This window comes from Paenibacillus aurantiacus (assembly GCF_042431225.1).
Classification (GTDB): Bacteria; Bacillota; Bacilli; order Paenibacillales; family Paenibacillaceae; genus Paenibacillus_Z; species Paenibacillus_Z aurantiacus.
Genome location: NZ_JBHMDO010000045.1, coordinates 1 through 55,641 on the forward strand (window position 1 = coordinate 1; position 55,641 = coordinate 55,641).

Genomic DNA, 55,641 nt, shown 5'->3' on the forward strand with positions numbered 1-55,641 from the left:
ACGCCGCCAGCGTTCGTCCTGAGCCAGGATCAAACTCTCCATGAAAGTTTGTGACTCATTTAAAAACGTTGTCGATTTATCGATTCATATGTTCAGTTTTCAAAGAACTTGCCGTCACGTTTTGTCGTGACTTTGCATATCTTATCAGCTTCGCACTTCGCTGTCAACAACTATTTTCATTTTTCTAATGAAGTTTGTTGTTTTGCGTCGTGCTTCAGAAGCGACAAGAAGTAATATACCATCCTGGTTCATCGAATGCAACTTGTAAAATATGACAAGCCGCTGCTTAATAGCGCGGCCTGTCTGATTACACCAATGTCCCTTATTCGTTGAGCAACCTTACGAACTCCTCTTCATCGTCAATCACGCGTATGCCAAGGTCGCGCGCTTTGGTCAACTTGCTGCCTGCACTCTCGCCCGCGACTACAATATCGGTTTTCTTTGATACGCTGCCGCTGATTTTGGCGCCTAGCGCTTCTAGCTTCTTGGCCGCCTCGTCTCTGCTCATCGAGGTAAGTGTACCAGTCAATACGACGGACTTGCCGCTGAACTGGCTGTCCGTGCGCGCTGGTGCAGCTTGTTCCGCTTCCGCCTTCACGCCAAGCGCCAGCATGCGGTCGATACTCTGAACGACGACCGGATCGCGGAAGTAAGTATAGATGCTCTCGGCCACAATTCCGCCTACATCCGGCAAGCCTACAAGATCTTCGCGCGCCGATTCCCTCAGCGGCGCGAGCGCGCCGAAATGGTCGGCCAGCATTTTGGTCGTTGCCTTCCCCGTATTCGGAATGCCCAGCGCGAACAAAAATGCCGCGAGATCGCGATCCTTCGACTTCTCGATCGCCTCCAACAATTTGCGCGCTTTCTTGTCTCCGAAACGCTCGAGGCCGATCAATCTGTCGTAATCCAATTCGTACAGATCGGCCGGATCGTGCACATTGGAATGGTCGAACAACTGCTCCGCGGTCATGATGCTGAACGATTCGATGTCCATGGCGTCCCGGGAAGCAAAATGCGTAATGCGGCCGACTGTCTGCGGCCGACAGCCCAGCTTATTATTACAGAACATATGGGCGCCGCGCTGCTCCAGTGGCGTACCGCAAGCCGGGCATACTTCAGGCGCGACGATCTCCGCCCCTTCCTCGTCGTCGGCTTTCCCGAGAATCTCCGGAATGACGTCATTCGAACGCCGAATGAATACGCGCGTGCCTAGCGCGTGCTTCAAGTTCTTGCGCTCGATGTCGCCGATATTGTTGAGCGTGCAGTTGGACACCGTCACGCCGGCGAGTTCGACCGGTTCGACGCGCGCGACCGGGGTGATTTTGCCCGTACGGCCCACTTCCCATGAGACGGACTCCAGCACAGTGGTCGTCTCTTCCGCTTCAAATTTGAACGCCACCGCCCAGCGTGGGAATTTGTCGGTATACCCGAGCGCTTCGCGCGTCCGCATGTCAGTCAGCTTCACGACAGCACCATCAATGAGGAAATCAAGCTCACCGCGCATTGCGGTAATCCGCGCCAGCTCCGCTTCGACCTCTTCGATCGTGCTCCAGTAGGTGACGTACGGGTTGACCTTGAATCGGTTGTCCCGCAAGAACTGAAGCATCTCCTGGTGAGTATCGAATTGAACGCCGTCGGCATAACCGATGTTATAAAAGAAAGCGTTCAGCTTGCGCTCGGCCGTGATGCGCGGATTCTGGTTACGCAGCGCTCCAGCCGCGGCGTTGCGGGCGTTCTTGAGCGGCTCGGCGGCAGTGCGGTTGTACGCTTCCAGAACCGACAAATTCATGATCCCCTCGCCCTGCACTTCGATAATGCCCTCGGAAAACGGAATGGTCAGCGGAATCGACTTAATCGTCTTCACTTGCGCCAGGATGCCCTCTCCTACAACGCCGTTGCCTCTCGTCGCCGCTTGGACCAGCCGTCCGTCGTCGTACGTCAAATTAAGCGTCAGGCCGTCGAACTTGAGCTCGACGACATACGTCGGCTCCGGAAGCGGAGTTGCTTCCGGGTTTTTGGCATTGTAGTCGGCAATCGATTTCCGAACGCGGGCGTTCCAAGCAAGCAGATCTTCGTTGTCCTGCGCTTTGTCCAAGCTCCACAGCCGTGCCCGGTGACGATGCGGCTCGAATCCTTTCAAGATGTCGCCACCGACCCGCAGCGTCGGGGAATCTGGCAGGACGACACCTGTCAGTTTCTCGAGTCCGATCAATTCGTCGTATAACGCGTCGTATTCCTTGTCGCTCACCGTTGGAGCGTCGAGGGTGTAGTAGTGGTAATTGTACTGTTCAATCAATGCCGCCAGCTCGCGCATGCGGGCCTGCTGCGCCATATCTGCGCCTAGTCCTTGCTCCATTGCACTGATCCGCCTCTCTTCGTATCCTTAGCCTTCCCTCATCGCCTATGTAAAGAGAGAGACGCCCGCGTCCTCTTGCATTGCCAGCGTCTCTCTTATGATGCAATACCGGTGTTACTCCACCTTCGTAATTGGCGCGAAGCTCGCGAGCAGCTTCTTGATGCCTACCGGAGCCGGGAATGCGATATTCAGCTCCGTCTCGTTGCCGGAGCCCTTCGCCGAGACGACCGTCCCGACGCCGAACTTGCCGTGGGACACGCGGTCTCCGACTTTAAAGTCCTTGGAACCCGATGCCGCCCCGCCCGAAGCCGCTCGGGCGGCGTCCGCCGGACTCGTCACGCGAACGCCGCCGCCGCTCGGGGCGCTTGCGCTCGCGGCACCCGCGCTTGGACGAGAAGCAGAACTGCCCGCGCCGCGGAAACCAAACCCGGATCCGCCGGATGCGCTGCTCCTTCCTGCGCCGAAACCGCCGGATGCGGGACGGCTGCTCGCGCGCCCGAACATGGACGCATCCTTCTTCAGTTCGTCCGGCACCTCGTCGAGGAACCGGGACGGTTTGTTCGCGTTCGTCCGTCCGAACAACGTCCGCACGCGCGCACAGGTCATAAACAGCTGCTTCTCGGCCCGGGTAATGCCGACATAGGCCAGCCGTCTTTCTTCCTCGAGCTCTTCATTGTCCATAAAGGCGCGGCTGTGCGGGAATACGCCTTCCTCCATGCCGATGATGAACACGACCGGGAACTCTAGACCTTTGGCGCTGTGCATTGTCATCAGGATGACCGCGTCCTTCACGCCGCCTTCCGGTTCGTCTTTATCGACCGTGTCGATATCCGCGATCAAGGCCAGATCCGTCAGGAACGAGACGAGCGACTTGTCGTCGTTGCGCTTCTCGAAATCCTGCGTCACGGACAGAAACTCGTCGATGTTCTCAAGCCGCGCCGTCGACTCGAGCGTATTCTCCCGCTGGAGCTCCATCCGATATTGGCTCATTTCGAGAATTTTCTCGGTCAGCTCGGTGACGGAGAGATACTCCACCATTTGCGTCAGATTCGAGATCATGTCACGGAATTCGCGAAGCGCCGTGCGCGCCCGGCCGGTCACGTCGATCCAATCGAGCTCTTCCAGCAGCGCGAATATCGAAATGCCGCGCGAGCCGGCGATATCGGCCAGCTTGGCGACCGTCGTATCGCCGATGCCCCGCTTTGGCACGTTGACGACCCGTTCAAAGCTAATATCGTCGTCGGGATTGGAAATTAACCGCAGGTAAGCGAGCAAATCCTTGATCTCTTTGCGGTCGTAGAACTTGATGCCGCCGACGATCTGGTACGGAATATCGGATTTGATGAGCGTTTCCTCGATGACGCGGGACTGGGCGTTCGTCCGGTACAAAATCGCATGGTCGGCGTATTGCTTGCCCTGCTTGATATTCTTCTGAATCTCGCCCGTAACGAAATAACCCTCTTCGTGCTCGGACTCCGCCTGATAGACGGTGATCGGCTCTCCTTCGCCCCGGTCGGTCCACAGCTTCTTCGCCTTGCGCCCCGTGTTCAGGTTGATGACCGCATTGGCCGCGTTCAGGATATTCGACGTGGACCGGTAGTTCTGCTCGAGCATAATCGTCCGCGCTTCCGGGTAGTCCTCTTCGAAATTCAAGATATTCGAAATGTCCGCCCCGCGCCAGCGGTAGATCGACTGGTCGCTGTCGCCTACGACGCAAATGTTGTGATGCTGATCGGCCAGCATTTTGCAAAGCATATATTGCGCACGGTTCGTATCCTGATACTCGTCTACGTGGATGAAACGGAATTTATTCTGGTAGAAAGCTAGAACTTCAGGTACTTCCGTGAATAATTCAATCGTCTTCATGATGAGATCGTCAAAATCGAGCGAGTTGTTGAACTTGAGCCGCTTCTGATAGGACGCGTATACTTTCGCCACGATGCCGTCGAAGTAATCGCCGATCTTGTTCTCCAGCCGTTCGGGCGTCTGCAGCTCGTTCTTCGCCGCGCTGATCTTCGCCTGAACCGCCTTCGGCTCGAACTTCTTCGTGTCGAGGTTCATCTCTTTCATGATGTTGCGGATGACCGACAGCTGGTCGGCCGAATCCAAGATCGAGAAGCTCTGCGAAAACCCGATCCGTCCGATATCTCTGCGCAAAATGCGCACGCACATGGAGTGGAACGTCGATACCCAGATATCATGGCCGGACGGGCCGATTAGGGTGGATACCCGCTGCTGCATCTCTCTTGCCGCTTTATTGGTAAACGTGATCGCCAGAATGCTCCACGGCGCCACGCGCCGCTTCTCGATCAAGTACGCAATCCGGTGCGTCAGCACACGCGTCTTGCCGCTGCCCGCGCCGGCCATGATTAACAACGGACCATCGGTGGCCTGCACGGCCTCCCGCTGCGGCGGATTCAGTTTCTGCACCGCCTGTTCGATACTGAATTCGTTTAACATATGTGGAATAAAAGCTCCTTTGTTCGCATTTGTTCGCCTATTCACAGTCTAGACAACCGCGCCTGCGGTGTCAATTTGATTCTCGGTTTTGCAGACATTTGGCAGCGCTGCAGCTAAGCTCGGCGGAACGCCAAGCCGTGCACGGGAGCAACCTCGGCCCATAGGCGTGCCGTGGCATCTGCCCGGGCTTGACCAGGTCTATGGTGCAGCACCATCAGACCCACCTTACTGGACTAAAAAGAAAACAGCCCCCTGCTCGGCCTCTATTGGCTTGTCGAAACATTCGGGAGCTGTATGTACATGGATTTCGGAATTGGTCACTGCAGCTTGCAGGGCGTTCGACGGACAGCCTCCACCGTCGCGAGCGCGGCGTCCAGCTTCTCATATACGGCATTGCCGACCACGACTGTATGGGCGTACGCCGCAGCCTCGCTGGCTCTCTCGGGACCGTCGACTCCGCCGCCGTAAAACAACCGCGCCGACGTTAATACCTTGCCGGCTTTGTCAACGAGCGACATATCCCCATAAGCACCGCTGTATTCGATGTAAACGACCGGAAGCCGCATGAGCCGATCTGCCATATAAATGTGCGCGGCGATGCCTTCCGCATCCTGTATCGCGTCGGCCCCGGTTATTCTGGCCGCCTCCGCATCCGGGTTCAAGACGATATAGCCTTCGGCGGAAGTCATCTCCCAAGGGACGAACGGACCGAATTTGCGCAGCGCCTCGATCTGATGGCCGGCGATCCATTCGCCCCGGCGGGTGTTCAGGACGAGCGGGATAAAATACCAATCAAAACCTGGCACGGCCGCCTCTATGTTGGACACCTCGAGTGCGCACGGCACCTCGTAACGGCGAATGCGCGAAAGAAGCTCAACGGTATTGTCGTAGTCTACGCCGCTAGACCCCCCGACGAGGATGGCGTCCGTACCGGACATACAGACCGCGTCCAGCGCCTCGTCCGAAATTTCCCGCTCCGGGTCCAGTTTGAAGACGTGCCGCCATTCGGCGTAAATTTCGCTTTGCATGATGGTCATTGCATTCCTTTCTAGTTGACGCGCACGCTAAGATGGCCGTCTTACAACGATTCGATGCGCTGCATCACGGAAAATTCATTCGGGTACAGCATGATCCACTCGGTCAGGCCCACCATCCGGAACAGCTTCTCGTAATGTGGCGTGATCCCCCACGCGAATGTATGCATGCCAGCCTTCTTGGCCGTCCGGGCAAACCGGATCAACACGGCCATGCCGCCGCTGTTGATGTAGGAAATTCCCGTCAAATCCAGGACCAAAAACCGTACTTTCCCGGCGAATTCGGTTGCGAATCCGTCCAATATTTCATGCTCGGATGCACGGGTCAGCTCGCCCCTAAGCTGCAAGACGCAGCCGCCGGTAAACTGACGCTTCTCGATGACCAATGGCTGTTGCACTACCGTCGCCTCCTTTGTTGTGCGCGCTAAGCGCGCGTTTTACGCATAAAATAAATTTCGAGGTAGAATCCCCGTTCGTCCCGGCCCGTCGCCCAATAGTCCGATAAGGCATCAATAAGGACAAGCCCCCAGCCGCGCGGATCCTCGGACTCCCGCTTGCGGGCCATCTCTTCCTCGTTGCGCGCGACGTGCGGGAAGAAGCCTCCTCCGCTATCGTAAATCCGAATCACCGTAATCCGGCTGCCAACCTGCGCCTGCACGGTGACCACCGACCCAGGCCGGAGACGATTGCCGTGTTCCATCGCGTTCATGATGCCTTCGGACACTGCGCTCTGCACGTCCTCGCCAAGCACGGTCTCCGGCCAGAACGTCGATACGAGCATGCCGACCTGCTCCGCTACCATCCGCTCCGTGCCATGCGCGCTGCCGAGCATCCAGTCGTGGGCATAGAACCGGCTCGGCGCCAATTCGTCCAATAAGGCCCCGTCCAGCGCTGCCGCTGCCTCGCGCTCGGCCGCCTGCAGCCAATAGGCGTGCACAAGCTCCAGCACGACGATCGTGCGGTCATCGTTGTCTTTGGCGTACTTGGCATCCATTCGGCCGAGCCAGTCGTCCACCCGCTCCGGCAGTTCGTCGCCCATCCGCCACTGTGCCAGTTCGCTCTCTAAGCCATCGAAGCTGTACATCCGTCCCGTTTCATCCATGGACTCGATCAATCCGTCGGTATACAGCACGAGCTGATCGCCCGGCTGCAGCTTCAAGACGATGGATTCGTAGCGCGTCTCGGGGTCTATTCCGATTGGAAGCGAGCTGCAGTCTAGCGCTTTTACGCTGCCGCACTCGCTCACGATATAGGGGGACAAATGGCCGGCGCTCACATACTGAAGCGTATCGTGAACCGAATCGACGACGCCGATTCCCATCGTGACCGCGCCTTCCTCGCCAATCGCCTCGCATAGCTCCTCATTGATCCGCATCATGACCTCGGCCGGATTGCCGTTGCGCCGGATCTCCGCGCGAAAGAGCAGCAGCAGCGCCGACATTAACAGCGCGGCCGGGACGCCTTTGCCGGACACGTCGCCAATCATGATCGCGAACCGGTTCGGGCCCAAGCTGAGCACGTCGAAGAAGTCGCCGCCCACTTCATGGTAAGGCCGGCTTCGCGCCGCGATCCGGTACGACCCGATCGTCATATCGCCGGGTGGAAGCAGCTTCTGCTGCACTTTGTTGGCGAGTCTGAGCTCCCGCTCAAACTGCTCGAACCGTTGCCGCGCGCGCGCTTGGAGCTCACGGAAGACAAGCGCCAGATCGCCAGCCTCGTCCTCCGGCTCCTTCCGCTGCGATCCGACAGCCCCCGGGTGCCCATCCATGACCAGTTCCCGCAGACTGCGGACCAGCCCGCGAAACTCGTTGCGGAAGCGCGTCGTCACGAAGATGGCAAGAGCTAAGCCCAGCGCTACGTCAATCGATGCCGCCCCGATGATGGCCTGCGGCGCCAAGGACGCAGGCTGCTCGTGCTGGATGAGCATCAGCTGCAGCACATTCAACATCGCGGCCAGAAACGCGCCTAAATATGTAGCCAAAAACGGCCAGATTATGGAGAGGCTTAGACCACCTCCATGATCCCGCTGCAGCCGCAGCACCGTCCCCCGCAGCACGCCGCGCACCGCGACGAACAGCAGAACCGCCATGGTAAGCGACATGCCGATGCCCCCGGCCAACGCGTCCGCATAGGCCTGGACCAGGTTCCCTGACCCTCCGAGCGCTACGGATACCGCCATGCTGCTTAGTCCTGCAAACAGCATAGAGGCAAGGAGCTGGTACGGATAAAGAAGCAGCTTCCGGACCGCCAACCGCACCTGGGATTGTTGGGTAAGCAACTGCCTGACCGAATATAGGCGCCATGCCAAATGAACGCCAAGCACAGCGATGATCAACAGGACGATAGCGATCGGATAAGGAATCCCTCTGCCTTCAACGTGCGGAACGAGCTGATGCGACACGATGTGATTTTTGACTGTGAACATGACCAGACCCGCCAGTACCGACACCGCCTGGGCGGCGAACAGCTTCATGAACAACCGTCTCCACGCAAGGGCAGACGCAGGCGGCATCTCCGTCTCCCCCCAGGACCGTCGCACTAGTTCCATATTAAGCGTCTGGTTTCTTCCAACGGTTCGGAACCGAATTCCTCTTCATACATCCGTTCTAGCCGCTTATACCAGCCGATCGCCTCCGCCCGATGTCCTTTGGCCAGACAATGGCGTATCATCGCCTCATAAGCCTCTTCCTGCTTCGGACGCAGCGCGATCCATTCGCTGAGCGCTTGTTCGGCCTTCACTTCGTCCCGCATATCGGTATAATAGATCGCCAGCCGTTTCAACATGTTGGTCTGCCGATCCAGCATTTGTTCCCGCGTGCGCTCGAGCCACTCTACGTTCGGGAGCTCCGTCGCCAACTGGCCATACAACGGCAGCGCTTCCTCATATAGGCGGCAAGCCGCTTCCCGGTCGTCATTCCACAGCTGATCCCCGACTCTGGACAAGGTCATGTACGTCTCCGCGTCCACTTGTTCGATAATCTGCTCGTCCAGCCCAATAACGCCACGCTTGACGTAGACCGGATCGGACATCCCCATTTCGCGCAGCGTATGACGCAAATCGTGCAGCGTCACATAAAGCTGGTTCGATTGCTTGGCCGCTTCGCCTTCGCCGAAAACGCGTTCAAGCACTTGCTCGCGATTCGCTTTGTAAGCTGGCTGAAGAAGGAGATACACGAGCAGTTCTCCTGCTTTGCGGCGCTTCCACACGGGCTCGGCCACCTGACCGTCCGAGGCGCTGAAGCGCAATCCGTCCACCAGCTGTACCCGCCAGCGGCGATCCTGCACGGCGAGCGCTTCCGGTTCGACCGGGCTCGGCTTCTCTTCGGCAACCGGTTGGACCGATGCCGCTGCCGCCGGTTCGGCCGCTTCTTCCTTCGCCATCTGTTGGCGCAGCACGTCCAATTCGGTCAAACGGCGTTTGATCTCCGGCGACGACACGAGCGCGGCATAACCGTCCAAGGCTTGGAAAAGTTCACCTGCACGCGCAGTGTCTCCCCGCTGCAATTCTCTGCGCAGCTCTGCGGCCGCCGCGAAAAATTGCACTTCGATGTCGTCGTCGAGCGAGCGCGGCGGCCTGCGGTTCGCGCGGCCGAAACAGATCGCATTGACCAAATACACATATCGTGCCGGCAGCAGTTCGATCGTCTCGTCTCTCGGCTTGCCGCCCGCATTCAGCGTCTCCTTGAGCGCAAGACCAAGCGAGGTCTCGTCCAAGCTGCGACCGAGCCATTGCAGCAGTAGTCTCCATTCCGGATTAGCGAGTAAGTCGCTCTGCGGATCATACAGCAGACGCTCTAGCATTACGATCGCCGCCCACAACGGCTTGCCCTCTTCCCGGAACCGATTCGCCGCCGCCTGAAACAATCCTTCGGGCGACGCCAGGCCGCTCTGTTCGTTCAATCCGCCCCCAGCCAATGCTCGCGCAAGCGACCACGGTACGAATCCGCTGCATGCCTGTCCGGAATGCTCCCATTCCATCCGTAAGAAATCGATAACCGGCCGCGAATCCGAGCGATCCCCGACTTGCTGATACAAAAGGCCCAGCATCCCCATCAGCGTTAGCATCGCTTCTTCGTTCGCTTGGGCTGCGAACGCCCGCAGCGCACTCTCGATCAGACGTTTGGCATCGCTCAGACGCCCTTGCAGCAGCCCTTCCTCGCATTCCGCCTGAAGGAGCAGCGGCGAACTATTCCGTATAGACGCCGGGATGACGGCCAACATGTCCGCCGTTACGCGCCTTCCATCCAATATCGCTCTCTCCAGCGACAATACACTATCTGTCCATGCATCTGCGTTTTGGGACAATCTTCCACTATGTTCCATTCGTAAGTTCCCCACGTTCGATTGTCATTGTAATCTCTCCTCTATTTCGCCTCCATACGTCAAAATACCTGCCTGTATCTCCAAAGTCTTGTCAACAAAAACGCGATTGGACGGCTTCGCAAGGGGAAATCGGCATGAGCGGTCTTACGGGGGCGCGCGTACATTTTGGAGCGTGCAGGAACGCTCAGACACGTTAAAAGTTTGACCGGCATGAAAAAAAGAGCGGGGGCGTTCTCCCCGCTCTACTTATACGTTACTTCACCAGCTGTCCGCGCGTCACGCCGAGCTGATTGATCGCCTTCAAGCTTCGCCATACTTGCGTGCCGTTGATCCGGCCGCTAAGCGCATCAGCGTAAAGCCCGATGACCTCGTCTACTTTGTCGGCGGTCTCCTCCAAAAATTCGATGCGGAAGGAGCCGACGCCCAGATCGGCGAATTGGCGCAAATATTCGGCACCGGATTGCTCGATGGCGTTGTACACGGTATTGCGGCAGCCTTCGTCGACGCGCACCGGATGCGACATGCCGATCCGATCGCGAAGCGAAGCGCGCTGCTCTTCGCACGGCCGTCCACAGTTCGTGAAATCCGTGCCCTCGCTCATGAACGTGCAATACACGCAATGCTCGGTATGGAACATCGGCAAATGCTGATGGATGACCACTTCCATCTTGGACGTGTCCGAGCGCTCGAGCAAATCGAACATTTGCTGCACGTTCAAATCGTAAGACGGCGTCACGAAGTCGCATCCGGCTTCGATAAACAGATCCGCCGCTTTATGATTGGCGATATTCAGCGAGAAGTCGCCGATCAAACGCGGGAACCCTTCTCCGCCGCGCTCCGCACGAGCGCGCATGTAATAATAGAGCGCGCCCGTGTTGCGCACCAGCACCGCATCCGGTGCCAGCTTCAAAATATTGGCGTGGTAGCCGTTCTCGCCGGGCATATGAATGCGCGGCGTGGCCAGCGCGATCGGCTTGCCGGCCTGGCGCGCGATCTCAAGCGCAGCCGGGAATTGCTTAATAAACTCGAAGTCCGCGTAGACCATGCCGACGCCCGAACGAACAGCCGCTTCCACCTGCGGCAGCGTCCGGCAAAGCGCCGTCAGGCGGGAGGCCGCCGCTTGCGGCGTCGGCACCGGAATCGCGGCTTGGCGCTGGCGCGCCTCGGCGTCGGCGTACACCTCCACCTGGCGCTTCACGTAGACCGGCGGCTTTGGCCGCTCGCCCGCCAGTTGCTCTACCGCTTCACGCCGCATCCGGTTCAGCTCGCGCACCGGCACGATGAGATCGCCCTGCAGCTCGGCGTCCAGCTTGTCCAGCTGGTAGAGCGTTCCGCCCAGACGGCCGAACTGCTCCTCTAGCAGCGCGACGTCCATCGGCCGCTTCTGGGCGGCTTCCAGCTCCAGCTCGGAGACGATCTCCACGGTCGTGCCTTTCTCTACGTCGGTCCACCACGTCTTCAGCGGTTGGCCGAGCGTACCCAGCACCTTCACCCGAAGCGGGAACACGCGGTACGGCTTCTCGGTCTCGAAGGTGGCGCGCAGCCGCTTGTCCAGCGCCGGGTCGTTCGTCTTCCAAATCCGGTCGCCGACGTGCACCTTGCGCAGGTCGACGTCGTTGCGGCCCGGCACGATCTCGAGCATCGTGCCATCTTGCGCTTCCCCTTCGATCTTCACGCCTTGACGGCGCAAATCATAAATCCGGCCGCCCTCTTCCTTCTTGGTCGGGTCGCCGGCGTCGAACACGATGCCGTCTCCGCGCTTAAGCGGGGTTTCGATGCGGCACACGACGGCGTCGCGCAGCACGCGCTCCACGCGTCCAAGATATACGCCGCGGCTCTTCGGGAACGTACCTTCGACGAGCATCTTATTGTTCGTCCCTTTCAGGAAGCCGTGGGTAAACCCGCGCGAGAAGCTTTGCTGCAGTTCCTCGATCTCCTGCTTGGAAGGAGCCGAACGATCGCCGTCGAAATACCGGTCGATCGCAGCACGATATTTGCTCACGACGTTCGCCACGTATTCCGGACTCTTCAGCCTGCCCTCGATTTTGAAGGAGGTGACGCCCGCTTCGATCAGCTCCGGCATAATGTCGATCGCGGCCAAATCCTTCGGCGACAGCAGGTAAGCGACATCGCCCATCGGCTTCTGCTCCCCGTCGACCATGAGATCATACGGCAGCCGGCATGCCTGCGCGCACTCGCCGCGGTTGGCCGAGCGTCCACCCCACATTTCGGACGTCAAACATTGGCCCGAATACGAGACGCATAATGCGCCGTGCACGAATACCTCCATCGGGAGTTTCGCCTGATCGCCAATCGTCTTAATCTGCTTCAGGTTGTTCTCCCGGCCTAAAACGACGCGCTCCATATTAAACGGCTTGGTGAATTCGACGGCCTCCGGCGACGTAATCGTCATCTGGGTTGAACCATGGATCGGGAAATCCGGCGACATCTCGCGAATGAGCTTCACCAGTCCTAAATCCTGCACGATCACCGCGTCAACCCCGGCGTCTATGCATGCTTCGATTAGCGCCTTCGCCTCGCGAAGCTCGTCCTCGAACACGAGAATATTAAAGGTCAGAAAACCTTTGACCCCGTAGCTATGGAGGAAAGCCATAATCTCCGGAAGCTCACTCATCTGAAAGTTGTTCGCTCTTGCCCGCGCGTTAAATTTCTCCACGCCGAAAAATATTGCATCTGCGCCATTCGCCACCGCCGCGCGCATGCAGTCCCAATCGCCTGCAGGCGCGAGCAGTTCAACGTCTGCGCGCGTAATTGTACTCATCTTGTAATCCGCCACCCTTTGTTCGTTGCTATTCTTCTAAGTGTACCAGAGTACCGCGGTTGATTCCACCGACAGCCGTTTCCATGCGATTGACTGGAAACAGAAAAAAGAAAACCGCCCGCTAGCCGGTTCAATCCGAATAGGGGCGGTACATTCGTTTAGTTGATCGTGAATGTTTGTACGACTTTCTCGACTGGATCGTGGTTGGCCGCCGTATCATTTGCCATGTGAATCGTCGATTGGAGTACATAGGTAGTCCCGTTCTTCTCGACGACATAATATGTTTCGACGAATGGTCTCATATCCTCGCCCGGATTCGGTACTTCGACAATAATCTTGAAGCCCGTCAGGCCATTGATAGTCACATTCGTGACCGATCTGACTTTGGCCTCGCTCCGCTTCATCTCGTCGTCTTGACTGACGTAGCTGGCGATAGCCTGCCGGAAATCAGAAGCGCTCCAATTCCGGTCAAGGACCTTAATCGAGAACCACCCGTAATCCATGCCGTATTCAACATAATTCGATTCGAAGTCTCTTTCGATCCCCTCCCACGTTTCGGGCAAGGTGATCGAATAGTCGTATTTCTTGCTCGTCTTCGTCACGGTCGCCGTATTGTCGCTCGAATCTTCGATTTCACTGAAGTTGGCGTCCACATACTTAGTTAATATCGTAATAGTCGAAGCGATTTGCTTAAAGATCGCTTCGCCCTCCGCGCCCTTCTCGCTTGGATAATAGAACGTCGCGAGATATTTATGGTTACCTTCCATGTAATATACGTCATGCGAGGTTGTCCATTGTTTCTTATCAAAGGTGTACTCCATATTCAACACGCGCGCTTCGCCGTTGCCGATCTTGATCGTGCTCTCCGAAATATTGCGCAAGTAATCCGAAGCGTATTTTGCTTCGAACTTAGCCCGGTCTTTCGCCACCCATTGCTCGAGCGTCTCTCCGGCTACTGATGAGCTCACGACAAATTCGAATGCATACTCCTCGTTGCCGAAGAACGGGTAGGACGCCTCCCGATCCCGATGCCAATCCGCCGGAATCTGCATGCCAAGACCATAGTCCAAGTCGGCTACGTAGACGTAACCGTCTTTCACTTTCGTAATATCTTTCAACGCTTTGTTCGAAGCATCGAACGAAAGCTTGAAGCTGTCCAAAATGGAATTGTACTTATTCAAGGCTTCGCGGCTCGTCGCCTTCATTCCGGCCCCGATGAGATAGACACGACCGCTCTGCTGCGTCGTGCGAAATTCATAGAACCACCCATCGCGCGTTTTGGATACGATTTTCTCGAAAAGAACCCCGTTAACGGTAACTGATTTTCTCTCGAGCAGCACGGAATCCTCGGGCAGCAGACTCATCATATAATCGCGAATTTCATCCTTGGTGTACGTCTCATCCGCATCCATTACTTTCACGAGCACCGTCGCGTTCTCTGACACGTTCGACCACATGATGCCGTCGCCGGTATCCGTCTGGCCGCTCATGGTCAAATCCGAAGGATAGTTCATTGACCAGTTAAAGTAACTGTCGCCGACCAAGGTTTTGCCCGCATCTACATTAATCCCCGCGGCGCCCTTGTCCTCGCCTGCGCTGGATCCAGCCGGTGTGCCGACGATAATGATATTTTTGCCCGACGTGCTAATCGCCGCGCCGAAAGCCTGTGTGATGACACGCAACGGTACCATCGTCACGTTATTGACGACGGTGGGGGCTACCGCGATGGCGGACGCCTTGCCGTTCACCAGAACGGTTTTGCTTCCGATGGTCAGCATGACTTTCGTCTTGTTATACGTCAACGTAATAACTTTGTTTTTCTCGAGCTTAAGCCCTGCGCCGAATGCCTTCGTAATCACGCTCAGCGGAACGAGCGTTGTGCCGTTCGCTTGATACGGCTTCTGGATGGAGGACGTCGCCCCGTTAATCGATACGACGCCGCTGCCAACCGTTAATTGCACGACCACTTTGGCCGATGCCGCTCCCACCGCTGCCGGCATGATCCCCAAAACCATGCAGGCTACAGTAAAGAGCACTACCCAACGTTTCAACATGCAAACAACCTCTCCCAATCTGTCTATAAAATATTCTATCAACCTGCGCTAAGCGTCAGTTTGCGCGTGACGATCGAACCACCCGATTGCACAAGCACCTCTACCTGCTGGCCAGGGATAAAAGCTTTCAACGTTTCGGTCACGTCCACTTGCGAAGTGACCTGTTGTCCCGCGATCGCGAACAACGCATCACCGGACTTCAGCCCGGCTTTGGTGGCCGAATCGGATTTGACGTTCTTAATCGTAAGCGGATCGGAAGATGGCAGACCGACAATTGCCGACCAACTTTCTTCCAGTTCGACTCCGAGCGATGCTCGGTTCACTTTTCCATATTTAAAGAAATGCTGAATGACATAACGAGCGGTATCCATCGGAATTGAGAAGCCCAGACTCTCCACGTCGTCACTGACGAATTTCATGGAGTTGATGCCGATGACTTCTCCTTTGAGGTTCACCAGCGGCCCTCCGCTGTTCCCTGGATTAATCGCCGCATCCGTCTGAAGCAGCTTATAGTCAGAACCAGTCGAACGGTTCATGCCGCTAAGAATTCCCGTTGTAGCGGTGTTGCGCAGTGTAAATGATACCGGAGTGCCGATCGCGATGACGCTTTCGCCTACTTCCACCTTAAGCGGCGTGGCGGCAAAAGTGGCTGGCTTTAGGTTTTTTGCGGCGATTTTTACCATGGCCAGATCGCTCTTCTCGTCATAGTACACACGTTTGCCCTCATACTCCTTGCCGTCGGAGGTAACGACCAGTAAATTGGCCATATCATTCACGACGTGCGCGTTCGTTATAATCCAGCCGTCCGACTTCCAAATGACACCTGTTCCGTGCGATAGCGCGTATCGGTCGTCATAACCGATCGGTTTGCCAATAATGCCGACTACCGATGGCGATACCTTGCCGATTACAGTCGGAATCGGATTAGCCGCCGTGTAGGAATACGTGCCAGTTTTGGCATTATAAGCACCTGTCCCACCAAGTACTTTAGTCACAGAACTGGCCTTAACATATACTTCTCCACCGATCATTTTCGCCTCAAAGGTACCGGTAGGAGCAAAAGCATTTCCCTCCATGGCCGATCCCGTTATAAGCGCCGTTCCTACGGCCGTCAGCGCTAATACGCGAGTCCATTTTGTCCTTGCGGCCAACAACTCAATTAAACTCATTCCCAATGCTCTCCACTCTACTAACGAATTAGTTACTATTGCACCAGTTCTTTGGAACCACACCCAACAATTGTTGATCCCAATTATACCATGTAGTACCTATTAGTAATATAAAAGAAATCATATAGATACAATTTTGCCCCCCTCCCACCCCCTTTAGCATTAGCCCGATCATGCGATAGCTTAATAGTCTCCATCATGACAGCGCTTTTAGCTTTTTGCTCTCTTATTGTGCGATTTTGCCATTCTGACCGTTGATCGCTATGCCGCCCGCCGGGTCATGCTATAATGAAACCATTCTTGCACATCTCATTTTGGGAGGTTTATGGATCCATGAAACTTGGTGTTTTCGCTGTGCTGTTCGCACAGAAACCATTCGAAGAAGCGCTCGACTATATCGCCTCGAAAGGCCTCGAAGCCGTTGAAATTGGAACAGGCGGCTATCCGGGTAACGCGCACTGCGATCCGGACGTTCTGCTGGCCGACGAGAGCAAGCTGAACGCATTCAAAGAAGCGGTAACCTCCCGCGGTCTGACGATCAGCGCGCTCAGCTGCCATGCGAACCCGCTCCACCCGCAAAAAGCAATCTCCAGCGAGCATGACGCGCTGATCCGCAAAACGATCGTGCTGGCCGGTAAACTTGGCGTTCCGGTCGTCAACACATTCTCCGGATGTCCAGGCGATCACGAGGACGCCAAATATCCGAACTGGCCAGTTGCGCCTTGGCCGAACGACTTCCAGGATATTCTGAAATGGCAATGGGAAGAGAAAGTCATCCCGTACTGGACCGAAATCGCGAAGCTGGCGACCGAGAACAACGTGAAAATCGGCCTTGAGCTGCACGGCGGCTTCTCCGTTCACAGCCCGAGCACACTGCTCCGTCTGCGCGAAGCGGCAGGCGAAGCCATCGGCGCCAACCTCGATCCAAGTCACATGTGGTGGCAAGGTATCGATCCGGTCCAAGCGATCCATATCCTCGGTCGCGCCGGCGCCATCCATCACTTCCACGCTAAAGACACGTCGATCGACCCGATCAACGTGAATAAACACGGCGTAACGGATATGCAGTCTTACGCGCTTATGCTGGATCGCGCTTGGCAGTTCCGTACAGTCGGCTTCGGCCACGACATGAAGACCTGGGCGGACATCATCAGCGCTCTGCGCCTGGTCGGCTACGACTACGTCGTCAGCATCGAGCACGAAGACGGCCTCATGTCGGTCGACGAAGGGTTCTCCAAAGCCGTTCAGAACCTGCAGCAGGTGCTTATTCGCGAGCCACTCGGCGAGATGTGGTGGGTATAATTCCGGCTCTCTAGCATCGACCAAATAGCCCCATTGCGCAGCGGTACGAAATCCCGCTGCGCAATGGGGTTTGTCGTTGGTATAGAAAAACCGCCGGCATCCGAAGAAATCCGGGTACCGGCGGCTATATCGGGTCAAGCTTGCAGTCTTGGTTCAGACTATTACCAGCCTTTGATCATGACGATGTCCGAGAACAGGAACACGGCAGCGGCAAGAACGGTGAAGCCGATTGCAAAAAGGTTCTTGTTGCGCTGCGTCACCAGACGGAAGAGCCCGATCAAGATTACGATCGTAAAGAGAAGCATCACGATGTCATACGGATCGAACAAGCTTGTCGATGTTGCCGCTTCCGCAGCAGCTTCCTCTGCGAGATAAAACATAGGGGGACCTCCTTATTTTCGCACGTAGCCTATAGTATTTAATGTTAGCTTTTACCGGTTGTTCTGGCAAGTCCATATTTACATTCGTAACAAGTTTGTCACGATTTCCCGCTTGACGGTTCGTTTGTCAGGCGCGACCCTCTATATATAACAAAATCTTATAATAAGAGCAAGGGGCCATCGGCTCTGTATCTGCGGCAGCAGGTAGCAAATCGGCTGCGAGAACATTTCATCACCGACACGTCAAGAGACTTCCAGCCGCAATAGTGGCCGTTTGCCCGAGGCGGTCGGCAGCGAGACGACGCAAATCTTCCCCCGCAACTATAAAATGTCCATCAGCGGCAATGTTTATAACAAAAGCCATCGTGGGATTCGTTGAATTCGCTCACAACCGCACGATTTTGGAACATGCCATGAAAAGGACAGCATGGGATTTCTACTTCATGTCGGCAATTCAGTGTCATGAGATACGACTTTGACCAGAAAGAGTGGGCAATACCAGGTCGCATGAGCATTACCTCGTTACATGCCGCGTAGACTTGAGAGATACCTAACCCGTCATAAGGAGCGATGTTTATGGGCCTATTCGACAGCATTATGGGGAATGCTTCCGAAATACCGGTAGGCGAAATCCAACAGGAGCTTCGCCCCGTCTTGACGCCCGGCGAGCAGGTGGAGAAAGCGTACAAAGTGTTCCGGGACGGCATCGTTTTCACGAACAAGCGGTTGATCCTGATCGACAAGCAAGGGGTGACGGGCAATAAGACCGAACTGCTCTCGATTCCGTACAAAAGCATAATCCGATTCTCCCGTGAAAGCGCGGGTACGTTCGATCTGGATGCCGAATTGAAAATATGGCTCAGCGGTCAATCGATGCCAATCGTGAAGAAGTTCAACAAGCAGGTGAACATCAATGAAATTTATGCGAAGCTCAGTCAGTACATATTAGGCTAGCTCGCCGTAACACTACAAACACGCCCCATCTGCACCTGACGCAGCATGGGGCGTGTTGTCGGCTCGTGAACGAGACCAGGTGCCGGTGCGCCGGGAGGCGTCCGCATTGTGGGAAAGTCCGTTAGGCCTAATCCGCCTGCGCGGCTGCTACCGTCTCAGCTGCGCGGTGTGCCTCTTCAGTCCGCTTCCGGTCGCGCTCCAAGATCGGCTTCAGGTAACGGCCCGTATACGAGCCTTCCACCTTGACGACTTGCTCCGGCGCGCCGACCGCGACGATCGTGCCGCCTCCGCTGCCGCCTTCAGGACCGAGATCGATCAAGTAGTCGGCCGTCTTGATCACGTCCAAATTGTGCTCGATGACAAGGACGGATTCGCCCGACTCCACCAGACGGTGCAGGACGACGAGCAGCCGGTCGATATCGTCCACGTGCAGACCAGTCGTCGGCTCGTCGAGAATGTACATCGTCTTGCCCGTGCTTCGGCGGTACAGCTCAGCCGCCAGCTTAACGCGCTGTGCCTCGCCGCCGGAGAGCGTGGTGGCCGGCTGGCCAAGGTCCATATAGCCGAGACCGACGTCCATCAGCGTCTGGAGCTTGCGGTGGATGCGCGGCACGTTCACGAAAAACTCTGTCGCATGCTCGATCGTCATCTCCAGCACTTCCGCGATGCTCTTCCCTTTGTACTTCACTTCGAGCGTCTCGCGGTTATAACGCTTGCCCTTGCACACTTCGCACGGGACGTACACGTCCGGGAGGAAGTGCATCTCGATCTTGATGATGCCGTCGCCGCGGCAGGACTCGCAGCGGCCTCCTTTGATATTGAAGCTGAAACGGCCTTTCTTATAACCCCGCACCTTCGCTTCGTTCGTAGAGGCGTAGAGATCGCGGATATCGTCAAATACGCCCGTGTACGTGGCCGGGTTGGAACGCGGCGTGCGGCCGATTGGCGATTGGTCAATATCGATGACCTTGTCGATATGCTCAAGTCCGCGAATCTCCTTATGCTCGCCAGGACGCACCCGAGCCTTATTCAGATCGCGCGCCAACGTCTTGTACAGAATCTCGTTCACGAGCGTTGACTTACCTGAACCTGATACGCCAGTGACCGCGGCGAATACGCCAAGCGGAATCTTCACGTTCACCCCGCGCAGGTTGTTCTCCTTCGCCCCGCGCACCTCCAGCCACTTGTCGCCTGGCGCACGGCGCTTGAGCGGCACCGGAATGAACTTGCGGCCGCTCAGGTAGGCGCCTGTCAACGAGTTCTCATCCCTCATCACTTCTTCCGGCGTCCCCTGCGCGATAATCCGCCCGCCGTGAATGCCCGCGCCCGGACCGACGTCAATAATGTAATCCGCAGCCATCATCGTGTCTTCGTCATGTTCGACGACGATGAGCGTGTTGCCGAGGTTCCGCATATGCTCGAGCGTCTTGATCAGCTTGTCGTTATCCCGCTGATGAAGCCCGATGCTCGGCTCGTCCAAAATATAGAGCACGCCCATCAAGCTCGAGCCGATCTGCGTGGCCAAGCGGATTCGCTGCGCTTCTCCGCCCGAGAGCGTGCCCGCCGCGCGGCTGAGCGTCAAATACTCCAAGCCTACGTTCGTCAAGAAGCCCAGACGGCTGTTGATTTCCTTCAGGATCAAATTCGCGATCGTGCGGTCTTTCTCGCTCAGATCGAGCTGTTCGAAAAATTGCTGCGCGCCGCCAATCGAGAGCGACGTCACATGCGAGATATTCTGCTTGCCTACGGTGACGGCCAGACTTTCCTTCCGAAGACGCTGTCCTTTGCAGCCGCCACACGGCTTCGCGCTCATATATTGCTCGATATGCTCGCGGATACCGTCAGATGCCGTCTCCCGGTATCGACGTTCCAGGTTATGGACGATGCCTTCGAACGGCACGTAAGCATCCTTCGCCATCCCGAAATCGTTCTCGTAGCGGAAACGCACGCGTTCGCCGCCCGTCCCGTACATGAGTTTCTTCATCTGCTCGCTCGTCAGTTCGCCGACCGGCACATCGCGCGGTATGCCGAAATGAACGCACACCGCCTCCAGAAACTGCGGATAATAGTTGGACGTGCTGCCCGCCCACGCTTCGAACGCGCCTTCCTCGATCGTGCGGCTCGTGTCGGGCACGAGCAGGTCTGGATCGACGATCATCTTCGCGCCTAAGCCGTCGCAGTCTGGGCAAGCCCCGAACGGACTGTTGAAGGAGAACATGCGCGGCGCCAGCTCGTCGATGCTGAATCCGCATTCCGGGCAAGCCAGATTCGAGCTGAACATGAGCTCTTCCTTCTCCATGACGTCGATGAGCACTTTGCCGTCAGCCAGCTTGAGCGCGGTCTCGATCGAATCGGCCAGCCGCGTCTGGATATCGTCCTTCACGACGATCCGGTCGACGACGACTTCGATATTGTGCTTCTTGTTCTTCTCCAGCTCGATCTTCTCGCTTAGCTCGCGCAGCTCGCCGTTCACGCGTACCCGCACGAAGCCTTGCTTCTGCACGTCCGCCAGCAGCTTGGCATGCTCGCCTTTGCGGCCCGAGACGATCGGCGCCAAAATTTGCAGCTTGGTTCGCTCCGGATATTCCATGATGCGGTCCACCATCTGCTCGACGGTCTGGGACGTAATCTCGATGCCATGCTCAGGGCAATGCGGCTTGCCAACCCGGGCAAACAGCAGGCGCATATAATCATAAATCTCCGTGACGGTCCCGACAGTCGAACGGGGATTGCGGCTCGTCGTCTTCTGGTCGATGGAGATTGCCGGCGATAAGCCGTCGATAGAGTCGACGTCCGGCTTCTCCATCTGACCGAGAAACTGGCGCGCATACGCCGATAACGATTCCACGTAGCGGCGCTGCCCCTCGGCGTATATCGTATCGAAAGCCAGCGATGACTTGCCCGAGCCGCTCAAGCCCGTCAAGACGACGAACTTGTCCCGTGGAATCGTCACGTCAATGTTCTTCAGGTTGTGGGCTCTCGCCCCTTTAATCACGATCGATTCGCTTGCCACTTAGTTTCTCTCCTCCTGTACGCTCGGCCCTTAGCCGCACATCCGTGCCGCCCAGCCTTCGTATCCTTGGTTGAACGCGGTTTGCCCGGCATCCGATAAACATAAGACGCTCCTTGCTCCCGCTATGCAAAGCGGCGATGCCTGTTGCCAGACGCTCGCCGCTGATCATCCTGATGGTATGTCTGTCTAACCTGCGTCCGCGCGCAGCTCCAATAACGCGTCGCGGAGCTCGGCCGCCCGTTCGAACTGCAGGTTCTTCGCCGCATCCTTCATCTCCGCCTCCAGGCGCTGAATAAGCGATTGACGATCCTTCTTGGACATCTTCGCCGTCCCGACGCCGGCCAAGTATTCGTTCTTCTGCTCGGCCACCTTCGTCGCTTCGATAATGTCGTGCACCCGCTTGCGGATCGTCTGCGGCGTTACGCCGTGACGTTCGTTGTAGGCGATCTGCAAAGCGCGCCGGCGTTCGGTCTCCGTGATCGCCTTATCCATGGAATCGGTCATCTTGTCGGCGTACATGATAACGCGTCCTTCGGAGTTCCGGGCCGCCCGGCCGATCGTCTGAATCAGCGAGCGCTCGGACCGGAGGAAGCCTTCCTTATCGGCATCCAGAATGGCCACGAGCGATACTTCCGGTAGGTCGAGGCCTTCCCGCAGCAGGTTGATGCCGACGAGCACGTGGAAGGTGCCCAGCCGCAAATCGCGCAGAATCGCCATCCGCTCTAGCGTCTTGATATCGGAGTGAAGGTATCGAACCTTAATGCCGACTTCCTTGAGATAGTCGGTCAAATCCTCGGCCATCTTCTTCGTCAGCGTCGTTAGCAGCACCCGCTCATCCTTGGCGATCCGGTCCCGCACCTCGCCGAGCAGGTCGTCGATCTGTCCCTTCGTCGGACGAACCTCGATGATTGGATCAAGCAGTCCCGTCGGACGGATGATCTGTTCGACCATCGTTGGACAGTGTTCCATCTCGTACGGTCCCGGCGTCGCCGAGACGTAGATCATCTGCGTGATCTTCGCTTCGAACTCCTCAAAGCGGAGCGGGCGGTTATCCATCGCCGACGGCAAACGGAATCCATGATCGACCAGCACTTCCTTCCGTGCCCGGTCGCCATTGTACATCGCCCGGATTTGCGGCAGCGTCACATGCGACTCGTCAATGACGAACAGCATGTCGTCCGGGAAGTAGTCCAGCAGCGTGTACGGCGTCGCCCCGCGCTCGCGGAACGTAAGCGGCCCGGAGTAATTCTCGATGCCGGAGCAGAAGCCCATCTCCTGCATCATCTCGATGTCGTACCGCGTACGCTGCTCGAGCCGCTGCGCTTCCAGCAGCTTGCCCTGCTCGCGCAGCTCGGCCAGCCGCGCTTCCAGCTCGGCTTCGATATTCTTCAGCGCCACGCGCATCGTCTCTTCCTGGGTAACGAAGTGGGACGCCGGGAAGATCGCGATATGATCGCGCTCCCCGACGATCTCCCCGGTCAACACGTCAATCTCCGTAATGCGCTCGATCTCGTCGCCGAATAGCTCGACGCGCATCGCCCGTTCGTTGTTCGCAACAGGGAATATCTCGACGATGTCGCCCCGCACCCGGAACGTCCCCCGTACGAAGTTAATATCGTTCCGCTGGTACTGAATGTCCACGAGCTTATGAAGAATCTGATCGCGCGACTTCTCCATCCCGACGCGTAGCGACAGGACCAGGTTGTTGTATTCCATTGGCGAACCGAGGCCGTAAATGCAGGAGACGGAAGCGACTATAATAACATCGCGCCGTTCAAACAAGGAGCTCGTCGCGGAGTGGCGCAGCTTATCGATCTCGTCGTTGATGCTGGAATCTTTCTCGATATACGTATCGGTGGACGGGATGTAGGCTTCCGGCTGGAAGTAATCGTAGTAACTGACGAAATACGATACCGCGTTATCGGGGAAAAACTCCTTGAACTCGCTGCATAATTGCGCCGCCAGCGTCTTGTTGTGGGCGATGACCAGCGTCGGCCGGTTCAAGGCCGCGATCGTGTTGGCGATCGTGTACGTCTTGCCCGTCCCCGTCGCGCCGAGCAGCGTCTGATGCTTCGCGCCATTCCGTACGCCTTCCACCAGTTCGCGTATCGCGCCCGGCTGATCGCCCTGCGGCGTGTAAGGCGATTTCAACTGAAAAATCTGCTTCTCCTCGCTGCTTCCGCTCATGATTCCACTCTCCCCCGCTTCCGTCGCTTCTATGAAAATGCCTCTATGATTTGGTATACCCATAAACACCGATAGGTTAGACGGCTATATAGTCAGGTCCCGTAAAACAACTTGCTGAAATTGACAATAACGGGACAACATAAGAATATGTGTTCTCATCCATCTCATTATATCGGTTTCGTTCCCCGGTTGCAATTGCCCGCTCAAATAAAAAGGAGGAGCGGCACGGCGCCCCTCCTCCCCGTCAATCCATTAACCGCGACTCTCCTGCACAGCCGCCGACGGCCGCGCATTGCTTCTCCACAGCACCGTTAGGGCGATTCCGACAAAGGCCGCGATATAAGCCAGAAGAATGCCGAAATTGCTCCAATACTGCCCCCAATCCCCCGTCGCGACGACGGCGCGGAACGCGCTGACCGCGTGCGTCATTGGCAAGCAGCTTCCGATCAACTGCATCGGTCCAACCGACAATTCCATCGGGAATGTGCCGCCGGAAGAAGCTAGCTGCGTCACGAGCAGGAATACCGCCGCCAGCCGGCCGAGCGGTCCGATCACGGAGACGAGCATCAGAATGCAGGTGAAATACGTGAAGGAAGCGGCCAAGCTGAGCAGCAGGAACTTCCAGACGCTCTGCACCTCGATATCGAAGCCCAATAGCAGCACGCCGTCCACGACGAGTGTCTGAAGCGCCGCGATCGAGAGGAACAGGCCATACTTATTGACGAAATGATTCCATCCCGATACGCCGTACTTCGACTTGCGTTCGAATGGCAAAATATTCGAAGCGATCAAGCCTCCGACAAACAAGCCGAGCGTAAGGAAGTAAGGCACCATCGCCGCGCCGTAATTCGGCACGTCCGTCACTTTGTTCTCGACCAGTTGGACCGGGCTTGCGAACATGCCGATCATCTTGTCATTCACTTGAACAGTTGAAGCTTCATCGCTCGCGGAGGCCAGCTTGCCCGCAAGCGCCTCGCTGCCGTCTACGAGCTGCACGATGCCGCCGGCGAGCGGCTTAACGCCTTCTCCTAGCCGCGATGCGCCGGATGCGATAGTATGGACGCCCGCTTCGTACTTCCGGAAACCAGCCTCCCATTGTGCCCGCCCCGCTTCTGCTTGCGCTGCGCCTGCCGCAAGGACCGAGCTGCTCTGCACGGCGGACGTTAATCTCTCTCCCAACGCGGCGGAGCCAGCGGCGAGGGTCTGCTGAGCCTTGTACAGCCGCTGCGCAGTCCCGAACGCGAGCGTCTGCCCGGCTTGCAAAGCGTTCAGCTCGGTGCCCAGCGTATCGCTAACCTTCGCAATGTCTTGGAACGCGTCGTCATTCGCAAGCTCCGGATGCGCCAATGCGAAACGGCCCAACTTCTCCGCCAGCGCAGCCGCTGCGGCAGCCGAGCGGTCCGCGCTCTCCCCGTTGTCCGCAAGGTTCGCCGCAAGCTCCCGCGCTCCCTTCGTCGTGTTGACGGCGGAATCAGCCAAACGCTCCTGTGCCTGATCCAGCGCGTTCAACCCCGCGGCCAGCCGCCCGCTCGACTCGGCTATCCGTTCCATGGCTTCGCGCAGCTGCGTTCCCCCTTCCGTTAGCGAAGAGCTTGCTTGATCCAACCGGACCGCTCCGGCCGCCAGCTCGCCGATGCCGTCCTCCAGCCGGCCCAGCCCGTCCCGCGCCTTCCTCAATCCGCCATTTAATTCCGATGCGCCTTCGCCCGCCGCGACGAACCCATCCGCAAGTTTGCCGATATTCGCGAACAACGCTTCAGCGTACGTCTTCGTAATTTCGCTCCCGACTTGGTCCCTCAGTTTCTCCACGGCGCTCGCGCCAATCTGTCCCGCAACGAAGTTCTGTCCGGGATTCGTCCGGTAAATTAACTTCGCCGGCTTCGGCGAAGCGCTCGTGAGCGTCGTGATCTCCGACGAGAACGTCTCGGGAATAATAATGGACATGTAATAGCTGCCGTTCTTAAGCCCCTGCTCCGCTTCCGATTCATCGACGAAACGGAAATCCAGGCCGCCGCTCGACTTTAATCGTTCCGTCAAATCTTGGCCAATATGAAGCGGCTTGCCGCTCATCTTCGCCCCTTTGTCCAAATTGACGACCGCGACGGGCAGCCGGTCGAGATGCCCGTACGGATCCCAATAGCCTCCTAAAAACATCCCCGCGTAAATAAGCGGGATTATTAACAGTATCGCGATTCCGACCCTGGCTTGCGTCTTGCTCAAAATATGCGACCATTCTTTCTTGAGCAGCTGTAGCCCTTTCATTCGTCGTCTCTCTCCCATCCGTCAATCATTAAATAGTTGTATAATACAACATTGTATTATACAACTATCGGCCACGAAAGCAACCCTTTCGTAAAGGTGAACCGGTCGACACCGAACTTTATAGGTGCGGCGCGTCTCATTCCGGAGAAGCTGATTGGTTTGCGTTCACGGTCGTAAGACCGGGCATCCAGCATTCAGCATTCAGCATTCAGCAATCAGCAATCGTGAGGCTGTTTGGATCGCGTTCATAATCCAGAAGACCGGGCATGCAGCATTCAGCGTCAGCGATCATGAAATACAAGATGATTTATAAACGCGAAGCTTATAAATTCTTGTATTTCAAGAAAAGGCTGCCCTACTTCAGTGTCAAATATTGCTCCGTCGTCCGGTTGAACTTCTCCAAAAGCTCGCCCAGCATGCTCCGCTCCTCGTCCGACCAGTCCCCCAGCAGTTTGCCGAACAGCTCCTGCCGCGCTTCGCGCACCTCGTACAACTGCTGCCGTCCGTAAGGCGTAATGTGCAGCAAATTGATCCGCGCATCGCGGACATCCGACTTGCGTTCGACGAATCCTTTGGCCTCCAAAGAAGCGGTCTGACGACTGAGCGTGGACAGGTCGAGCTGAAAGGCGTCGGCTAACGCCTTGATGCCCTGCGCCCCTTTCTCGTCCAGACGATGCAGAAGCAAATACGTGGAGCGATCGAAATCCTTATATTTCAAATACGCAATCCGTGCCGCTTCTGCCCGGCGCACGAATACCGCAATCTCAAGCTCGATGCGTTCGATATCCTCTCGGTTCATTGTCGATCCCCCATTCCATGTGTAGTGTGGCTGACTGCCGCGGCCGCCATACCGGCGCAAAGAGAAAGCCGCCGGCGGGATCTCTCCTCCGTACGGCCTCTCGCCACGTTCATGACCGGCTTACATATGCGTCGTCGTTGATCCCCGCTGCTTCGCCGCGCTGCGGCTGCGAAGCAGTCCCAACAGCGACACCGGCTTAGGAGCGGCATAGACGCCCGCCCGCTCGTCCGGTGACAGCACCACGCCTAACTGATGATGCTCGTTCGCATAGCGCGCCCGCTGCAAGAACTTCACGTGTCCCTCCAGGTTCAGCACCTCCAGCTTACAGAACGCCGAGTTCACGTGAAGCGCCGCGTGCAGCTCCTCTTTGGTCCGGACGGGCAACCCGTTCACCTTGTGCAAAATCTCCCCGGCCGCGATGCCAAGCTGTTCCGCAGGCGTACCCGGAATGACTGCGAGCACGCGCAAGCCTCTGCCGTCGTTCACGTAATATGGGCTGGTGCGATCTTCACGCAGCAGGCTAAGCCATACCATTCCCTCGTGCAAGAGCAAGGCAGCAATCGCCGCAGGCAGCGTAAGCGGCGACCAATACGCCGCTCCCACGGCCGCTCCGCCCACGATAAGAGCGAACCAAACCAGCTTGCGGGCCGCGTCCTTTGCTTTGTCTTGCGGCAGCATCGTGCGCGTCAATTCCGTGAACCCGATCATCATCGGGAATCCAAGCAGCGCCCAATTGCCGCTCTCCGCCCACCCGCCGCCAAGCAGCGTCTGCCATGGCAGCGCCTCGCCCGCTCCGGAAGCCGGGACGAGCAGCACGAGCGGAACGGGCCAGAAGCCTTGCAGCATGTAGCCGCCAACCAGCTTGCCGCGCTTGCCTTCCAAGAATAGCGGACTGGCGAATCTCGCCCCCTGCCAACCGACAAGCAGCGCCTCCGCCAGGTGCATCACGGCCACGAGCACGAGCAAGCCCGGAATGTCCAGCGAAGCCAGCGAAGCGGCAGCGTCTCCAATCCAATTCGGCTGCTCCGCAAGCGGGGTCAAGCCGACGATAAATTGCAGCACGCCGAGCACGCCGACGCTGTAGGCGAAGCATAGGTAGCGGACCGACAACGCCGCGAGCAGCACGGCGATCCCCCACATCCACAGTACGGCCTCGCCCGTCACGTTAACGCCGAGGAATAGTCCCGCAACGGATACGAGCGCGCCGGCTAGCAGTCCCGCGGCGACCGTCCGGATGAGCTGCAGCGGCCATGCATGCAGACGAACGTGAAAGAGCGCCCGCTCTAGTATGGTCTGTCTCCTATATTGAAGCATGACGAGCAAAATCCCCACATAATAGAAAGGCGACAGCAGCAGCTGCCCGACCCCTTCCAAGGTCTGCCAGAGCAGATCCAAAGCCGCGTCCAAAGCGTTCACTCCTTCGAAAATAGCGCGAATGACTGGTAAGCTCAAGGTGAAACGGCTGTCGCCGTCCTTAAAGGCGCGGCGCGTTTCATTCTAGATAAGCTGATTGGTTTGCGTTCACAATCCCAAGATTGGGAATGCAGCATTCAGCGGTAATGAAGCTGATTGGTTTGCGTTCACAATCCCAAGATTGGGAATGCAGCATTCAGCGGTAATGAAGCTGATTGGTTTGCGTTCACAATCCCAAGATTGGGAATGCAGCATTCAGCTAGGAGAAATTTGTGAATGATACCGCCGGAGCATAAATCCAAACAAAAAAAGAAGGCCGAGCCGCGCCGCCAGGCGCATAGCTACAACCTTCCATACATTCGACATCCGAATTAAAAAATCCTGCCTTGGCTTTCTATTTCGCCGCCTTCTGCGTGACGACCTCGATTGCCTTCTTCAGTTGGGTATCGTTCTGCTCGTTCCGGACGAGGGCGATCAGCGCCTCTTCGATCTTCTCCGCCGTCGTCTTGTCGACATCGCCCGTGACGGACAGCTGCGCTTGCTTCTGGAACTGCTTCACGGCCTCCGCCGTCTTCGCGGAGTAATACCCGTCCTTACGGTCGATCTTGTATCCAAGCGCAGCCAGCATGATCTGCAGGCTCCGGTTGTCCTCGCCGATCGTATCCGGCACCAGCGTCTTCGCCTTGGACAAGCGAGCGACCGTGTAATAGTCCGGCGGCAGCGACTCGACATCCGGCTTGAGTCCTTTTTCGTGGACCCAATTGCCGTCCGGCGTGAGCCATTTCGCGATCGTCATTTTGACCAGACTGCCATCGCCCGTCGCCTTGTCATAGCTCACCTGTACCGTGCCTTTGCCGAACGATGTTTCGCCGACGAGCACCGCACCGCCCGCTTCCTTCAGCGCTCCCGCGAGCACCTCCGATGCGCTGGCGCTGCCCTTGTTCATGAGCACCGCGACCGGGTAGTCCTTACCCGTGCCTTTGGACAGCGTCTTCTCGCGCTCGCCCGTGCGGTCTTCGACCATGACGATCGGCTTGCCCTTCGGCACGAATGGCTGGGCAATCGACACGACGACCGGCAGCACGCCGCCCGGATTGTTGCGCACGTCAATGACGAGCCCTTTCATTCCCTTCTTCTCCAGCGCCGCCAGCTCCTCCAGGAACCGCTCGCCCGTGTTAAGCGAGAACTGGCGGATCTCGATGACGCCGATGCCGTCCTCGAGTAAATTCGCATAGACCGTCTCGTAATCGATGTCATCCCGTACGAGCACGAGATGAACAGGCGTAGAGACGCCCGCGCGCGCGATGACGAGCTTCACCTTGGTGCCCTTCGGCCCGCGAATCTTCGCGACCGCGTCGCTCAGCGCCACGCCTTCAAGCGATTCGCCGTCAACGGAGATCAGCACGTCCTTCGCCAGCACGCCGGCTTTCTCCGCCGGGGAGCCTTTGATCGGCGAGACGACGGTCACTTTCCCGTCCTGCAGCGCCACTTCGGCCCCGATGCCCGTGAAGGAACCTTCGATCGACTCCGAGAAATGCTGGGCGCTCGTCTTCTCCATATACACCGAATACGGATCGCCAAGCGCCTCCATCATGCCCGTGAGTGCGCCGTCGACGACTTTGGAGCGGTCGACATCGCGGAAATATTTCTGCTCGATCAAATTCATGACCGCGCCAAGTTTGCCCGCCTCCCCAGCGGTCAGACCGGATTGGCCCGTGCCTTCCGCCGCCGCACCAGCCGCGGGCTTCCCGCTGCCCAAGGCGACCCATTGGTCGCTAAGTGTCAGCGTCGCAAGCACCGTCACGGCCATCGTCAACGCGATGAATGCCGCCACCGTACGTCCTTTGAATTGCATGTCGTCACCAGCTTCCCTTGAGTAAGTCCTTGTGTATGTACCCGAGTTGCAACTTTCCTAGTATATGACAAGCCGCACCCATTTATTTACGTAACGGGTACGGCATGTCGGGTGCCCGGCGCGATCGGTCTGATCCATGACGAACAGCCGATCGCGCGGAGCGATATATTTGATGCTTATAGGGTAAAATAAGTGCAGAGGTTATTTCAAGTATGGCGTCGGATCGACCGCCTTTTCGTTAATGCGCACTTCGAAGTGCAAGTGGTTACCTGTCGAGACGCCTGTAGAGCCGACCTCCGCGATTTTTTGGCCGCGCTTCACGACTTGGCCTTTCTCGACCAGAATGCCGCCCATCCGGATATGCCCGTACAGCGTCCACATCCCGTTGCCGTGGTCGATAATGACGCAGTTGCCGTACCCGCTCCAGCTCTGGGCGACGAGCACAGTGCCCGATTCGGCTGCATAGATCGGCGTGCCCTTCGGCGCCGCCATGTCGATGCCTGCGTGCAGCTTGCGCTTGCCGGTGACTGGGTGCGTCCGGTACCCGAACGAGGACGACAGATGGTACGAATCCTTCAGCGGAACGGCCAGCTTGCCGCCTTTATAATACGAGACTTTCTTCTTCTTCGCCGCCTTGCGCTTCTGCTCCTCCAGATCGGCGGCCTTCTTGGCCAGCTTCATGAGCAGCTCTTCCTGCTCCTCGCTGATCTCCTCGGATTCTTCTACTTTCGCGTTGAGCTGCTGCACGAGCACTTCCTTCTGCTGCTCTTTGTCCACCAGCAAACCTTGATAGTTCTCCAATTTGCCATACATCGTGCGCACTTGACCAAGCTGCTTCTCGATCTCGGCTTTCTTCTCCGCGATGAGCGCCTGGTCTTTCTTATGACTGTCGAGAATGTCGCGATCCTGGCCGATCATCGATTGCAGCGAGTCGAAACGGTCCAGGAAGTCGGAGAAGCTTGTCGCGCTGAGCAGCACGTCCATATACGACACGAACCCGTTCGTGTACATGAGGCGAATACGCGATTGCAGCATTTTGTCGCGGGACACGACGCGTTCCTCGGCCGTCTGCAAATCCTCGCCTGCCTTAAGCAGGCTCTCTTCCGTCGCTTCGATCTGCGTCTGAACGCCGTTCAATTGCGTGCTGACGGAGTCGATCTGCGCCATGATCTCGTTGACCGACTGCGCAGTCGCCGCCTTCTGCTTCTCATAATATTGCTTATATTTGTCGGCTTCGTTCCGGCTCTGAGCGGCCTCTTCCATCTGCGCGCGCACCTTCTGAAGCTCTTTGTTAATTTTGTCGACCTGCGAGGATGCGGCCTGCCCCCCGTATGGCTTAAACACGAACGCGGCGAGCAAAATAACGGCCAGGACGGCTAGTCCCTTTTTCACGTAAGCACTCCTCCTACACTTTTAAATATTTGCGCACGGAAATGGTGCTGCCCCAGATGCCGATCATCGTTCCGAGACCGACCAACAGCACGGCTACCAGGAAACCGACTTCCTTCAACGTGACAAGCTTGATCATCATCAGGCCGAAATCGAACTGCGACGCTTCGATCAAGCGATTGTAGCCAACCAGCAGCACGGACGTCGTAATGACGGAGCCGATCAAGCCGATCAGCGCGCCTTCGATAAAGAACGGCCACCGGATAAAATGGTTCGTCGCGCCGACCAGCTTCATGATGCCGATTTCGCGCCGGCGGGCGAGAATCGTCATCTTGATCGTCGTCGAGATGAGGAACATCGCGGTAATCGCGAGTCCCCCAACGATAACGAGACCGATGTTGCGCACCGCGTTCGTAATTTTGAACAAGTTCTCGACGGTGCCTTTGCCGTATTTGATGCTCAGGAACGGATTCGTCTCGCTCGTCCGCCCGAGCGCCTCGATCTTCTTCGCCGCGAACGAGATCGTCTGCGGATCGACGACCTCGACCGTGAACGAATCCATCAGCGGGTTATTCTCCTTGTCGAACCCTTCGAGCAGTCCGGCGTTCTCTTCGCCCATCGACTTCCGCAGCAGCTCGAGCCCTTGCTCCTTGGAGACGAACTCCACCTTGCTCACCTCGGGAATCGCCTTGATCTGCGTCTGCAAGGATTCGATCGACGCCTGCGTGGTGTCCAGCTGCAGGAAGACGCGAATTTGAACCTGGCTTTCGATCTGGCTGGCCAGGTTGTTGACGTTCAGGGCGAGCAGCAAGAAGACGCCCAGAATGAACAGCGAAATGACGATCGAGCTGATCGAGGCGAACGACATCCAGCCGTTGCGCAAAATGTTCTTCGCCCCTTCGCGGAAGTGGCGGAGCAGGGTGCTAATTTTCATAGCCGTAATCTCCCCTCACGACGTCGCGGGCGATCAGGCCGTTCTCGATCGCGATGACGCGCTTGCGCAGCGTGTTAACGATCTCTCTGTTGTGCGTGGCCATAATAATCGTCGTCCCCCGGAAGTTGATCTCCTCGAGCAGGTTCATGATGCCCCAGGAGGTCTCCGGGTCCAAGTTGCCGGTCGGCTCGTCCGCCACGATGACGGACGGATTGTTCACGATGGCGCGCGCGATCGCGATCCGCTGCTGCTCGCCGCCCGATAGCTGCGCCGGCAGGGAAGCGTGCTTGCCGCGCAGACCGACCAGCTCCAGCACTTCCATCGTCCGTTTTTTGATAATCCGGCGCGGCGCTTCGATAACCTCCATTGCGAAGGCGATGTTCTCGTAAGCGGTCAGCTTCGGCAGCAGCCGGTAATCCTGGAAGATGACGCCGATGTTGCGGCGCACGAACGGAATTTTGCGCGGCTTGAGCTTGCCGATGTTGAAGCCGTTGACCGAAATTTGGCCTTTGGTCGGCACCTCTTCGCGGTAGATCAATTTCATGAATGTCGACTTGCCCGCCCCGGAAGGACCGACCAGGTAGACGAACTCGTTGCGCTCTATAAGAACGGAGACGCCGCGCAAGGCATGGGTGCCATCCGCGTACGTTTTCCAGACGTCCTGCATTTCGATCACAATATCACATCCTGTAGATAGTCAGCTTATTGGTATTCGACAGAAATTGGGTAAATCCTCTAGTAAAGCGGTTCGTTCCGCATTTTTCATAATTCTAATGCTGCCCGGATGCAGCGTAAGCATGCGTTTTGGGAATAAAATTCGACAAACGTGCGATTGGCCGAACATCGTTCGCATACAGCTTTCGACGTTCTGGCCTCATGGTTATAGTATAGCTTCTTTCGATCGCGGAGGGTTTAATCAAAATTTAGCGGCGTTTCCTTTCGAACTCGCGATTCAGATTTTCGATGCGGCCGCATATACATCGATAATCGCGGGTTTGCAGAGGTGATGGGCATGAAGAAGTGGCATGTGATCGGAATTGCCTTTTTTGCAGTGTTGCTGGCAATCTCGATCGTCTGGGGAGGACTATGGTTGTATGCAAAGCGGGATGTCGTGCCGGACGGGACACGGGCGGGACCTCAAACGTCGGATGGGGTTCTCCGCGTAACGGACAAGGATATGCTTACGCTGGGCGGGCTGACGGTCGATCAGGCGAAGGAACGGTTAAGGCGGCAGGCAGCCGCTTTGACCGGCATGACGGTAGCCTTGCAGACGAACGGCAGCAGCCAGGTGAAGCGAACGTGGACGATGGCCGAGCTCGGGCTGTCCGTCGATACGACGGGCGCCGAACAGGCGCTTACTCGGCTGCGCGAGGGCGGCGTATGGACCCGCGCCGCGTACCGGCATCGCTTTCCGGACGAGCTGACGGTCAAGGTGACGTGGAACACGAAGCAATTGGAGCGAAAGATCCGCGGCGTCTGGGGATTCCTCGAGGCGCACGAGCCGGTTAATGCTACCCGCACCATCCGAGCCGATGATACCGTTGCTTATACGCCGCATCACGACGCGTATCGGCTGGATATGCGCACGTTAACGGCTACGATTCGCGCGCGAGTCGAACAAGCATTCGAAGCAACCGCGCAAGGCGGGACCATCGCTAAATCCGGCGTGGTCCCCATGCCGCTCACGGTCGTGCATCCTAACGTGACGCTGGAGAAACTTAAAGTCGAGGGCATAGAGCGGATGATCGCGTCGTTCGCGACCGATTTCAGCACGAGCGGCGAAGGCCGCGCGCATAACGTCAAATCGACCGCCAAATCGCTGCAGGATTGGGACTTGGCTCCGGGCGAGATGTTCGACTATCTCACGGTTATCCAGGCGACTCGGGAAAGCTACGGCTTCAAGGAGGCGCCCGTCATTCTGAACGGCGAGCTTGTCCCCGGTATCGGCGGCGGGATCTGCCAAGTGTCCAGCACGCTCTATAACGCCGCGCTGCTGGCGGGGTTTCATATGACCGAACGGCGCAATCATTCGCTGCCGGTCTCGTATCTGCCCATGGGCCGCGACGCGACCTTCGCCGAAGGGGCGATCGGCTTCCGCTTCAAGAACACGACCGGCAAGCATCTGCTCATCCGGACCGAGACGGCCGGCGGCAAGCTGACGGTCAAGCTGTTCGGCACGATGCCGAACAACGTCGTCTATAAGCTGGAGTCCAAGACCGTAGAGGAAATCGAGCCCGGCATCAAGGAAGTGCCGTCCGCCACCGTCCAGCCAGGCAGCCGCCTGCTCATGAGTCCCGGCAAAACCGGCTATATCGTCGAGACCTACCGCACGAAGCTCGTGAACGGCAAGGCGGTGGCGATCGAGCGCATCTCGCGCGACAAGTACAAAGCGCAGCCGGCCATCTACGCGATCGCGCCCGAGAACGCTCAGCCGCATGGCATGCAGGAGCTGGGCAAGTCGCGCAAGGAAGTAGTCGAGGATGGGGTTACGCATTAGTATGAGCCGGGGGAAAGCCATTCAGTAACCCTAAGGTTGGCAAATAACCGTTGTCTCCATGCCTCCATCATTTACGAGAAAGAAGCCGTCTCTCCCCGGTCGGGTCGAAACGGCTTCTTGTTATTCTGAATATGCGTATGAGAGAAATCCTATTTCTTCGCCTTCCGGCGTCTCTGCTCCCCTACTGGCTCCGCTCGCTATATTCCTTCACCCAAGCGGCGGTCTGATCCTGCTCGCGCTCCGCGCGGGCGATCGCCTCGGCCACCTGCGAACGCGCGGTGCCGCCATAGACGTTGCGCGCGTTGACGACTTGCTCCGGTTGGAGCACCTCATAGATCCGGTCGTCGAACAGGTCGGAGAACTGCTTGAACTCGTCCAGCGTCAGATCGAGCAGATATTTGTTCTGCTGGATGCAGTACAGCACCGTCTTGCCGATGACTTCGTGCGCTTGGCGGAATGGCAGTCCTTTGCCGACGAGGAAGTCCGCGATGTCGGTCGCATTCGAGAAGTCCTGGTTGACCGCTTGGCGCATCCGGTCCTTGTTCACCTTCATCGTCGCGATCATCGGCGCGAACAACTGGAGCGCGCCCTGAAGCGTGCGCACCGTGTCGAACATGCCTTCCTTGTCTTCCTGCATATCCTTGTTGTACGCGAGCGGCAGCGACTTGAGTACCGTCAGCAGGCCGATCAGGTTGCCGTAGACGCGGCCCGTCTTGCCGCGGACAAGCTCCGGCACGTCCGGGTTCTTCTTCTGCGGCATGATGCTGCTGCCCGTACAGAACGCGTCGTCGAGCTCGACGAAATGGAACTCCGTGCTCGACCACAAGATGAGCTCTTCGCTCAGGCGCGACAGGTGCATCATGATGATCGACGCGTGCGAGAGGAACTCGAGAATGAAGTCGCGGTCGCTTACCGCGTCAAGGCTATTCTCGTAGACGCGGTCGAAGCCGAGCTGGCTCGCGACGAAATGGCGGTCGATCGGGAACGTCGTGCCCGCAAGCGCGCCAGCGCCGAGCGGCAGCGTGTTGATCCGCTTATAGCTGTCCTGCAGACGCTCGGCGTCGCGGCCGAACATCGAGACGTAGGCCATCAGGTGATGCGCGAACAGAATCGGCTGTGCGCGCTGCAGATGCGTGTAGCCCGGCACGATCGTGTCGAGGTTCGCCTTCGCCTGCTCGATAAGCGCGGCCTGCAGCTTGTGCAGCAGCTCCACGAATTCGACGACCCGCTTGCGGAGGTACAAGTGCATGTCCGTCGCCACTTGGTCGTTGCGGCTGCGGCCCGTATGCAGCTTGCCGCCTACCGGACCGATATCGTCGATCAGCGTCTTCTCGATATTCATGTGAATGTCTTCGTCGGAGACGGAGAATTCGATCTCGCCTTTGCGCACCTTCTCCAGGACGCGCGTCAGCCCTTGCTTGATCGTCTCCACGTCATCCGCCGGCAAAATGCCCTGCTTGCCGAGCATCGTCACGTGCGCCAGACTGCCCTGCACGTCCTCTTCGGCCAGCTCCTTGTCGAACATAATCGAAGCTGTATACTCTTCTACCAGCTGGTCGGTTTTCTTCGTAAACCGGCCTCCCCACAGTTTGCTCACGTTGGTCCGCTCCTTTATCCCATGCTATAGCGATCGCTCTATTGATGCACGCAGGGCCCCGGTCGCGAACGACCAGGGCCTTCATCGTGCCGAATCGAATTACTTCTTGTTCTGTTCCACGCCGGACGCAACTTTCAGACGAAGCGCGTTCAGGCGGATAAAGCCGGTCGCGTCGCCTTGGTCGTAGGCTTTGGAAGGATCGGCTTCCATCGTCGCGATATCCGGATTGTACAGGCTGACCGGGCTCTTCACGCCGGCGCCGATGATATTGCCTTTGTACAGCTTCAGGCGAACGACGCCCGTTACGTTCTTCTGGCTCTCGGTCACAAGCGCCTGTAGCGCGAGACGCTCCGGCGCGAACCAGAAGCCGTTGTACACGAGGGACGCGTATTTCGCGATGAGCGAGTCGCGCAGATGCATGACGTCGCGGTCCATCGTGAGGGACTCCATTTTGCGATGAGCGGCGAACAGGATCGAACCGCCTGGCGTCTCGTACACGCCGCGGCTCTTCATGCCGACGAAACGGTTCTCGACCATGTCGACGCGCCCGATGCCGTGCTTGCCGCCGAGCTCGTTCAGCTTCTCCATCGCCGCGAGCGGGTTGAGCGGCTCGTTGTTGATCGCGACGCAGTTGCCGGCTTCGAACGTCAGCTCTACGTATTCCGCTTGGTCCGGAGCATCCTCCGGCGCCACGCTCAGCACGTACATGCCTTTGTTCTCGTCGGCCGACGGATCGAACCACGGATCTTCGAGCATGCCGCTCTCGAAGCTGATGTGCAGCAGGTTGCGGTCCATCGAATACGGCTTCGCCGCGGATGCTTGAACCGGGATATTGTGCTTCTCGGCGTACGCGATCATCTCCGCGCGTCCCGGGAACTCCTCGCGGAATTGCTCGATGCGCCAAGGCGCGATCACTTCGATCTCCGGCGCGAGCGCGGCTGCCGTCAACTCGAAACGGATTTGGTCGTTACCTTTGCCGGTTGCGCCATGGGCGATGAACTTCGCGCCTTCCGCACGGGCGATCTCGACCATGCGCTTGGCGATCAGCGGACGCGCGATCGAGGTGCCGAGCAGGTATTGGCCTTCATACAGCGCGCCGGCTTGGAACATCGGGTAAATGAAGTCTTTCGCGAACTCCTCGCGGAGATCGTCGATGTAGATTTTGGACGCGCCGGTCGCCAGCGCCTTCTCTTCCAGGCCGTCAAGCTCATCCTTCTGGCCGATGTCGGCCGTGAACGCGATGATCTCGGCGTCATACGTTTCTTTGAGCCATTTCAAAATAACGGACGTGTCCAGACCGCCCGAATATGCGAGTACGATTTTATCCTTCGCCATGGTTTCTCCCAACGCTCCTCATATATCGAAAAATAGCCGCAGCTTGATTGGATCCCCTGTTGCCGTGCAAAACCAGTGTTACATCGTTGCCGCCATGATGGCCTTCTGCGCGTGCAGGCGATTCTCCGCCTGGTCGAAAATGATCGAGTGCTTGCCGTCGATGACGCCCTCGCTCACTTCTTCGCCGCGATGCGCCGGCAGACAGTGCATGAACAGGTAGTCGTTCTTCGCGTACTTGGCCAACGCCTCGTTCACTTGGAAGCTCGCGAACGCCTTCTCGCGATCCTGCTGCTCCTGCTCGAAGCCCATGCTCGCCCAGACATCCGTGTACACGACGTCCGCGTCCGCGATCGCTTCCTTCGGGTCCTGCGTCAGATAGATCTGCGCGCCGGTCTCCTTCGCATGCTGCTTCGACAGCTGCACGATCTCTTCGTCCGGCTCGTAGCCTTCCGGCGTCGCCACCGAGATGTTGATGCCCAGCTTAGCGGCGCCCATCAATAGCGAGTGCACCATGTTGTTGCCGTCGCCGATGTAAGCCAGCTTCAATCCTTCGAGGCGTCCTTTGTGCTCCAGAATCGTCTGGTAGTCGCACAGCGCTTGACAAGGATGGTTCGTGTCCGTCAGGCCGTTGATGACCGGGACGGTCGCGGCGCGCGCCAGCTCGATGATCGTGCGGTGCGCGAACGTGCGGATCATGATGCCGTCCAAGTAACGGGAGAGCACCTGCGCCGTATCGGCGATCGGCTCGCCGCGGCCGATCTGCAGGTCGTTCTTGCTCAGGAACAGCGCCTGGCCGCCCAGCTGGTACATGCCAACTTCGAACGACACGCGCGTGCGCGTCGACGATTTCTCGAAAATCATGCCGAGCGTCTTGCCGAGCAGCGGCTGGTAGACTTCGCCCGCCTTCTGCTTACGCTTGAGCTCGATCGCCAGATCGATCAAATACCGGACTTCCTCCGGCGTATAGTCAACGAGGGCGAGGAAATCTCTGCCCTTCAGGTTCAAGGCCAACTCTTCGTTCAATAGCGTTTGCGTCATTCTGATCTGACTCCCTTCCTAAGAACCGCTTACACGGCCGCCGTGCGATCCGCGAAAATACCGGCGAGTATCGAGACCGCTTGATCGATCTCTTCCTTCGAGACGAGCAAGCTTGGCAGCAGACGGATAACGTTCGGCCCTGCCGATACGGTCAGCAGCCCGCGCTTCTGCCCTTCTGTAATTAGCTCGCCGATCGGCTGCGTGCATTCGATGCCGACGAGCAGCCCGCGGCCGCGTATGTCGGTGACGAGCGGATGGCCGCTCAGCTTCTCTTTCAGCTGCTCGACCAAATACTTGCCGGCCTCCGCCGCCTTGGCTGATACGCCTTCGCCTACGATCGTCTCGATCGTGGCTTTCACCGCCGCCGTCGCGATCGGCGTGCCGCCGAACGTCGAGCCGTGCGTGCCCGCGCTGAACGCTTCCGCTACGTACTCCTTCGCGAGCATCGCGCCGACAGGGAAGCCGCTCCCCAGCCCCTTAGCCAGCGTGAACACGTCCGGCTCAATGCCGTACTGCTCGTAAGCGAACAGCGTGCCCGTGCGCCCCATGCCCGTCTGAATCTCATCCACGATGAGCAGCAGCCCGTGCTGCTTGCACAGCTGCGCGATGTGCGCCGCGAATGCCGGTTCTACCGGATAAACGCCGCCTTCGGCCACGACCAGCTCCAGCATGATCGCCGCCGTACGCTCGTTAATCGCCGACTCCAGCGCCTGCGCGTCATTCAGCTCGACATGCACGAAGCCCTCTGGCAGCGGCAGGAAGCCGTCCTTCACCTTGTCTTGGCCCGTCGCGGTCAGCGTCGCCAGCGTGCGGCCGTGGAACGACTTGTGGAACGTAATAATCTCATAACGGCCATTGCCGGCGACCTTCTGCTGATAACGGCGCGCGATCTTGATCGCCGCTTCGTTCGCCTCCGCGCCGGAGTTGCAGAAGAAGACGCGGTCCGCGCAGCTGTTGTCCGTCAGCAGCTTCGCTGCCGCTTGCTGATTCGGGATATGGTACAGGTTCGATACGTGCCACAGTTCGTCGAGCTGCTTCACGAGCGCATCCTTGACCGGCTTCGGCGCATGGCCCAGATTGGTCACGGCAATGCCGCACATGAAGTCCAGGTACTTGTTGCCTTGATCGTCCCAGAGCCAGCTGCCTTCCCCTTTGACCAGCGTGATCGGGTATCTCGCATAGTTCTGAAACAACGAGCTTGCGTTAGCTTGTTCGCTCATCTTCGGTTCACCTCTCCTCATTATGGCTGTTCAATCCGCGGAACATGTATTATTGCAGGCTGTCGACACGCTATTGCCGCACGATTCGCGTGCCAATGCCGCCTTCCAAAACCGCCTTGCTGAGCACGTTCGGCTCATCGCCGTTCACGATGACGACCTCGCGCACCTTCCCTTGAATACATTGGATCGCCGCGCGAACCTTCGGAATCATGCCGCCGTAAATCTCGCCGCTTGCGATCATCGCTTCGATCTCTTCCACCGTTACGGTAGGAAGCACCTGCTTCTGGCCGTCGACCGTCTTCAGAATGCCCGGTACGTCGGTGACGACGATCATCCGCTCCACGCCCAGATGGGACGCGACCGCGCCTGCCGCCGTATCCGCGTTAATGTTGTACCGCTGGGAGGCATCGTCGATGCCGATCGGCGCGATAACCGGGATGTAGCCCATCTCCATGACGCCCGCGATGATGTCCGCGTTGACGTCCGTCACGTCGCCGACAAAGCCGATCTCCGCCGCGTTCGCGACCGGCTGTGCCTTGATCAGCTTGCCGTCGACGCCGGAGAGGCCGATCGACTTGGCGCCGCTGTGCTGAATCTTACGGACGATCTCCTTGTTGATCTTACCGGCCAGCACCATCTCGACGACATCCAGTACCTCGTCGCTCGTCTTGCGAAGGCCATTGACGAATTCGCTCTCGATGCCGAGCTTCGTCAGCGTCTCCGAGATCGCGGGACCGCCGCCGTGCACGATGACCGGCTTCACGTCGCTCTCCTGCAGACCGCGCAGGTCGGCGAAGAACGAATCCGGCAGCGCGGCGAGCGTGCTGCCGCCGCATTTCATGACAAACCGTTGTTCCATGTCTTCCGTTCCTCTCTATCTCCTCGAATTCGAACCGCGCTTCGCGCTCGCCGGAGCCGATTAGGTCCGGTAAGCCGCATTGATCCGAACGTAATCGTACGTCAGGTCGCAGCCCCATGCCGTCGCGGAGCCGTTATCCATGTTCAGATCGACGTGGATGACGACCGTGTCGCCCTTCAAATACGCGAGCGCTTCGTCTTCGTCGAACGCGACCGGCGCGGATTGGGACAGCGTCACGATATCGCCGAGGCGAATATCGACCGTGTCCGGGTTGACCGGCTGGCCCGCGCGGCCGACCGCCGCGATTATCCGGCCCCAGTTCGCGTCCGCGCCGAATACCGCGGACTTCACGAGCGAGGATCCGATGACCGTCTTCGCGATCGCTTGCGCCGCGTCGTCCGACACCGCGCCGCGCACCTGCACCTCTACGAGCTTCGTCGCGCCTTCGCCGTCGCGGGCGATCGCCTTGGCGAGCTCCTCGCACACGTAGCGCAGACCTTCCGCGAATGCCGCCCAGTCCGGGTGCGCAACGGTCAGCTCGTTGTTGCCCGCCAAGCCGCTGGCCATCGCGACGAGCATGTCGTTCGTGCTCGTGTCGCCGTCGACCGTGATCATGTTGAACGTCACGTCCGTCACTTGGCGGAGCAGGCCGTGCAGCGCTTCGCTGCCGATGTTCGCGTCCGTCGTTACGAAGCCGAGCATCGTCGCCATGTTCGGATGAATCATGCCCGATCCCTTGGACGCGCCCGCGATATGTATCGTACGCCCGTCGATCGTGACGGCGACGCAGGCTTCCTTCTTGACCAGGTCGGTCGTCAGGATCGCCTGGCAGAAGTCGTCGGCCGCTTCGTAGGATTCGCCTAGCTTAGCCGGCAGTTCTACCGCGCCGCCGCGCACGCGGTCCATCTTCAGCAGCTCGCCGATGACGCCGGTCGACGCGACCGCCACCTGCTCAGCTGGAACCCCAATAGCTTCCGCGAACACGGCTCGCATCTCGTAGGCATCCGCTTCGCCCTGCTTGCCTGTGCAAGCATTAGCGTTGCCGCTATTGACGAGCATGGCACGCAGGACGCCGCCTGCCGCGATACTCTCGCGCGTCACCTTAATCGGCGCCGCTTGGAAGACGTTCGTCGTATAGACGCCCGCCGCCGCCGCCGGCACTTCGCACACGATCGCGCCCAAGTCATGACGCGTCGTCTTCTTCAAGCCGCAGTGCAGACCGCCCGCGCGAAAGCCTCGCGGCGTCGTGACCGAGCCCCCTTGCACAATCGTAAAAGCCGTCTCTTGCACGGTTTCCTGTCCCATGTCCGCTTCTCCTCTGCTCGATAACTATCGTGATTTACGGATAAGCAGGGACAAATTGCAACCCGAGCGTCTCGTCCCAGCCCATCATCAAATTAAGGTTCTGAATCGCTTGCCCCGCCGCGCCCTTGACCAGGTTGTCGATGACCGACACGATCGTCACGCGTCCGGTCCGCTTATCGACCGCAAAGCCGATGTCGCAATAGTTGGAGCCCCATACTTCTTTCGTCGCCGGCGTTACGCCGAGCGGACGGATCCGGACGAATTTGCGTCCTTCATAATATTGGCGGTACAGCTCGATAAAATCCTCGGCCGTATGATCACCCTGAATCGTCGCGTACATCGTGCTCATGATGCCGCGCGTCATCGGCACCAAATGCGTCGTGAACGTCGTCACGACCGGACGGCCCGCGATATCGGACAGCGTCTGCTCGATCTCCGGGATATGCTGATGCTGATTGATCTTATACGCCTTGAAATTCTCGTTCAGCTCGGAGTAATGCGTGCCAAGGCTCGCGCCGCGACCGGCGCCCGATACACCCGATTTCGCGTCGATGATGATCGTCGACGGATCGATGAAGCCGGCCGATACGGCCGGAATAAGGCCCAGCAGCGTCGCCGTAGGATAACAGCCAGGATTGGATACGAAATCGACGTCCTTCACGCTGCCGCCGTATACTTCCGCCAGTCCATAGACCGCCTGGTCGATATAGGCCTGGTCGGCCGGTTCTTTCTTGTACCATTCTTTATAGGAATCCCGCGACTTCAGCCGGAAGTCGCCGGAAATATCGATCACTTTCAGTCCAGCATCCAGCAGGGAAGGCACGAGCTTCGCCGCCACGCCCGCCGGGGTCGCCAGGAATACGACGTCCGCTTTGCCCTTAATGAGCGTCGGATCGACATCGTCCAGCAGATCGGTCCGGATCTCCGTCAGATGCGGGTATCCTTCCGCAATCGGCGCACCCGCGCTCGAAGAGGAAATGACCGAGGTAACTTCCGCCCGCGGATGGCTGGCCAGCAGACGGATCAATTCCACGCCGCCATAACCGGTCGAACCGATAATTGCAACTCTTACATTCTCGTTCATACGCCAATCTCTCCCATTCCATAGCTTCCCTTCGCAGCATGCGATGCACCGGGCTAACCCAATTATAACCAAACGTCCCGATGATCACGAGCTTTCTTTCTGCCCGCCCGCCTTAGGATGCTTACGATGAATGCATGAAGCGAGAGATTTATTCAGGGACGTGTATTATTATACATAGCGCGTTATATAAATACAATACAAAAAATGGCCATCCCGCTAGCGTTTCCGCATGATACGAGATGGCCATTCCTGTGGATAAACCTTATGATTTACGGCAAACTGAAGCCTTGTCCGACGACTTCCGCCGTATCGCTAATAATGACGAATGCATCCGGGTCGGCCGCACGCACAAGCTGCTTCAGCCGCGATACTTCCCCTTGGCTGACGACGATCATGAGCACGGTCCGCTCCGCGTCCGTGTAGCCGCCCCGCGCGCCTAACTTGGTTAGTCCGCGGTCCAGATCATGCAGCACGACTTGCGTGATGTCGTCTGGATGATTGGAGACGACGAACGCGACTTTGGACATGGAGAAGCCCGACTGAATGAAGTCGATCGTCTTGCTGGTGACGAACAGGCCGACGAGCGCATAGAGGGCGTTCTCCGGCTTGATGATCAATCCCGCCGCGATGATGACGAGCCCATCGAAACACGCGACGGCCAGTCCTAGCCGAATGCCCGTAAATTTATGGAGCAGCTGCGCCGCCAAGTCCAAGCCCCCCGTCGACCCCCGGCCGCGGAATACGAGACCAAGCCCCGCGCCTACGCCGATGCCGCCATAGATGGAGGCGAGCATCGCGTTGTCGGTCGGCGCCTCCCAGTGGGAAGTCAGCAGCACGAACAGCGGCAGAATAAACGAGCCGAGCGCCGTCTTGAGCGCGAAACGTCTGCCGAGCAGCCACAGGCCCAACAGGAACAGCGGCACGTTAAGCGCCCATTGCGTATAAGCTGGCGGGATGTCCGCAAGACGCTCCACCAGAATGGAGATGCCGGATACGCCGCCCGAAGCAATGCCAAGCGGCACGAGGAAGATGTTGAAGCTAACGGCGATAATAAACGATCCGACCAGCAGCAGCAGGATGTTCAGCACCGCCCCCAGCGTTGGGTTGACCGGACTACCGCCACGCCGGCGGACGCGTTGTCCGCTCGCAGCCTGCTTCTTCGGCGGGCTTGCAGCCGAATTAGGTACCGAGCGCTTGCCGCGCGGGGCGGCTTGACTCGTTCTATCGGAAGCATTGGCGATCCTATCCACATCCTGGTTAGGCTCGAGGCCGTCGCTCGTCCCCCGTAGCCACGCTTCGGAAGAGGCGCCGGCGTCCTCGTCTCTTCTCTCCTGCAGCATGGACGCTACCAGCGTTCTCGCCTCCCGTTCTCCCTCTGCCGACTGCCAGCCTTGGCCGGACGTGTGCGACTGCTGCTCACCGCTTGCGATGTCCTCCGCATGCCACGGCGAATCCGAATCCGTACCCGCTCCAGCTGCTCTCCAAGAATCAACGCCTTCCAGTTGCCCCACCCCGGCATGGCTGTTGGCCTCGCTCTGCGAAGTTCGCATTGCCCGTTGAGTCAATTCGCGATTATGCCCACCGCTTACGACCGGCGTCATTCCTAGCAGCTCCGCCGCGTATAGCTCGCGGCCATTATTCTCGATCCCCTTGTCTTCCCCTTGCTGCTTCACTGCCGACATCCTTCCCACTCTCCTGGTCTCGCGGCCATCCGACGCACCAAGCTTCCACGTCTTCGCGCATGCTGCCGAATACCCATTATTATGTTCAATTAAAGCGTCAACGCACCCGTATACCGCAAGAAGGAGCCCCCACACTGTAGATACAGTGTAAGAACTCCTTCTTCATCCTATTCATATCGCTGCCTTGCGGCCGTTATTCCGTACGGTCGGTGCGAATCTGGCTGCGCAAGTAGCCATCGATGAACGCATCCAGATCGCCGTCCATGACCGCGCCCACATTGCCCGTCTCCACCGAGGTCCGGTGATCCTTGACCATGCTGTAGGGATGGAATACATAAGAGCGAATTTGACTGCCCCACGCGATGTCGGACTGCTCGCCGCGAATCTCGGCCAGTTGCTTCTGCTGCTCCTCGATCTTCCGTTCGTACAGCTTCGAGCGGAGCATCTTCATCGCCCGGTCGCGGTTGGAAATCTGCGAGCGTTCCATTTGGCAGGCAACGACGATCCCCGTGGGGATATGCGTGATTCGAATCGCGGATTCCGTTTTGTTGACGTGCTGGCCCCCGGCGCCGCTTGCGCGGTACGTGTCGACCTTCAAGTCCTCGGTTCGGATTTCGATTTCGATATCATCCTCGATCTCCGGCATAATATCGCAAGAGACGAACGACGTATGGCGGCGTCCGGACGCGTCGAACGGCGAGATCCGCACAAGACGGTGTACGCCCTTCTCGGCCTTCAGATACCCGTATGCGTTATAACCTTTGACCATGATGGTCACGCTCTTGATACCCGCTTCATCCCCCGGCAAATAATCCACCACTTCCACCTTGAAGCCGCGTTTCTCGGCCCATCTCGTATACATCCGGTACAGCATCTGAGCCCAGTCCTGTGACTCGGTACCGCCCGCACCCGGGTGTAATTCGAGAATCGCATTCAACTTGTCGTACGGCTGGTTGAGCAGCAGCTGCAGCTCGAATTCGTTCGCCTTGCGGACAAGTTCGGCGGTGCCGGAGACGATATCCGATTCGAGGGAGTCGTCCCCCTCTTCTTCTGCCAGCTCCAGCATCGTCTGCAGATCTTCTTGCTCGGTATTCAGCCGCTCGTATTGCTCGACGACCGATTTGACGGCATTGAGCTCGGCGATCGTGCTCTGCGCCTTGTCGTTGTCGTCCCAGAAATCGGGCGCCGTCATCCGTTCTTCATAGTTCGCGATCATCTCTTGCTTAAGATCTAAGTCAAAGAGACCCCCTGAGATCTTGGAGCCGCTTTGCCATATCGCGCAGATTGTGCTTTACGCTTGCGTCGATCATGACTGCTTCACCTCAAAATATGTCTGGCCCGCCTTGGCCGGCGGCAAGCTTACGCTTGCTCGCCGTGGCAGGACTTGTATTTCTTGCCGCTTCCGCATGGACAAGGATCGTTGCGGCCGATCCGGTCGGATTCCTTCAGCTTCACCGGACGCTTCGCGCCGGTCTCGCTGCTTCCGCCGCTGCTGGTCTGGCCTTTCGCCACTTCTTGACGCTGCAGGTTGTTCTCTACATGCGCCTTCATGACGTACTTCGTCACTTCTTCTTGGATGTGCTCGATCATCTCTTTGAACATCTCGAAGCCTTCGAATTGATACTCGCGCAGCGGGTCCGTGCCGCCGTAGGCGCGAAGGTGGATGCCTTGACGGAGCTGATCCATGGCATCGATGTGATCCATCCACTTGCTGTCGACCGCGCGCAGCACGACGACCTTCTCGAATTCGCGCATCGTGTCTTCGCCGATCTCCGCTTCACGCTCTTCGTACAGCTTCATGACCTTATCGAGCAGGAATTCGATGATCTCTTCCTTCTCCTTGCCCCACAGATCGTCCTTCGTGATCATGCCTTCGTTTAGGAACGTGCCCTGCGCGTAATCAATGATCTCCTGGAACTCCCAGTTCTCCGGCACTTCCTCGTCCGGACAGTGAGCTTCGACGATCCGCTCGACGACCGGCTTGATCATCTCGTGCACGTCATTGCGGATGTTCTCCGAGAAGAGCACCTCGCGGCGCTGCTTATAGATGATTTCGCGCTGCTGGTTCATGACATCGTCGTACTGCAGGACGATTTTGCGAAGGTCGAAGTTATTGCCTTCGACGCGCTTCTGCGCGGATTCGATCGCACGCGAGATAAGACGGCTCTCGATCGGCTGGTCTTCCTCGAAGCCCAGACGCTCCATCATGCCTTTGATATTGTCGGAACCGAAACGGCGCATCAGCTCATCTTCGAGCGAGAGGTAGAACTGCGACGAACCCGGGTCGCCTTGTCGGCCCGCGCGGCCGCGCAGCTGGTTATCGATCCGGCGGCTCTCATGACGCTCCGTGCCGATGATGTGCAGACCGCCCAGGTCGTGGACGCCGTCGCCCAAAATGATGTCCGTGCCGCGTCCCGCCATGTTCGTGGCGATCGTGACGGAACCCGGCTGACCTGCGCGGGAGACGATCTCCGCTTCCTCGGCATGGTACTTCGCGTTCAATACTTTATGCTGCACGCCCTTCTTGCGCAGCATTTCGGAGAGATGCTCGGAGTTCTCGATCGAGACGGTACCGACGAGAACCGGCTGGTTCTTCTTATGACGCTCGACGATCGCTTCGACAACCGCCTTGAATTTGCTCTGCTCCGTCTTGTAGACGACGTCCGCGATATCCTGGCGGATGTTCGGGCGATTCGTCGGCACCTGCACGACCTCGAGGCCATAGATCTTCTTGAACTCTTCTTCCTCGGTCTTCGCCGTACCGGTCATGCCGGACAGCTTGCGGTACATCCGGAAGTAGTTCTGGAAGGTGATCGTCGCGAGCGTCATGCTCTCGTTCTGCACCTTAATCTGCTCTTTGGCCTCGATCGCCTGATGAAGACCGTCGCTATATCGGCGGCCCGCCATCAGACGGCCGGTAAATTCGTCGACGATGACGACCTCGTCGTCCTGGACGACGTAATCGACGTCGCGCTTCATGATCGCATGCGCCTTGAGCGCTTGGTTAATATGATGGTTGAGCAGCACGTTCGCATGGTCGAACAGGTTCTCGATGTTGAACGCCTTCTCCGCCTTCTCGACGCCGGCTTCGGTAATCGTAACGCTGCGCAGCTTCACGTCGATCGTGTAATCTTCTTCCGCTACCAAACGGCTCACGAACCGGTCGGCCGCGAAGTACAGCTCGGTCGACTTTGCGGCTTGTCCGGAGATGATGAGCGGCGTACGCGCCTCGTCCACGAGAATCGAATCCACTTCGTCAATGGTTGCATAATACAGCGGACGCTGTACCATTTGTTCCTTATACAGGACCATGTTGTCCCGCAGGTAGTCGAAGCCGTACTCGTTGTTCGTACCGTAGGTGATGTCGCAATTGTACGCATGCTGCTTCTCCTCGTGCGACAGGCCGCTCAAGTTACAGCCGACCGTCAAGCCGAGGAACATATATAGAGGCGCCATCAAGGCGCTGTCGCGTTCGGCCAAGTAATCGTTGACCGTAACGACGTGCACGCCTTTGCCTGCCAGCGCATTCAAATAAACCGGCAGCGTCGCGACGAGCGTCTTGCCTTCACCGGTTTTCATCTCCGCGATTTTGCCTTCGTGCAGCACCATGCCGCCGACCAACTGCACGTCATAATGACGCTTGTTCAGCACGCGCTTGGACGCTTCGCGGCAGACCGCGAACGCTTCCGGCAGAAGATCGTCGAGCGTCTCGCCTTTCTCCAGGCGCGCCTTGAACTCATCGGTCTTCCCGCGGAGCTCGTCGTCCGAAAGCTGGGACACTTGCGGCTCCATTCCATTGATTTGCTCTACAGTGCGCAGCAGACGCTTGACTTCCCGTTCGTTGGCGTCTCCGAAAATTTTCTTCACAAGTCCGAGCATGGTCTTCCCCTTTCGCTGCAAAAGCATGTTTGGGTAAATTGTAACAGTTTGTGACGCGTATCGCAATGTAAGGCAGACGTCTAAAAGGCATTTACGCGCTGCCTTTCGTCCTCGCCATCCCATGGATTACGGATCGCTCAAAAGCGTCGGGCCGCCGGTTGGAAAGACGCCGTGCCCGATATGTAACGAATACGCTCCAGCCGCGATTGAAGTTACGATTAGAACCATGTTCATGAGTTTCCCCATCTGCCCGTATAATATGAAAGGGCAGCGCTCCCGGTAGGAAACGATGCCCTGTTTATTAACTAGCTGATTAGCTCTGTTCAATTAATCCGTATCGTCCGTCGCCACGCTTATAGACCACGTTCACTTCCTTGGTGTCGGCGTTCGCGAAGACGAAAAACGAGTGTCCCACCATGTTCATTTGGAGGATTGCTTCCTCTACATCCATTGGTTTCAGCGTGAACCGCTTAGTACGCACAAGCTCCCAATCCTCTTCTTCCTCATGGACCCGCACCGGCGGCGCATCTTCTCTGAAAAGAGTGCGAATGCCGCTTTCCTGCCTATATTTACGATTCACCTTGGTTTTATATTTGCGGATCTGACGCTCGAGTTTGTCCACTACCACGTCAATCGAAGCATACATGTCGTCGCTCTTCTCCTCGGCCCTGAGCATCGTGCCAGGGAGCGGAATCGCGACTTCGACGGCATGTCTTCCTTTGGTTACGGACATCGTCGTATTCAATTCGGAGGTTTCGGGCGCTTCAAAATACTTTTCCAGGCGGCTGAGCTTCTTCTCGACATATTCGCGCATCGCGTCTGTCACTTGGATGTTTTGACCTCGAACATTGTATTTCATGGGGCACTCCTCCTTTACATGCTCTCATTATATCATAATTGAAGGCGTTTTCCCAAGGTATTTTCTGTTTTTTTAGAATTTTTAGATAATAGTTTGGCCAATCGGTGAACGCTTAGGGGATCTGGAGGAGCTATTGAGGTGAACAAGGCTTAGACGCACGTCGCAAGAATTGGTGTTAGCCATGTGTCAAGCTAGACATGGGTTGGTCATGCGGAGCGCAAAACAAAAAAAGCCCTGGTTACCCAGGGCTGCGGTTGTTTTTGCATTAGTTTGTCAAGCGTGAACCATCTATCGTGGGCTGAAGCCAGCCGATGATTACAGTTTGACTACGTTTGCAGCTTGTGGTCCGCGTGCGCCTTCCACGATGTCGAATTCTACAGCTTGACCTTCTTCAAGCGTTTTGAAGCCTTCGGATTGGATTGCGGAGAAGTGAACAAATACGTCGCCGCCTTGTTCAGTCTCGATGAAGCCGTAGCCCTTCTCAGCGTTGAACCATTTAACTTTTCCTTGCATGCATAAACATTCCCTTCATCTTCAAATGCTGCGAGGTCACACACGTATGTGGCTCACAAATCGACTATACCATCGTTGTCACACAATTGTCAACGATGTTGTGGAAGCGTTTTACTTTCGAGAAAATACGAGCTAATTCGAGCTGTAAAAGAAGAAGAGAGCTATCTTCTTCGATCGAAGAATAAGCTCTCTTCCTGGTGTCCGTTGTAGCTGCCGTATCCGGCATTATCGTAAACGCTGCGGCTCTTCTGCCCTTGCTGGACCTTGTCCAAATGGCCGGCCGCCTCGTCCTTGAGCTGCATCATGCGGGCGATAATCTGCTTGTCGAGTTGGAGGATCGCTTTCGCGTCTTTATGCTCCGAAGGCTGCAGCTCTCGTTGCATGAGTTCGCCGAAGATCTGCTCGCGCTCCGCCATATAGGCGTCGAAATCCTCCATCTCGCATTCCGGCAGCCGGGCGACCAATTCAGCCGACAACCGTTTGAGCCGCTCGATTGGCTGTTCCATTCGCATTCGCCCCCGTCGCATTCGCCGATTTTGCAGCTTGAATCCAAACCTCTTTCCATTCAACCAAATAGCCAAGCACTTCTTCAACCGGAGCCGCGTCTTTCTTAATGTTAGCCTGGATCAGGAGATGATTATAATATTCATACAGCGCAAGCAAGTTGTCTGCAAACGGCGAGTTATGATCAAGTGTAATCGTGAATTCGGAGATGATGTTTTGTGTCTTGATCAGGAAGTTATTCGCATCACTTATACGCTTCTCATTTATGGCATCGATCGCTTGGCGGCAGAAACGAATTGCGCCGTCATAGAGCATGATGAGTAATTGCCCAGGCGTCGCGGTCTGAATCGTCGTCTCCAAATACTTATTACGCTGTAAAGATTGCATCATTCCTCATCCTTTCGTCTAACCTGTTTGTCCTGACAACCAGCTGCCTTGGGCATTCATTTTGTTCATATAAGATTCCATCCGGGAGAACTGTGCGTAGTAACGCTCCTGCAGCGTCTCGATTCGCGTCGTCTCTCGATTGATCAGGTCGCTCAAGCTGTTCATTTCTTTACCGATCGCATAGCTCGCCTGCGAGGCTGTCGCCGCCGTGCCCGCTTTCGCCGTAATCTGATTGAAGAGCGCGCTGGCTTTATCATAAAGCCGCGTCGCGAGTCCGTCGCCAGCCGTGGAATTGCTGTTACCATCGCTTGCGGTAAAGAATTTCACGACTTCATCCGGATTGTTGGCTATAGCATCTTTCAGTTTGGCCTCATTGATATAGATCTTTCCGTTATCTAGATAAGTACCGGATACGACGCCGTTGGTTTGCAGAGTCGAAGAAATGCCGATTTGCGAGAGCATGTTGAACGAGTCTGAAATGCCGCTGATCGTTTCCGAGAACGCCTGGCGGAACGAAGTCATGCCGCTATTGAGCGTCTGATCCCGCGAGAGCATGCCGACCTTGGCTTTCGCTTCCCATTTCTCGACCTCATCGTCTTTCATGGATTCTTTCTGCTCGGCGGTGAGCGGCTGATAGTTGCGGTCATATTTCTCGGATGTCTTCGTGTTGACCGTGCTGATCAAATCATTGTACTTATCGATAAACGATTTGATATTATTGAATATTGCATCCGTATCTTGGTTGACGATAAGCTTCGCCGGCGCTGTCGTCTCCGCCTTAGCCGTGACTGTCATGCCCGCCACGGTAAAGGTATTCGTCTCATACGAACCCTTGACCCCGTTGAAATTGACCTCTGCATTCTGCCCGAATGTCTGGATGCTTGATTGGGAGCTTCTGGCCAACGTATCTACGCCAAGATTGCTCGCAAGCGTGCCGGTGAACGTAACGGAAGGCCCCTTAACGGAATCGTAGTTTGGATCATTGAATGCCAGCTTGCCACTGTTATCCAAGAAAGCCGTTACGCCAGTCGAACCGAAATCGCTGTTGATCTGGTTGATCAGATCATTGACTTTCGTCGTAGCCGTCGCGGTGTAATCATACGTCTTGCCATTAACAGTCATCGTAAGCGTATCGCCTGCATTCCCGACCAGATCGGTGCCAGTCAGCGACTGGCTACCAGAGACCGAATTCAATCCGAGCTTCGCTCCAAGATCCGTTGTTCCGCCCTGCAGCTCCATCGTTATGTTCGAGGAAACGCCGGTTTTCGAGGAAATGAAAAACATCCGGTCCAACGTGCTGTCGTAGGAAACCTTGACACCGGTTTTGGACGATTCCGCGTTAATCTTGGTTACAAGGTCCGATACTTTCGTCGTGGAATCGACAGCGATTGTCGCCTGTGAACCTGGTGACATCGGATCATACTTTCCGACAACAAGCGACTGGCCATCGGTAAACAGCGTCGCGTTCGCACCGCCGAGCTTGCCCGTCGTAAGCGAAGCGCCTTTCGCCAAGCTATTGACTTCGATGCTGTATTGACCCGGCGTCGCGCTGGCTGTCCCGCTTACCGTCACGGCGCTTTCCTGCGAAGAAGTCGCCGTCTTGGTCATATAGGCGGATTGAAGCTTCATATTAAACGCTGTATTTTTAAAATCGAGAATCTTGGCGTTCATGTCGCGGTAATCCGTGCGTTTCCACTCCAAAAGCTGCTGCTTCTGTTTCATCTTGTTTAGCTTCGCGCTATTCGCGCTGACTAATGCTTTGACCATGGACTCCGTATCCATGCCTGACACAAGCCCGCTTAAACGATTCACACCCACCATGTTCCGATGCCTCCCAACTTGCTTGCGTGTTCTAGACTATCTTTTCTCGTCCACGAGAATACCGGCCATCTCCCAAAGCTTAGCAACGAAATCGAGCGTCTTCTCTGGCGGAACCTCACGTATTACTTCGCCCGTTTCTTTGTCCAGCACTTTCACGGCGATCAGCTTCGTCTGCTCATGGATGCTGAATTGGAGTGAAGTCGACTTGCCCTGCATCGCTTTGATCGCACGGTCTACAGCCCGGACAACCTCCTGATCGCTGATCGTGTAATGCTCACCGCGCATCTCCGCCTGTTTCAATTCGGCTACTGTTTGAATTTGCGAGCTCACTTGAGCTTGCGTCGTCGTATCCGGGACCGTAGAGGTTGTTTTCTGCGTCCTTGCAACAGGTTCAATGTGGGTTTGTCGGTCCGGGATACTACCCGAGGATCCGGATATACTCATGCTCATTGGGAACCCATCCTCCATTTATCTTTGTTACTCCATATATCGGTTGTTAACCATGGAACTATTATAGAAGCCAATCGTATATTCATAATTTCTTGCGTTGCTAATTTCTTCTATACACATGGCTACAGCTTGGCCAGACGCTGTGCTGCCAGCTTATACCCATCCTGCAACGATAGTTCGTAGCAGCGCTTAGCCTCCGACACCTTGCCGGACATTTCATAGAACACGCCGAGGTTGTAGGCTGCATAGAAACTGCCCGTCCCTCTGACGCTGTCGCTGACTTCGGTATCCCCGATTCGCAGGCAGTCTTGGTACGCCTGCTCAATCCGCGCGAAGTACTGAATATATTTGTTCGTATCGCTGAAAACCATCTCCGTATAAAGGAGCCCCTGTACAAAGAAGAAGTCCGGATAGGCCGCCAGATAGCCGCTCTGTTCCTCGATAATGCTCAGTCCGCGCTCGAAATTTTTATTGGCTATTATGTTGTATAAAAAATCGACAATTGCCATCGGCAAGTAATTGGCATCGCCCGGCTTCTGGGCATAGAACCGTTCGAAATAGATTTCCGCGCGGTCATGCTTGTTGATCATGCGATACTCTTTGGCCAGCTGGAATAACAGATAGGGATCCGCAGGATTCTCGGCAACAGCCTCACGCAATAGCTGAATATTGCGCTCCGACTTGTTCTGATTCAAATAGCCGTCGTGGTAAATTTTGAAGTGCGTATTCACGCGCGCGAGCTCCGAGACCGGCTGTTCATGAATTTTGCCTTCGTAGAAGGTACCCTTCGGAAGCAGACGCGTAATCCAAACATGCGACTCTTTGATCTCCCCGCCTTGCTTGAAAGCGTCAATCCTCCGAATGCGGCCAACGCATGGCTGGGATTGGATCACCCGCTCCACTTCTTCCCGGGAGGCCTCCACCACATATTCGTCCGCGTCCAGAACGAGATTCCAGTCTCCCGTCGATTGTTGGAGCGCAAAATTACGTGCATCCGAAAAGTTGTGGCTCCAGACGTAATCAAAAACTTTCGCCCCATAACCCAAGGCGATTTCTTTCGTATTATCTGTTGACCCCGTATCGACAATCACCAGCTCATCGACGAGATGGACCACGCTCTTCAAGCAGCGATCAAGATGTTGTGATTCATTCTTCACGATCATGGTCAATGTCAACGATAACTTGTCCATTGTTCCTCCTTGGTTCAGCTCAATATCTGGCTAAGTCGATCTATCATTTAGTAAAAAAGACCCTAGATCTTCATCTAAGGTCTTCCTACTTTAAAAATTAACGGAGCAGCTGCAGAATGCCCTGCGGCTGTTGGTTCGCTTGCGCCAGCATCGCTTGAGCGGCTTGTGCAAGGATGTTGTTCTTCGTTTGGTTCATCATTTCTTTCGCCATGTCCACGTCACGTACGCGGGATTCTGCTGCCGTCAGGTTCTCGGCTGCGTTGTCCACGTTCGCGATGGAGTGCTCCAGACGGTTTTGCAGTGCGCCCAGCTTCGAACGGCCGGAGGAAACTTTCGCGATGTTGTCGTCCAGTGTTTTGATCGCTGTCTCAGCGCCTGCTTGCGTGCTGATGTTCGCACCTGCAAGAGCAGCTTGAATCGTAGTCAGCTTGATACCGTCCGTGCTCAAGTCCAGTTCGATCTTCTGGTCTTTGTTCGCGCCCACGTGGATTTGAACTTTGCCTGCCGTACCTGCGGAGCCGTCAAGCAGCTTCTGCGTGTTGAACTCGGTGTCCGTGTTGATACGGCCGATCTCGGTTGCCAGTGCATCGTACTCGTCTTTCAGGGACGTACGGTCAGCCGTTACGTTCGTGTCGTTCGCCGATTGAACAGCCAGCTCGCGCATACGCTGCGTAATCGCGTGCACTTCGTTCAGTGCGCCCTCTGCCGTTTGGATCAGGGAGATGCCGTCTTGCGCGTTGCGGGAGGATTGCTCC

The 55,641-nt window shown here is 57.1% G+C and carries 40 protein-coding genes; 3 read left to right on the plus strand and 37 right to left on the minus strand.

What is annotated here, in order from left to right; genetic code table 11:
- Positions 1–322: 322 nt before the first annotated feature.
- The 9 genes from ligA to ACFFSY_RS28220 all read right to left on the minus strand — a co-directional run bounded on the left by ligA (position 323) and on the right by ACFFSY_RS28220 (position 16,178).
- The gene (gene ligA, locus ACFFSY_RS28180) at positions 323–2,356 is read right to left on the minus strand and encodes an NAD-dependent DNA ligase LigA (protein WP_377500464.1); all 2,034 of its coding nucleotides are present in this window, start codon (positions 2,354–2,356) and stop codon (positions 323–325) included.
- A 114-nt stretch (positions 2,357–2,470) separates the two neighbouring features.
- On the minus strand, positions 2,471–4,816 hold the full coding sequence (gene pcrA / locus ACFFSY_RS28185; protein WP_377500466.1) for a DNA helicase PcrA: 2,346 nt from the start codon (positions 4,814–4,816) through the stop codon (positions 2,471–2,473).
- A gap of 317 nt (positions 4,817–5,133) precedes the next feature.
- A complete protein-coding gene (gene pcrB, locus ACFFSY_RS28190; RefSeq protein ID WP_377500541.1) occupies positions 5,134–5,844 on the minus strand; it encodes a heptaprenylglyceryl phosphate synthase in 711 nt (236 codons plus the stop codon).
- Between the two features lie 50 nt (positions 5,845–5,894).
- On the minus strand, positions 5,895–6,248 hold the full coding sequence (locus ACFFSY_RS28195) for an STAS domain-containing protein (RefSeq protein ID WP_377500468.1): 354 nt from the start codon (positions 6,246–6,248) through the stop codon (positions 5,895–5,897).
- A 26-nt stretch (positions 6,249–6,274) separates the two neighbouring features.
- On the minus strand, positions 6,275–8,362 hold the full coding sequence (locus ACFFSY_RS28200; RefSeq protein ID WP_377500470.1) for an ATP-binding SpoIIE family protein phosphatase: 2,088 nt from the start codon (positions 8,360–8,362) through the stop codon (positions 6,275–6,277).
- 26 nt (positions 8,363–8,388) lie between these two features.
- On the minus strand, positions 8,389–10,098 hold the full coding sequence (locus tag ACFFSY_RS28205) for an AfsR/SARP family transcriptional regulator (RefSeq protein ID WP_377500472.1): 1,710 nt from the start codon (positions 10,096–10,098) through the stop codon (positions 8,389–8,391).
- Positions 10,099–10,426: 328 nt separating this feature from the next.
- Entirely contained in the window at positions 10,427–12,955 is a 2,529-nt protein-coding gene (locus ACFFSY_RS28210) for a U32 family peptidase (protein WP_377500474.1), read from the minus strand.
- 158 nt (positions 12,956–13,113) lie between these two features.
- Complete coding sequence (locus ACFFSY_RS28215) at positions 13,114–15,009, minus strand: stalk domain-containing protein (RefSeq protein ID WP_377500476.1); 1,896 nt, start codon at positions 15,007–15,009, stop codon at positions 13,114–13,116.
- Positions 15,010–15,047: 38 nt separating this feature from the next.
- The gene (locus ACFFSY_RS28220) at positions 15,048–16,178 is read right to left on the minus strand and encodes a S1C family serine protease (protein WP_377500478.1); all 1,131 of its coding nucleotides are present in this window, start codon (positions 16,176–16,178) and stop codon (positions 15,048–15,050) included.
- 333 nt (positions 16,179–16,511) lie between these two features.
- On the opposite strand from ACFFSY_RS28220, the gene ACFFSY_RS28225 reads away from it, so the two are divergent.
- Positions 16,512–17,480 (plus strand): sugar phosphate isomerase/epimerase family protein, encoded by a 969-nt coding sequence (locus tag ACFFSY_RS28225; RefSeq protein ID WP_377500480.1) that lies wholly within the window; start codon positions 16,512–16,514, stop codon positions 17,478–17,480.
- 161 nt (positions 17,481–17,641) lie between these two features.
- Here the strand turns inward: ACFFSY_RS28225 and ACFFSY_RS28230 are convergent, their stop codons facing one another.
- Entirely contained in the window at positions 17,642–17,860 is a 219-nt protein-coding gene (locus tag ACFFSY_RS28230) for a DUF2759 family protein (RefSeq protein WP_377500482.1), read from the minus strand.
- Positions 17,861–18,436: 576 nt separating this feature from the next.
- Here ACFFSY_RS28230 and ACFFSY_RS28235 point away from each other — a divergent pair.
- Positions 18,437–18,814 (plus strand): PH domain-containing protein, encoded by a 378-nt coding sequence (locus ACFFSY_RS28235; RefSeq protein WP_377500484.1) that lies wholly within the window; start codon positions 18,437–18,439, stop codon positions 18,812–18,814.
- A gap of 127 nt (positions 18,815–18,941) precedes the next feature.
- Here ACFFSY_RS28235 and uvrA read toward each other — a convergent pair whose 3' ends face one another.
- The 9 genes from uvrA to ftsE form a co-directional block, all read right to left on the minus strand.
- Positions 18,942–21,827 carry an excinuclease ABC subunit UvrA gene (gene uvrA / locus ACFFSY_RS28240; protein ID WP_377500486.1) on the minus strand — a complete coding sequence of 962 codons (2,886 nt, stop codon included), beginning with the start codon at positions 21,825–21,827 and terminating at the stop codon, positions 18,942–18,944.
- A gap of 186 nt (positions 21,828–22,013) precedes the next feature.
- On the minus strand, positions 22,014–24,014 hold the full coding sequence (gene uvrB, locus ACFFSY_RS28245) for an excinuclease ABC subunit UvrB (RefSeq protein ID WP_377500488.1): 2,001 nt from the start codon (positions 24,012–24,014) through the stop codon (positions 22,014–22,016).
- Between the two features lie 252 nt (positions 24,015–24,266).
- Entirely contained in the window at positions 24,267–26,276 is a 2,010-nt protein-coding gene (locus ACFFSY_RS28250) for a YhgE/Pip family protein (RefSeq protein ID WP_377500490.1), read from the minus strand.
- A 355-nt stretch (positions 26,277–26,631) separates the two neighbouring features.
- Entirely contained in the window at positions 26,632–27,075 is a 444-nt protein-coding gene (locus ACFFSY_RS28255) for a MarR family winged helix-turn-helix transcriptional regulator (RefSeq protein ID WP_377500492.1), read from the minus strand.
- A gap of 120 nt (positions 27,076–27,195) precedes the next feature.
- Entirely contained in the window at positions 27,196–28,482 is a 1,287-nt protein-coding gene (locus ACFFSY_RS28260) for a PDZ domain-containing protein (protein ID WP_377500494.1), read from the minus strand.
- Positions 28,483–28,882: 400 nt separating this feature from the next.
- Positions 28,883–30,343: a S41 family peptidase gene (locus ACFFSY_RS28265; protein WP_377500496.1), complete on the minus strand. Its 1,461-nt coding sequence runs from the start codon at positions 30,341–30,343 to the stop codon at positions 28,883–28,885.
- Between the two features lie 201 nt (positions 30,344–30,544).
- On the minus strand, positions 30,545–31,735 hold the full coding sequence (locus tag ACFFSY_RS28270) for a murein hydrolase activator EnvC family protein (protein ID WP_377500498.1): 1,191 nt from the start codon (positions 31,733–31,735) through the stop codon (positions 30,545–30,547).
- A gap of 13 nt (positions 31,736–31,748) precedes the next feature.
- Positions 31,749–32,666 (minus strand): permease-like cell division protein FtsX, encoded by a 918-nt coding sequence (gene ftsX, locus ACFFSY_RS28275; protein ID WP_377500500.1) that lies wholly within the window; start codon positions 32,664–32,666, stop codon positions 31,749–31,751.
- Positions 32,656–33,342 (minus strand): cell division ATP-binding protein FtsE, encoded by a 687-nt coding sequence (gene ftsE / locus ACFFSY_RS28280; RefSeq protein WP_377500502.1) that lies wholly within the window; start codon positions 33,340–33,342, stop codon positions 32,656–32,658. Before ftsE ends, ftsX begins: the two co-directional genes overlap by 11 nt.
- A gap of 336 nt (positions 33,343–33,678) precedes the next feature.
- Between ftsE and ACFFSY_RS28285 the strand changes: the two genes are divergently transcribed.
- Positions 33,679–35,163 carry a VanW family protein gene (locus tag ACFFSY_RS28285; protein ID WP_377500504.1) on the plus strand — a complete coding sequence of 495 codons (1,485 nt, stop codon included), beginning with the start codon at positions 33,679–33,681 and terminating at the stop codon, positions 35,161–35,163.
- A 181-nt stretch (positions 35,164–35,344) separates the two neighbouring features.
- Here the strand turns inward: ACFFSY_RS28285 and argH are convergent, their stop codons facing one another.
- From argH to ACFFSY_RS28375, 18 genes are all read right to left on the minus strand, one after another.
- A complete protein-coding gene (gene argH, locus ACFFSY_RS28290) occupies positions 35,345–36,760 on the minus strand; it encodes an argininosuccinate lyase (protein WP_377500506.1) in 1,416 nt (471 codons plus the stop codon).
- A gap of 99 nt (positions 36,761–36,859) precedes the next feature.
- Positions 36,860–38,095, minus strand: a complete 1,236-nt coding sequence (locus ACFFSY_RS28295) for an argininosuccinate synthase (RefSeq protein ID WP_377500508.1) — start codon at positions 38,093–38,095, stop codon at positions 36,860–36,862.
- Between the two features lie 78 nt (positions 38,096–38,173).
- Positions 38,174–39,133: an ornithine carbamoyltransferase gene (gene argF, locus ACFFSY_RS28300; RefSeq protein ID WP_377500510.1), complete on the minus strand. Its 960-nt coding sequence runs from the start codon at positions 39,131–39,133 to the stop codon at positions 38,174–38,176.
- A gap of 29 nt (positions 39,134–39,162) precedes the next feature.
- Complete coding sequence (gene argD, locus ACFFSY_RS28305) at positions 39,163–40,353, minus strand: acetylornithine transaminase (RefSeq protein ID WP_377500512.1); 1,191 nt, start codon at positions 40,351–40,353, stop codon at positions 39,163–39,165.
- 70 nt (positions 40,354–40,423) lie between these two features.
- The gene (gene argB, locus ACFFSY_RS28310) at positions 40,424–41,212 is read right to left on the minus strand and encodes an acetylglutamate kinase (RefSeq protein WP_377500514.1); all 789 of its coding nucleotides are present in this window, start codon (positions 41,210–41,212) and stop codon (positions 40,424–40,426) included.
- A 60-nt stretch (positions 41,213–41,272) separates the two neighbouring features.
- Positions 41,273–42,517 (minus strand): bifunctional glutamate N-acetyltransferase/amino-acid acetyltransferase ArgJ, encoded by a 1,245-nt coding sequence (gene argJ, locus ACFFSY_RS28315; protein WP_377500516.1) that lies wholly within the window; start codon positions 42,515–42,517, stop codon positions 41,273–41,275.
- Positions 42,518–42,551: 34 nt separating this feature from the next.
- A complete protein-coding gene (argC, locus tag ACFFSY_RS28320; RefSeq protein WP_377500518.1) occupies positions 42,552–43,601 on the minus strand; it encodes an N-acetyl-gamma-glutamyl-phosphate reductase in 1,050 nt (349 codons plus the stop codon).
- A 269-nt stretch (positions 43,602–43,870) separates the two neighbouring features.
- The gene (locus ACFFSY_RS28325; RefSeq protein ID WP_377500520.1) at positions 43,871–45,283 is read right to left on the minus strand and encodes a YitT family protein; all 1,413 of its coding nucleotides are present in this window, start codon (positions 45,281–45,283) and stop codon (positions 43,871–43,873) included.
- Positions 45,284–45,476: 193 nt separating this feature from the next.
- Positions 45,477–46,593, minus strand: a protein-coding gene (gene prfB / locus ACFFSY_RS28330) for a peptide chain release factor 2 (RefSeq protein WP_377500522.1) whose coding sequence is annotated in 2 segments (ribosomal slippage) — positions 45,477–46,520 and positions 46,522–46,593 — 1,116 coding nt in all. Because the reading frame shifts where the segments join, the coding sequence is not laid out codon by codon here.
- Positions 46,594–46,642: 49 nt separating this feature from the next.
- A complete protein-coding gene (gene secA / locus ACFFSY_RS28335) occupies positions 46,643–49,162 on the minus strand; it encodes a preprotein translocase subunit SecA (RefSeq protein WP_377500524.1) in 2,520 nt (839 codons plus the stop codon).
- 313 nt (positions 49,163–49,475) lie between these two features.
- Positions 49,476–50,021, minus strand: coding sequence for a ribosome hibernation-promoting factor, HPF/YfiA family (gene hpf / locus ACFFSY_RS28340; RefSeq protein ID WP_377500527.1), 546 nt, complete (start codon positions 50,019–50,021; stop codon positions 49,476–49,478).
- 315 nt (positions 50,022–50,336) lie between these two features.
- Positions 50,337–50,534 carry a cold shock domain-containing protein gene (locus tag ACFFSY_RS28345; RefSeq protein WP_087569424.1) on the minus strand — a complete coding sequence of 66 codons (198 nt, stop codon included), beginning with the start codon at positions 50,532–50,534 and terminating at the stop codon, positions 50,337–50,339.
- A 161-nt stretch (positions 50,535–50,695) separates the two neighbouring features.
- On the minus strand, positions 50,696–51,040 hold the full coding sequence (gene fliT / locus ACFFSY_RS28350; RefSeq protein ID WP_377500529.1) for a flagellar protein FliT: 345 nt from the start codon (positions 51,038–51,040) through the stop codon (positions 50,696–50,698).
- Entirely contained in the window at positions 51,000–51,425 is a 426-nt protein-coding gene (gene fliS / locus ACFFSY_RS28355; protein ID WP_377500531.1) for a flagellar export chaperone FliS, read from the minus strand. Before fliS ends, fliT begins: the two co-directional genes overlap by 41 nt.
- 18 nt (positions 51,426–51,443) lie before the next feature.
- On the minus strand, positions 51,444–53,246 hold the full coding sequence (fliD, locus tag ACFFSY_RS28360) for a flagellar filament capping protein FliD (RefSeq protein WP_377500533.1): 1,803 nt from the start codon (positions 53,244–53,246) through the stop codon (positions 51,444–51,446).
- 36 nt (positions 53,247–53,282) lie between these two features.
- A complete protein-coding gene (locus tag ACFFSY_RS28365; protein ID WP_377500535.1) occupies positions 53,283–53,696 on the minus strand; it encodes a flagellar protein FlaG in 414 nt (137 codons plus the stop codon).
- A gap of 122 nt (positions 53,697–53,818) precedes the next feature.
- A complete protein-coding gene (locus ACFFSY_RS28370) occupies positions 53,819–54,886 on the minus strand; it encodes a tetratricopeptide repeat-containing glycosyltransferase family 2 protein (protein ID WP_377500537.1) in 1,068 nt (355 codons plus the stop codon).
- Positions 54,887–54,983: 97 nt separating this feature from the next.
- The coding region (locus ACFFSY_RS28375; protein ID WP_377500539.1) for a flagellin at positions 54,984–55,641 on the minus strand (658 nt) is incomplete at its 5' end.

Bases quoted from the DNA above. Each gene is read 5' to 3' on its own strand.
- ligA (WP_377500464.1), bottom strand. From the start codon at position 2,356: ATGGAGCAAGGACTAGGCGCAGATATGGCGCAGCAGGCCCGCATGCGC.
- pcrA (WP_377500466.1), bottom strand. From the start codon at position 4,816: ATGTTAAACGAATTCAGTATCGAACAGGCGGTGCAGAAACTGAATCCG.
- pcrB (WP_377500541.1), bottom strand. From the start codon at position 5,844: ATGCAAAGCGAAATTTACGCCGAATGGCGGCACGTCTTCAAACTGGAC.
- ACFFSY_RS28200 (WP_377500470.1), bottom strand. From the start codon at position 8,362: ATGCCGCCTGCGTCTGCCCTTGCGTGGAGACGGTTGTTCATGAAGCTG.
- ACFFSY_RS28210 (WP_377500474.1), bottom strand. From the start codon at position 12,955: ATGAGTACAATTACGCGCGCAGACGTTGAACTGCTCGCGCCTGCAGGC.
- ACFFSY_RS28215 (WP_377500476.1), bottom strand. From the start codon at position 15,009: ATGTTGAAACGTTGGGTAGTGCTCTTTACTGTAGCCTGCATGGTTTTG.
- ACFFSY_RS28220 (WP_377500478.1), bottom strand. From the start codon at position 16,178: ATGAGTTTAATTGAGTTGTTGGCCGCAAGGACAAAATGGACTCGCGTA.
- ACFFSY_RS28225 (WP_377500480.1), top strand. From the start codon at position 16,512: ATGAAACTTGGTGTTTTCGCTGTGCTGTTCGCACAGAAACCATTCGAA.
- ACFFSY_RS28230 (WP_377500482.1), bottom strand. From the start codon at position 17,860: ATGTTTTATCTCGCAGAGGAAGCTGCTGCGGAAGCGGCAACATCGACA.
- ACFFSY_RS28235 (WP_377500484.1), top strand. From the start codon at position 18,437: ATGGGCCTATTCGACAGCATTATGGGGAATGCTTCCGAAATACCGGTA.
- uvrB (WP_377500488.1), bottom strand. From the start codon at position 24,014: ATGAGCGGAAGCAGCGAGGAGAAGCAGATTTTTCAGTTGAAATCGCCT.
- ACFFSY_RS28250 (WP_377500490.1), bottom strand. From the start codon at position 26,276: ATGAAAGGGCTACAGCTGCTCAAGAAAGAATGGTCGCATATTTTGAGC.
- ACFFSY_RS28255 (WP_377500492.1), bottom strand. From the start codon at position 27,075: ATGAACCGAGAGGATATCGAACGCATCGAGCTTGAGATTGCGGTATTC.
- ACFFSY_RS28265 (WP_377500496.1), bottom strand. From the start codon at position 30,343: ATGCAATTCAAAGGACGTACGGTGGCGGCATTCATCGCGTTGACGATG.
- ftsX (WP_377500500.1), bottom strand. From the start codon at position 32,666: ATGAAAATTAGCACCCTGCTCCGCCACTTCCGCGAAGGGGCGAAGAAC.
- ACFFSY_RS28285 (WP_377500504.1), top strand. From the start codon at position 33,679: ATGAAGAAGTGGCATGTGATCGGAATTGCCTTTTTTGCAGTGTTGCTG.
- ACFFSY_RS28295 (WP_377500508.1), bottom strand. From the start codon at position 38,095: ATGGCGAAGGATAAAATCGTACTCGCATATTCGGGCGGTCTGGACACG.
- argF (WP_377500510.1), bottom strand. From the start codon at position 39,133: ATGACGCAAACGCTATTGAACGAAGAGTTGGCCTTGAACCTGAAGGGC.
- argD (WP_377500512.1), bottom strand. From the start codon at position 40,353: ATGAGCGAACAAGCTAACGCAAGCTCGTTGTTTCAGAACTATGCGAGA.
- argB (WP_377500514.1), bottom strand. From the start codon at position 41,212: ATGGAACAACGGTTTGTCATGAAATGCGGCGGCAGCACGCTCGCCGCG.
- argJ (WP_377500516.1), bottom strand. From the start codon at position 42,517: ATGGGACAGGAAACCGTGCAAGAGACGGCTTTTACGATTGTGCAAGGG.
- argC (WP_377500518.1), bottom strand. From the start codon at position 43,601: ATGAACGAGAATGTAAGAGTTGCAATTATCGGTTCGACCGGTTATGGC.
- ACFFSY_RS28325 (WP_377500520.1), bottom strand. From the start codon at position 45,283: ATGTCGGCAGTGAAGCAGCAAGGGGAAGACAAGGGGATCGAGAATAAT.
- secA (WP_377500524.1), bottom strand. From the start codon at position 49,162: ATGCTCGGACTTGTGAAGAAAATTTTCGGAGACGCCAACGAACGGGAA.
- hpf (WP_377500527.1), bottom strand. From the start codon at position 50,021: ATGAAATACAATGTTCGAGGTCAAAACATCCAAGTGACAGACGCGATG.
- ACFFSY_RS28345 (WP_087569424.1), bottom strand. From the start codon at position 50,534: ATGCAAGGAAAAGTTAAATGGTTCAACGCTGAGAAGGGCTACGGCTTC.
- fliT (WP_377500529.1), bottom strand. From the start codon at position 51,040: ATGGAACAGCCAATCGAGCGGCTCAAACGGTTGTCGGCTGAATTGGTC.
- fliS (WP_377500531.1), bottom strand. From the start codon at position 51,425: ATGCAATCTTTACAGCGTAATAAGTATTTGGAGACGACGATTCAGACC.
- fliD (WP_377500533.1), bottom strand. From the start codon at position 53,246: ATGGTGGGTGTGAATCGTTTAAGCGGGCTTGTGTCAGGCATGGATACG.
- ACFFSY_RS28365 (WP_377500535.1), bottom strand. From the start codon at position 53,696: ATGAGCATGAGTATATCCGGATCCTCGGGTAGTATCCCGGACCGACAA.
- ACFFSY_RS28370 (WP_377500537.1), bottom strand. From the start codon at position 54,886: ATGGACAAGTTATCGTTGACATTGACCATGATCGTGAAGAATGAATCA.